This window comes from Anaeromyxobacter sp. Fw109-5 (assembly GCF_000017505.1).
Lineage (GTDB): Bacteria > Myxococcota > Myxococcia > Myxococcales > Anaeromyxobacteraceae > Anaeromyxobacter.
On record NC_009675.1, the window covers coordinates 4,980,445 to 5,036,997 of the forward strand.

Annotated in this window: 48 protein-coding genes (2 of these 48 cut by a window edge); 24 read left to right on the plus strand and 24 right to left on the minus strand. The window is 74.8% G+C overall.

Translation table 11 applies throughout. The annotated features are described in order from the left end of the window. On the plus strand, positions 1–2,408 hold the 3' portion of the coding sequence (locus tag ANAE109_RS21815) for an ATP-binding protein (protein ID WP_143828042.1). Its footprint begins 520 nt before the window's first position; the window shows 2,408 of its 2,928 coding nt (coding positions 521–2,928); the start codon falls outside the window, past its left edge; its stop codon occupies positions 2,406–2,408. Between the two features lie 23 nt (positions 2,409–2,431). On the opposite strand, the gene ANAE109_RS21820 is transcribed toward ANAE109_RS21815, so the two are convergent. Both ANAE109_RS21820 and ANAE109_RS21825 read right to left on the minus strand, forming a co-directional pair. Then, the gene (locus tag ANAE109_RS21820; RefSeq protein WP_012099073.1) at positions 2,432–4,456 is read right to left on the minus strand and encodes an ATP-binding protein; all 2,025 of its coding nucleotides are present in this window, start codon (positions 4,454–4,456) and stop codon (positions 2,432–2,434) included. 73 nt (positions 4,457–4,529) lie between these two features. Next, complete coding sequence (locus tag ANAE109_RS21825) at positions 4,530–4,976, minus strand: response regulator transcription factor (RefSeq protein WP_158305926.1); 447 nt, start codon at positions 4,974–4,976, stop codon at positions 4,530–4,532. A 220-nt stretch (positions 4,977–5,196) separates the two neighbouring features. On the opposite strand from ANAE109_RS21825, the gene ANAE109_RS21830 reads away from it, so the two are divergent. Further along, positions 5,197–7,161 (plus strand): hypothetical protein, encoded by a 1,965-nt coding sequence (locus tag ANAE109_RS21830; RefSeq protein ID WP_041448617.1) that lies wholly within the window; start codon positions 5,197–5,199, stop codon positions 7,159–7,161. 121 nt (positions 7,162–7,282) lie between these two features. Here ANAE109_RS21830 and ANAE109_RS21835 read toward each other — a convergent pair whose 3' ends face one another. Next, positions 7,283–7,765, minus strand: a complete 483-nt coding sequence (locus tag ANAE109_RS21835; protein WP_012099076.1) for a DUF456 domain-containing protein — start codon at positions 7,763–7,765, stop codon at positions 7,283–7,285. A gap of 157 nt (positions 7,766–7,922) precedes the next feature. Here ANAE109_RS21835 and ANAE109_RS21840 point away from each other — a divergent pair, with 157 nt between their 5' ends. Continuing rightward, entirely contained in the window at positions 7,923–10,085 is a 2,163-nt protein-coding gene (locus ANAE109_RS21840) for a TonB-dependent receptor (RefSeq protein WP_012099077.1), read from the plus strand. A 13-nt stretch (positions 10,086–10,098) separates the two neighbouring features. On the opposite strand, the gene ANAE109_RS21845 is transcribed toward ANAE109_RS21840, so the two are convergent. The 3 genes from ANAE109_RS21845 to ANAE109_RS21855 all read right to left on the minus strand — a co-directional run bounded on the left by ANAE109_RS21845 (position 10,099) and on the right by ANAE109_RS21855 (position 13,837). After that, complete coding sequence (locus tag ANAE109_RS21845; protein WP_012099078.1) at positions 10,099–10,854, minus strand: EAL domain-containing protein; 756 nt, start codon at positions 10,852–10,854, stop codon at positions 10,099–10,101. Between the two features lie 145 nt (positions 10,855–10,999). After that, a complete protein-coding gene (locus tag ANAE109_RS21850) occupies positions 11,000–12,391 on the minus strand; it encodes a sigma-54 dependent transcriptional regulator (protein ID WP_012099079.1) in 1,392 nt (463 codons plus the stop codon). Further along, positions 12,392–13,837 (minus strand): HAMP domain-containing sensor histidine kinase, encoded by a 1,446-nt coding sequence (locus ANAE109_RS21855; RefSeq protein WP_041448618.1) that lies wholly within the window; start codon positions 13,835–13,837, stop codon positions 12,392–12,394. Positions 13,838–14,049: 212 nt separating this feature from the next. On the opposite strand from ANAE109_RS21855, the gene ANAE109_RS23835 reads away from it, so the two are divergent. Beyond that, positions 14,050–14,775, plus strand: a complete 726-nt coding sequence (locus tag ANAE109_RS23835) for an energy transducer TonB (RefSeq protein WP_012099081.1) — start codon at positions 14,050–14,052, stop codon at positions 14,773–14,775. A 35-nt stretch (positions 14,776–14,810) separates the two neighbouring features. Here the strand turns inward: ANAE109_RS23835 and ANAE109_RS21865 are convergent, their stop codons facing one another. After that, positions 14,811–15,176 carry a hypothetical protein gene (locus tag ANAE109_RS21865; protein WP_012099082.1) on the minus strand — a complete coding sequence of 122 codons (366 nt, stop codon included), beginning with the start codon at positions 15,174–15,176 and terminating at the stop codon, positions 14,811–14,813. A gap of 405 nt (positions 15,177–15,581) precedes the next feature. Between ANAE109_RS21865 and ANAE109_RS21870 the strand changes: the two genes are divergently transcribed. The 5 genes from ANAE109_RS21870 to ANAE109_RS21890 all read left to right on the plus strand — a co-directional run bounded on the left by ANAE109_RS21870 (position 15,582) and on the right by ANAE109_RS21890 (position 22,953). Next, entirely contained in the window at positions 15,582–16,016 is a 435-nt protein-coding gene (locus tag ANAE109_RS21870; RefSeq protein ID WP_012099083.1) for a cupredoxin domain-containing protein, read from the plus strand. 159 nt (positions 16,017–16,175) lie between these two features. Next, positions 16,176–17,609, plus strand: a complete 1,434-nt coding sequence (locus tag ANAE109_RS21875; protein WP_012099084.1) for a TolC family protein — start codon at positions 16,176–16,178, stop codon at positions 17,607–17,609. A 13-nt stretch (positions 17,610–17,622) separates the two neighbouring features. Further along, positions 17,623–19,137: an efflux RND transporter periplasmic adaptor subunit gene (locus ANAE109_RS21880; protein ID WP_012099085.1), complete on the plus strand. Its 1,515-nt coding sequence runs from the start codon at positions 17,623–17,625 to the stop codon at positions 19,135–19,137. Between the two features lie 3 nt (positions 19,138–19,140). After that, positions 19,141–22,419, plus strand: coding sequence for an efflux RND transporter permease subunit (locus ANAE109_RS21885; protein WP_012099086.1), 3,279 nt, complete (start codon positions 19,141–19,143; stop codon positions 22,417–22,419). A gap of 48 nt (positions 22,420–22,467) precedes the next feature. Further along, positions 22,468–22,953 carry a hypothetical protein gene (locus ANAE109_RS21890; RefSeq protein ID WP_012099087.1) on the plus strand — a complete coding sequence of 162 codons (486 nt, stop codon included), beginning with the start codon at positions 22,468–22,470 and terminating at the stop codon, positions 22,951–22,953. A gap of 44 nt (positions 22,954–22,997) precedes the next feature. Here ANAE109_RS21890 and ANAE109_RS21895 read toward each other — a convergent pair whose 3' ends face one another. Both ANAE109_RS21895 and ANAE109_RS21900 read right to left on the minus strand, forming a co-directional pair. Further along, positions 22,998–23,747, minus strand: coding sequence for a copper resistance protein B (locus tag ANAE109_RS21895; RefSeq protein WP_012099088.1), 750 nt, complete (start codon positions 23,745–23,747; stop codon positions 22,998–23,000). Next, positions 23,734–25,626: a copper resistance system multicopper oxidase gene (locus ANAE109_RS21900; protein WP_012099089.1), complete on the minus strand. Its 1,893-nt coding sequence runs from the start codon at positions 25,624–25,626 to the stop codon at positions 23,734–23,736. The genes ANAE109_RS21895 and ANAE109_RS21900 overlap by 14 nt, the downstream gene beginning before the upstream one ends. 214 nt (positions 25,627–25,840) lie before the next feature. Between ANAE109_RS21900 and ANAE109_RS21905 the strand changes: the two genes are divergently transcribed. Both ANAE109_RS21905 and ANAE109_RS21910 read left to right on the plus strand, forming a co-directional pair. Then, positions 25,841–27,085, plus strand: coding sequence for an RsmB/NOP family class I SAM-dependent RNA methyltransferase (locus ANAE109_RS21905; protein WP_012099090.1), 1,245 nt, complete (start codon positions 25,841–25,843; stop codon positions 27,083–27,085). Continuing rightward, on the plus strand, positions 27,082–27,381 hold the full coding sequence (locus ANAE109_RS21910) for a hypothetical protein (protein WP_041448619.1): 300 nt from the start codon (positions 27,082–27,084) through the stop codon (positions 27,379–27,381). The genes ANAE109_RS21905 and ANAE109_RS21910 overlap by 4 nt, the downstream gene beginning before the upstream one ends. Here ANAE109_RS21910 and ilvD read toward each other — a convergent pair. Continuing rightward, entirely contained in the window at positions 27,324–29,003 is a 1,680-nt protein-coding gene (gene ilvD, locus ANAE109_RS21915) for a dihydroxy-acid dehydratase (protein ID WP_041448620.1), read from the minus strand. The two genes, ANAE109_RS21910 and ilvD, sit on opposite strands and share 58 nt — an antisense overlap. A gap of 98 nt (positions 29,004–29,101) precedes the next feature. On the opposite strand from ilvD, the gene ANAE109_RS21920 reads away from it, so the two are divergent. The 4 genes from ANAE109_RS21920 (at position 29,102) to ANAE109_RS21935 (ending at position 32,884) form a co-directional block, all read left to right on the plus strand. Continuing rightward, a complete protein-coding gene (locus ANAE109_RS21920; protein ID WP_041448621.1) occupies positions 29,102–29,776 on the plus strand; it encodes a CoA pyrophosphatase in 675 nt (224 codons plus the stop codon). A 70-nt stretch (positions 29,777–29,846) separates the two neighbouring features. Then, positions 29,847–31,385, plus strand: coding sequence for a hypothetical protein (locus ANAE109_RS21925; protein WP_049768672.1), 1,539 nt, complete (start codon positions 29,847–29,849; stop codon positions 31,383–31,385). Positions 31,386–31,394: 9 nt separating this feature from the next. After that, the gene (locus tag ANAE109_RS21930; RefSeq protein WP_012099094.1) at positions 31,395–31,982 is read left to right on the plus strand and encodes a HEAT repeat domain-containing protein; all 588 of its coding nucleotides are present in this window, start codon (positions 31,395–31,397) and stop codon (positions 31,980–31,982) included. A 47-nt stretch (positions 31,983–32,029) separates the two neighbouring features. Beyond that, a complete protein-coding gene (locus tag ANAE109_RS21935; protein ID WP_012099095.1) occupies positions 32,030–32,884 on the plus strand; it encodes a sel1 repeat family protein in 855 nt (284 codons plus the stop codon). A gap of 181 nt (positions 32,885–33,065) precedes the next feature. Here the strand turns inward: ANAE109_RS21935 and ANAE109_RS21940 are convergent, their stop codons facing one another. Together ANAE109_RS21940 and ANAE109_RS21945 are read right to left on the minus strand one after the other, a co-directional pair. After that, positions 33,066–33,479 (minus strand): response regulator, encoded by a 414-nt coding sequence (locus tag ANAE109_RS21940; RefSeq protein ID WP_049768673.1) that lies wholly within the window; start codon positions 33,477–33,479, stop codon positions 33,066–33,068. A gap of 134 nt (positions 33,480–33,613) precedes the next feature. Beyond that, on the minus strand, positions 33,614–33,811 hold the full coding sequence (locus tag ANAE109_RS21945) for a hypothetical protein (RefSeq protein WP_041448622.1): 198 nt from the start codon (positions 33,809–33,811) through the stop codon (positions 33,614–33,616). 180 nt (positions 33,812–33,991) lie between these two features. Here ANAE109_RS21945 and ANAE109_RS21950 point away from each other — a divergent pair, with 180 nt between their 5' ends. Continuing rightward, entirely contained in the window at positions 33,992–35,374 is a 1,383-nt protein-coding gene (locus ANAE109_RS21950; RefSeq protein WP_012099097.1) for an IgA Peptidase M64, read from the plus strand. Here ANAE109_RS21950 and ANAE109_RS21955 read toward each other — a convergent pair. Continuing rightward, positions 35,289–36,551, minus strand: coding sequence for an NnrS family protein (locus ANAE109_RS21955; protein ID WP_158305927.1), 1,263 nt, complete (start codon positions 36,549–36,551; stop codon positions 35,289–35,291). The genes ANAE109_RS21950 and ANAE109_RS21955 overlap by 86 nt on opposite strands. 101 nt (positions 36,552–36,652) lie before the next feature. Between ANAE109_RS21955 and ANAE109_RS21960 the strand changes: the two genes are divergently transcribed. Next, positions 36,653–38,392, plus strand: coding sequence for an acyl-CoA dehydrogenase family protein (locus ANAE109_RS21960; RefSeq protein WP_012099099.1), 1,740 nt, complete (start codon positions 36,653–36,655; stop codon positions 38,390–38,392). A gap of 64 nt (positions 38,393–38,456) precedes the next feature. Here ANAE109_RS21960 and ANAE109_RS21965 read toward each other — a convergent pair whose 3' ends face one another. Then, the gene (locus ANAE109_RS21965; RefSeq protein ID WP_012099100.1) at positions 38,457–39,152 is read right to left on the minus strand and encodes a glycine cleavage system protein H; all 696 of its coding nucleotides are present in this window, start codon (positions 39,150–39,152) and stop codon (positions 38,457–38,459) included. A 386-nt stretch (positions 39,153–39,538) separates the two neighbouring features. Here ANAE109_RS21965 and ANAE109_RS21970 point away from each other — a divergent pair, with 386 nt between their 5' ends. Beyond that, positions 39,539–40,117 (plus strand): hypothetical protein, encoded by a 579-nt coding sequence (locus ANAE109_RS21970; protein WP_012099101.1) that lies wholly within the window; start codon positions 39,539–39,541, stop codon positions 40,115–40,117. Positions 40,118–40,268: 151 nt separating this feature from the next. Here ANAE109_RS21970 and ANAE109_RS21975 read toward each other — a convergent pair whose 3' ends face one another. The 4 genes from ANAE109_RS21975 to ANAE109_RS21995 form a co-directional block, all read right to left on the minus strand. Further along, a complete protein-coding gene (locus ANAE109_RS21975; RefSeq protein WP_012099102.1) occupies positions 40,269–41,099 on the minus strand; it encodes a hypothetical protein in 831 nt (276 codons plus the stop codon). A 64-nt stretch (positions 41,100–41,163) separates the two neighbouring features. Next, on the minus strand, positions 41,164–42,069 hold the full coding sequence (locus ANAE109_RS23840; protein ID WP_012099103.1) for a hypothetical protein: 906 nt from the start codon (positions 42,067–42,069) through the stop codon (positions 41,164–41,166). 2 nt (positions 42,070–42,071) lie between these two features. Further along, positions 42,072–42,884 (minus strand): family 1 encapsulin nanocompartment shell protein, encoded by an 813-nt coding sequence (locus tag ANAE109_RS21990; RefSeq protein ID WP_012099104.1) that lies wholly within the window; start codon positions 42,882–42,884, stop codon positions 42,072–42,074. Then, complete coding sequence (locus ANAE109_RS21995; protein WP_041448623.1) at positions 42,881–43,237, minus strand: ferritin-like domain-containing protein; 357 nt, start codon at positions 43,235–43,237, stop codon at positions 42,881–42,883. The genes ANAE109_RS21990 and ANAE109_RS21995 overlap by 4 nt, the downstream gene beginning before the upstream one ends. A gap of 170 nt (positions 43,238–43,407) precedes the next feature. Between ANAE109_RS21995 and ANAE109_RS22000 the strand changes: the two genes are divergently transcribed. Beyond that, positions 43,408–44,031, plus strand: a complete 624-nt coding sequence (locus tag ANAE109_RS22000; RefSeq protein WP_012099106.1) for a DedA family protein — start codon at positions 43,408–43,410, stop codon at positions 44,029–44,031. A 122-nt stretch (positions 44,032–44,153) separates the two neighbouring features. Continuing rightward, on the plus strand, positions 44,154–44,534 hold the full coding sequence (locus ANAE109_RS22005; RefSeq protein WP_234945208.1) for a response regulator: 381 nt from the start codon (positions 44,154–44,156) through the stop codon (positions 44,532–44,534). A gap of 6 nt (positions 44,535–44,540) precedes the next feature. Here the strand turns inward: ANAE109_RS22005 and ANAE109_RS22010 are convergent, their stop codons facing one another. The 6 genes from ANAE109_RS22010 to ANAE109_RS22035 form a co-directional block, all read right to left on the minus strand. Continuing rightward, positions 44,541–47,078, minus strand: coding sequence for an MMPL family transporter (locus ANAE109_RS22010; protein WP_012099108.1), 2,538 nt, complete (start codon positions 47,076–47,078; stop codon positions 44,541–44,543). Between the two features lie 122 nt (positions 47,079–47,200). Beyond that, entirely contained in the window at positions 47,201–47,875 is a 675-nt protein-coding gene (locus ANAE109_RS22015; protein WP_012099109.1) for a metallophosphoesterase, read from the minus strand. Further along, positions 47,872–48,627, minus strand: coding sequence for a lysophospholipid acyltransferase family protein (locus ANAE109_RS22020; RefSeq protein ID WP_012099110.1), 756 nt, complete (start codon positions 48,625–48,627; stop codon positions 47,872–47,874). The genes ANAE109_RS22015 and ANAE109_RS22020 overlap by 4 nt, the downstream gene beginning before the upstream one ends. Continuing rightward, the gene (locus ANAE109_RS22025; protein ID WP_012099111.1) at positions 48,624–49,340 is read right to left on the minus strand and encodes a 1-acyl-sn-glycerol-3-phosphate acyltransferase; all 717 of its coding nucleotides are present in this window, start codon (positions 49,338–49,340) and stop codon (positions 48,624–48,626) included. Before ANAE109_RS22025 ends, ANAE109_RS22020 begins: the two co-directional genes overlap by 4 nt. Further along, positions 49,337–50,464, minus strand: coding sequence for a glycosyltransferase family 4 protein (locus tag ANAE109_RS22030; protein ID WP_012099112.1), 1,128 nt, complete (start codon positions 50,462–50,464; stop codon positions 49,337–49,339). The genes ANAE109_RS22025 and ANAE109_RS22030 overlap by 4 nt, the downstream gene beginning before the upstream one ends. Positions 50,465–50,626: 162 nt before the next feature. Beyond that, positions 50,627–51,931 (minus strand): inositol-3-phosphate synthase, encoded by a 1,305-nt coding sequence (locus ANAE109_RS22035; RefSeq protein ID WP_012099113.1) that lies wholly within the window; start codon positions 51,929–51,931, stop codon positions 50,627–50,629. A gap of 208 nt (positions 51,932–52,139) precedes the next feature. On the opposite strand from ANAE109_RS22035, the gene ANAE109_RS22040 reads away from it, so the two are divergent. From ANAE109_RS22040 to ANAE109_RS22055, 4 genes are all read left to right on the plus strand, one after another. Further along, positions 52,140–52,658: a hypothetical protein gene (locus ANAE109_RS22040; protein WP_234945209.1), complete on the plus strand. Its 519-nt coding sequence runs from the start codon at positions 52,140–52,142 to the stop codon at positions 52,656–52,658. Positions 52,659–53,112: 454 nt separating this feature from the next. Beyond that, positions 53,113–53,841, plus strand: coding sequence for a YIP1 family protein (locus tag ANAE109_RS22045; RefSeq protein ID WP_012099115.1), 729 nt, complete (start codon positions 53,113–53,115; stop codon positions 53,839–53,841). A 2-nt stretch (positions 53,842–53,843) separates the two neighbouring features. Further along, positions 53,844–55,190 (plus strand): TolC family protein, encoded by a 1,347-nt coding sequence (locus ANAE109_RS22050; RefSeq protein ID WP_012099116.1) that lies wholly within the window; start codon positions 53,844–53,846, stop codon positions 55,188–55,190. Further along, positions 55,191–56,553: the 5' portion of an efflux RND transporter periplasmic adaptor subunit gene (locus ANAE109_RS22055; protein WP_012099117.1), read on the plus strand. The gene runs 38 nt beyond the window's last position; the window shows 1,363 of its 1,401 coding nt (coding positions 1–1,363); the start codon lies at positions 55,191–55,193; the stop codon falls past the right edge of the window.

Here is a 56,553-nt window from a genome sequence, read left to right on the forward strand (position 1 = left end):
AGCTCACGGGAGTCGTGCTCGCCACGGTGGACGCGTCGCGCCTCGGCGAGCTCGCCCTCACCTTCGAGCGGCTCGGACGCGCCGGCATCGCCCTCGCCGATCGCACCGGCGCGATCGTCTACCGCCGCACCGGCGCGGGGGGCCCCGCCGGCGGAGCGCCGGACGTCGGCGCGGTGGCGCGGGCGCTTCGCGGCGAGGAGGTCGCCCGCGCGGGGCGGGGCACCGACGCGATCACCGCGGCCGTCCCGGTCGAGCTCGTCGGGTGGGCGGCCATCGCGAGCCGCTCGTACTCCGACGCCGCGGGCTCCTTCCGGCAGGCGATGGCGCGCGCCGCCGCGGCGAGCGCCGCCGCGGCCGCGCTCGCCGTGCTCGTCTCGTTCGTCGTGACCCGCCGCATCGCCCGCGCGCTCCAGCGGCTCCAGAGCCGCGTGCAGGCGCTCGGGCGCGGCGAGACGGCCGGCGCGCCGTTGCAGGGCCCCGCCGAGATCGTCCGGCTGGGGAGCGCCTTCGACGAGATGGCCGGCAAGCTCGTCGCGGCGAACGCCTCCCTCGAGCTGCACGAGCGGCTGTTCGAGACCTCCCCGGATCCGATGGTCGTCCTCGACCGCGCGCTGCGCCTGCGCGCCGTGAACCCCGCCTACGCCGCGATGCGCGGTCTCTCCACGGGCGATCTGCTCGGGCGCCCGCTCGTCGAGGTGGTCGGGGTGGACGCCTTCGAGGCCATGGCGCCGCGCGCCGAGCGCGCCTTCGCCGGCGAGTCCGTCCAGTACGAGCTCTGGACCGACCTGCCCGCCGGTCGGCGCTGCCTCGAGGCGATCTATCACCCGGTGCGGGAGCGCGAGAGGCTCGAGCACGTCGGCGTGCGCTTCCGCGACGTCACCGGCCGCCGGCACGCGGAGGCCGCGGCCTCGCAGTCGCTGTCGTTCGCCGAGGCGGAGCGCCGCCGGTTCGAGGCGGTGTTCCGGGAGGCGCCGGCCGGCATCGTCATCTTCGACGGGCGCGACCTGCGCGCCAAGTGGTCCAACCGGACCTTCCTGTCGTTCCTGGACGCGCCCTTCGCCCAGCTCGGCATCGCGGGCCTGCGCATCGACGAGTTCGTGCCGCACGCCCGCGAGGCGGGCCTCGTGGACGTGGTCCGCCGCGTGGGCGCCACGGGCATCCCGGCCGACACGCCCGAGTACCGGCACGAGGGCTTCGCCCGAGGCGCCGCGTGGTGGCGCTGGTCGGTGCGCGCGATCCCGGGCGAGGTCGGCAGCGACGTCCTCCTCCTCGTGACGGAGGTCACCGAGCAGGTCGAGGCGCGCAAGGTCGCCGAGGACGAGCGGCTCCGGCTGGAGACGATCCTCCGGACGTTCCCCGTGGGCGTCATCCTCACCGGCCCCGAGGGCCGCGCCGGCATCGTGAACGATCACGCCCGCCAGATCTGGGGCGGCGACGGCGCCCTCGACGCGTACCGGGGCGCGTGGGCGGCCACCGGCATCCCGCTCGCCCCGGAAGACTGGGCGCTCCAGCGCGCGCTGCGCCGCGGCGAGGTCTCGACGGGCGAGCTCATCGACATCGAGCGCTTCGACGGCGGGCGCGCCACGATCCTGAACAACGCGGCGCCGATCCGCGACGCCTTCGGCCGGATCACCGGGGCGGTCGCCGCCTTCCAGGACGTCACCGACACGCGGCGCGCCCAGCGCGAGGCGGAGGACGCGGTCCACCATCGCGACGAGGTGCTCGCCATCGTCTCGCACGACCTGCGCACCCCGCTCAGCGCGATCATCATGGGCGCGCGCGTGCTCGGGGGCGGCGCCGCGGAGGACCCGGAGCGCGTGCGCGCCACGGCGACGCGCATCGCGAGCTCCGGCGAGCGGATGAACCGGCTCATCGGCGACCTGCTCGACCTCGCCAGCCTCGAGCGTGGCCGGCTCTCCATGCGACGGTCGGCGCACGCCCCCTCGACGCTCGCGCGCGAGGCGGCGGACGTGATCCGCCCGGCGGCGGAGGCCAAGGGGCTGGACGTGCGCTGGCGCGCCGCCGACGACCTGCCGCTCGTCCCGTGCGACCACGACAGGATCCTGCAGGTCCTCGGCAACCTCACCTCGAACGCGGTGAAGGCCACGGCCTCTGGGCACGTGGCGATCGGCGCGAGCGCGCGCGGCGACCAGGTGCTCTTCGAGGTCCAGGACACCGGGCCGGGCATCCCGTCGGAGGAGCTGCCGCACGTGTTCGACCGGTTCCGCCGCGGCCGCTCGGCGGCCTACGCCGGGACGGGCCTGGGCCTCGCCATCGCCCGCGCCCTCGTGGAGGCGCACGGGGGACGGATCTGGGCCGAGAGCACGCCCGGGCTGGGAACCGTCGTGCGCTTCTCCCTGCCGGTCGTCGAATCCCCGGCGTCGGAGCGCGCCGCCGGCGCCGCGTGACGGCGCCCGTCGACTCCGGCGCACTACCGCGTCCCTGCGACCTCGCGCGCCGACCGCGACTGCCACGGCGCGGCGGCGGGCAGCGTGAACGTGAAGCGGCTCCCTTGACCCGAGCGGCTCTCCGCCCAGATGCGGCCGCCGTGCGCCTCCACGATTCCCCGCGCGACCGCGAGCCCCAGGCTGGCGCCGCGCGCGCTCGCTCCGCGGCCGCGCCGGTACCGATCGAAGAAGTGGGCGAGCTCCTCCTCGGGGATGGCGCGCCCGCTGTCCTCGATCTCGAACGCCACGGCGCGTCCGCTCTCCACGGCGCGGGCACGCACGGTCACGTGGCCGCCCTCCGTCGCCTGGAGCGCGTCCGCGAGCAGGTTGCCGAGCACCTGGAGGACGCGGTCGCGATCGGCGTCGACGTCCGGCAGGGTCTCCGCCGCCTCGACGACCAGCGTCACGCCTCCCCGAGCCGCCGCCTCCCGCTGCGCCTCCACCGCGGCGCGCACGAGCGCGGCCGTGTGCTCGGGCCGGCGGACGACCACGAGCCGCCCCGCCTCCAACCCGGCGAGGTCCAGCAGGTCCGCGACGAGCCGCGACATCGCCTCGGCGGCGCGCTCCACGGCGACGGCGCTGCGCCGGATCCGCTCGCCGGTGGGCCCCTCCGGAGTGTCCGCGCGGATGGCCCGCGCGGCGGCGAACGCCGCGCCCAGCGGGGCTCGGAGGTCGTGCGAGAGGATCGCGAGGACCTCGTCCCGCTCGCGTCCGGCCCGCTGCGCCTCGAGATAGAGGCTCGCGTCGTGGAGCGCCTGCGCCGCGCGCCTCGCCAGGTCGCGCGCGATGCCGAGCTCGCGCGAGCCGAAGTCGCGATCCGGCGTCGAGACGGCGAGCGTCAGCGCCCCGAGGGTGCGCCGCCCAGCCGTGAGGGGCACGACCACCCAGGCGCGGAGCCCCTCCGCTCGCAGGGCCTCGCGGTGCTCCGGCTCCGGCGCGAGCGCCGCGAGCGCGGCGGCGTCGCCCTCGGAGGCCACCTCCGGCTGGCCGGTGCGGAGGGCTCGCCAGACCGGCGAGGTGTCCGGATCGGGCGGGAAGCGGAGGCGCAGCTCCCGGAGCGCGTGCTCGCGGCGGGGATCCGGGTGGGCGAGCGCGACGAGCCGGAGCTGGCGGTCGCCCTCGAGGGTCTCGATGACGCACCAGTCCGCGACGCGCGGGACGGCGAGCCGAGCGAGCCGCTCGAGCATCTCCTCCGGGTGAATCGACTCGGCGAGCACCGCCCCGGCCTCGAGCGAGAACCGCTCTGCCTCCTCCGCCCGGCGCCGCTCGGTGATGTCCCGCATCACGTGCGCGAAGCCGGTGAGCCGTCCGTCCGCGTCGCGCAGGGCGGTCAGGACCACGGTCGCGTAGAAGCGGGTGCCGTCCTTGCGGACGCGCCAGCCCTCCTCCTCGGCACGCGCGTCGCGCGTGGCGCGCCACAGGAGCTGCTCCGGCCGCCCGGCGTCGCGCTCCTCGGGGGGGTGGAAGCGCCCGAAGCTCTGCCCGAAGATCTCGGCCTCGGGCCAGCCGGTGAGCCGCTCGGCGGTGGCGTTCCAGCCGGTGACCGCGCCGCTCGGATCGAGGAGCAGGATCGCGTGCGCGTGGAGCCCCTCCGTCATGAGGCGCAGCCGCTCCTCGGCGGCGCGCGCGTCCGAGAGCCCGCCCTGCGCCCGCCGTTGGGCCGCCCGGAAGGCTCCGACGACGACGGCGACGACGCAGGCGCTGGCGAGGTAGCCGGCCAGCCCGAGCGCGTCCGCGCGGTCGGCGATCCATAGGCTCTGCCTCGGCGCGAGGAACAGCCACGCGTGGCCGGCCGCGCTCGCGACGCCGGCGAGCAGGCCGGCGCCGGTGCCCCCCACCCCCGCGGCGAGGGCGACCGCGGCGAGCGCGAAGCTGTAGCGCGGCCCTCCGAGCATTTCCGCGAGCAGGTGCGTCGCCGCCAGCGCGGCCGCCGCGAGCGCGATGGCCGCGGCGAACGCCCACGGGCGCCGCCCGTCGATGCGACCCGGATCGGTTGGGGAATGGGTCATGGCGTGCGGAAGCGGACCTTCGCCCGGCAGAAGCTGCGATCTCACGCGCGGTGTGGGGAACCCCCGCCGCCCTTCAGCCCGCTTGCGGCGGAGGGGGGTGCCCGGTCGAGCGGTCCATGAGCCGCCGCAACGTCTCGGTGAGGACCGCGCCGTCCACCGGATGGACGAGATAGGCATCCGCCCCGACGGCGAGGCCGTAGCGCTGATCCTCCGGGAGCGGGTGGCTCGCGGAGAGATGGATGATCGGCACGCTGGCGGAGCGCGGATCTCCGCGCAGGTGCCGGCACAGCTGGAAGCCGGTGATGTCCGGGAGCTTCACGTCGAGGACGATCGCGTCCGGACGGTCCTCGAGCCGTGCCAGCGCCTCGCGCCCGGTCGCGGCCCCCACCACGTCGAAGCCCCCGCGGGTGAGGAGCCGCGCGACGAGATACCGCGTCGCCTCGTCGTCCTCCACGTGGAGGACGAGCGGGCGCGCCCTGGCGGGGTCGCGCGCCTCCGGAGTGGTCGATGGGGGCTGCACCGCCTGCACTTAAGGCTCCGGAACGCTCGGGGACAAGCAGCGAGTGCGGAAGTGTCGAAGGGCCTCTCGGCTTCTTCGGGGCTAGACGCCCGCGGCTTGCTCTCGATCAAGCCATGGTTCCCCCGAGATGGGGAAGATGCCGATGTATGCTAGCCTGCTCCATGAGCGCTCGTTTCTGCACGTTGAGCGCGGACCTCCCCTGATCGAAAGGGGGACACGTATGACGAACACGCACGCCCGCTCTGCCGCCTTCCTTGCCGCCGTCCTCGCCGTGGCCTCGGTCGCCTGCGAGAGAGCTCGGGAAGGCGCTCCGGCGCCGGCTCCCGCGCCGGTGGCGCCGGTCGCCGAGGTTCACGTCGAGGCAACACCGACCGGCGACGGCGCGCTGGACGTGGAGGCGATGCGCCGGGCGGCGGAGGGCGCGGGGCTCACCGCGACGGCTCCGGCCCTGCCCGGAGCCTCCGGGGGACCCGAAGCCATCGCCTCGCCGGCGAGCGCCTCCGCCGCCGCCCTCGCGCCGGCGGCAAACGCTCCTCCCGTGCCGCGCGCCTTCTCGGCCAGCGCCCTGTCGCCCACGCGCGTCTCGCTGGAGTGGTTGCCCGCCGAGCGCGGCGCGGGCGTGACCGCGTACCGCATCCTGCGCGACGGCAGCGCCGCCGGCCTGGTCGCGGAGACCGCCTTCACCGATGACGGCCTCCGGCCGGGCTCGCGCCACTGCTATGCGATCTTCGCGCTCGACGGGGCGGGGAACCGCTCGGCCTCCACCAGGACCGTGTGCGTGGACATGCCGGACCGGAGCCCGCCGACCGCGCCCCCCGCGCTGCGCGCCGAGGCCCGGGACGAGCGCCACGTGCTCGTGAGCTGGCAGGCGTCGCGCGACGACGTCGGCGTGCGCGGCTACGAGGTGCTGCGGGGCGACGCGGTCGTGGGGCGGGTCTCCGACAACGCGTTCACGGAGCTCGGCCTCGCCCCCGCGCAGACCTACTGCTACAGCGTCCGCGCGGTCGACGGAGCCGGGAACGTGTCCGCCGCCGCCGGCCCGGCCTGCGCGACGACCCCCGATCTCACGCCGCCGTCGGCCCCGACCGCCCTCGCGGCCGACGCCCGCGGCGAGCGCGCCGTGCGCGTGCGCTGGGGTCCCTCCGTGGACGACGCCGGCGTCGCCGGTTACGAGCTCCTGCGCGAGGGCAAGGTGGTCGCGTCGACGGAGGAGCTCGCCGCGATCGAGGAGGGCCTCCGCCCCACGGGCCGGTACTGCTACACGGTCCGCGCGCGCGACGCCGCGGGGAACCGCTCCGAGGAGGGCGGCCCCGCCTGCGCGACGACGCCGGACCTCACCGCTCCCACGGTCCCCTCGGAGGTGGCGGTCACCGCGACGTCGGACACGCGCGTGGAGCTGCGCTGGACGGCCTCGACGGACGAGATCGGGGTCCAGCGCTACGAGGTGCTGCGCGAGCGGAACTCGCTCGGCTTCGTGGAGGCGACCACCCACGCCGAGGCGGGGCTCAGACCGGGGCGCGAGTACTGCTACGTCGTCCGCGCGCATGATGCGGCCGGGAACGTGTCCGCGGCGTCGAAGCGCGCGTGCGCGACCACCCCGGACCTGACGCCGCCGTCGGCGCCGCCCCGTCTCGCCGTCGCCCCGAACTCGCCGTCCAACATCGTGCTCGCCTGGGACGCCGCGACGGACGACGTGGCGGTGACGCGCTACGAGATCCAGCGCGGCGGCGAGGTGGTCGCGCGGGTCGACGCCCCCTCCACCGACTGGCTCGACCGCGGGCTCCCGCCCGCGTCCGACGCCTGCTACGCCGTCGTGGCGCTCGACGCCGCCGGCCACCGCTCGCCGCCCCAGGGGATCGCCTGCGCGAGGACCGCGGACGCGGGCGTGCCGGCCGCCCCGAGGCTGCTGCGGGCGGCTCCGGAGACGGTCACCTCGGTCGCGCTCACGTGGGAGCCCTCCTCCGAGCCCGGCGTCGTCTACTCCGTCTACTGGGACAAGGGCGGCCGCATCGGCTCGACGGGGAAGACGTCCTTCAGCGCCCTGGTGAAGGGTGGCGAGCGGCGCTGCTTCCGCGTGGCCGCGGTGGATGTCGAGGGGCGCGAGTCCCCCCGGACGTTCGACGCCTGCGCCACCCCGCGCAAGGAGATGCCTCGCGAGACCCTCTCGCGCGCCGACGGGCCGTGAGAGGGCTGTCCAGAACGCTGGCCCCGTCGCCGCGCGAACGATCCGCGGCGCATCGCTGAGTGCTCGCGTCTCGCTCGCCTGGCTGGGGCTCGGTCCCCGGCATCCTGAACAACCCTGTGAGCTACACGACGAGCGCGAGCACCACGATGCCGACGAGCACGAAGGCGAGCGCGATCTTCAGGACGTTGCCGAGGACGAACCCGACGAACGCGCCCGCGCCCGCGCGCCCGGCGGCGCGCAGGTCGGGGGTGCGCGTGAGCTCGAACAGCACCGCCCCCACGATCGGACCGAGCACCACCCCCACCGGCCCGAGGAAGAGGCCGACGAGGAGCCCCACGCTCGCGCCCAGGATGGAGCGCGGCGACGCGCCGAACGCCTTCGCGCCGAGCGCGGCCGCGGCGAGGTCCACGAGCCACATGGCGAGCCCGAGCACCGCCGCGATCGCGACGGTGCCCCAGCCCACGCGCGTGAAGCCCTCCGCCCAGGCGACCAGCACGACGCCCGCGACCAGCAGCAACGATCCGGGCAGCACGGGCAGCACGAGCCCTGCGATGCCGGCCACGATCGCCGCCGCGCCGAGCGCGTAGAGCAGGACGGTCGTCACGCGCGGCGTTCATGGCGCCTCTTCACCTCCGGCGTCGAGGCCCCATGCGGACCGGTCCGCGCAGCCGAGTTGCCCGGCCGAGGTCGCCGGCGCAGGCTTCGGCCAACGTGTCGCGCGCTCCGGCCACCCTGCCCGCCTCCCGCGAGGCGCTCGCGCCGTGAGGGCCGGGTTCGCGCTCCGGCGCGCGCTCGTCGCGCTCGCCCTGTCGACCGGGGTCGGGGTGGCGCAGCCAGGCGCGGCCGGCCGCGGCGACGAGGCCGGCGATCGCGACCGGACGGCCGCTCATCCCGAGCGTGGCGCCGTCGCGAACGCCGCGGACTCGAGGGACGACGAGCCACCCCCCGACGTGGGCGAGACCGTCGTGAGCGCGACCCGGCTCCCGCGCCCGGTGGCGGACCTCCCCACCACCGTGCTCGTGGTGCGCTCCGACGAGCTGGATCGCAGCGCCGCCACCACCGTCGACGCGACGCTCCGCACGCTGCCCTCCTTCGCGACGCTGCGCCGCTCCACCAGCCTCGTCGCCGACCCGTCGTCGCAGGGGTTGAACCTGCGCGGCGTCGCTCCTTCCGCGGTCGCGCGCGCCCTCCTCCTCGACGACGGCGTGCCGGTGAACGATCCCTTCGGCGGCTGGATCTCGTGGCGCGCGGTACCCCGGCTCGGCCTGGAGCGCGTCGAGGTCGCGCCGGGCGGAGCGTCCGCCCTCTACGGCAGCTTCGCGCTCGGCGGCGTGGTGGCGCTCGTGCCGCGCGCCATCGAGGGCGCGGCCGCGCGCGCCGAGGCCTACGGCGGCAGCCTCGGCACGCGGGGCGCCGCGGTGTGGGCGGCCGATCGGGCCGCCGCGCTCGGCGGATCGCTCGAGGCCGAGCACGCGGCCACCGACGGTTACGTCGTGGTCGCCCCGTGGGATCGAGGCGCGGTGGACGGACGCGCCTCCGCGCGACACACGACGGTGTCCGCGCGCGTGCTCGCCGAGCGCGCGACGGGCGCGCGGCTGACGCTCGGCGGGACGTTCTTCGACGAGGAGCAGGACGGCGGGACGCGCTACACGCAGGCGGCGCAGCGGACCGCGACCGCGCGCCTCGGCCTCGCCGCGCGGGTCGGCGAGGTCCGCCTCGACGCGGCGCTCTACGGCGGAGCGAGGAGGTTCACGCAGGACCGCGCCCGCTTCTCCGCGGACCGCGGCAGCGAGGCGCTCGCGGCGTCGCAGGAGGTGCCGTCGAACGACGTGGGCGGCTGGGCCGTCGCCGCGCTGCCGCCGCTCGGCGCGCACGTCGTCTCGGCCGGCCTCGACCTGCGCCGCGTCTCCGGCACGAGCCGCGAGCGGCTCTACCCTCCGGACCCCGCGCCCTCGAGCCCGGTCGCGCGAGAGGCGTCCGGGCGGCAGTGGACGGGCGGGCTGTTCGCGCAGGACGCGTGGTCGCCGTCGGCGGCCCTGGAGCTCGCCGGAGCGGCCCGGGTCGACCTGTGGCGCGATGAAGAAGGGCGCAGCGGGGTGACGCGCGCCGACGGAGCGCTCGAGGAGGTCCACCACGCGGCGCGCACCCGCGCCGTCTTCTCGCCCCGCCTCGCCGCCCGCTGGTCCCCGTCCAGCGCCATCACCGTGCGCGCCTCCGCCTACCGCGCGTTCCGCGCGCCCACGCTGAACGAGCTGTACCGCCCGTTCCAGGTCGGGACGGTGCTCACCGCGTCGAACCCGGCGCTCGGCCCCGAGACGCTCGCCGGGGGCGAGGCGGGTCCGGAGGTGCGCCTCGCCGGCGGCCTCTCGCTTCGCGCCACCGGGTACTGGAACGCGCTCCTCGATCCCCTGACCATCGTGACCCTGGACGCCCCGCTGCCGGACGGCTCGACGCGGCGACGCGTGAACCTGGGGCGCGCGCGGGTCCGGGGGCTCGAGACCGAGGTCGCCTGGCACCCCTCGGGCCCGCTCGCGCTCTCCGCCGCGTGGACCCTCGCGGATTCCCGCGTCACCTCGGCGCCCGGCTACCCCGAGCTGGTGGGCAAGGCGCTCGTGCACGCTCCGGCACACCGGGTCTCCGGGCGCGCGGTCCTCGCGGGCGGGCGGATCGGGAGCGCCGCGCTGGAGGTGCGCTGGCTCGGGCGCGCGTTCGAGGACGACCGGAACACCCTCGAGCTCCCGGGGTTCGCGACGCTGGACGCCTTCGCGTCCCGGCCGCTCGTCGGGGGGCTGGAGCTGTTCGCCGCGATCGAGAACGCGCTCGACCGGCGCTACCTGGTGGGGCGAGCGGGGGTGGACACGATCGGCGCGCCGCGCGCGATCCGGGCGGGGCTGAGGTTCGCCGCCGGCGCCTCGGGACGCTGAGGGTCGTCGCGCGTCAGTGGTGGACCGGCATGACGCGCCGGAACCCCTCGCGGAAGAGGTCCCCTTGGGCGAGGTCGATCCCGAGCTCGCGGACCACCTGGAAGTCCGCCGCGGTCTCGACGCCCTCTGCCACGACCGGCTTGCCCGTCCGGGAGGCGAAGGACAGCACCCCGTCGAGCAGCGCCCGGCGCGCGGGATCGCCGACGCTGCGCAGCACGCTCCGGTCGAGCTTGAGGACGCGGGCGAGGTGCAGCTCCTCGGCGCTGACGAGGACGTTCGCGCCGCCGAGGTCATCGAGGGCTGCGGTGATCCCGGCGCGGGCGAGCTCCCGCAGCATGCTCGCGCCGCGGCCGATCGTGCTCGCGTGGACGTTCTCGACGGCCTCGACCACCACCTCGACCCGCGACGCGGCGAACACCTCGCGGAAGCTGGCGCTCGCGCGCCCCCAGGTGTCCGGGGAGACGTTCAGGAACACGCGCGGGCCGGGCGCCTGCTCCACCTGGAGGCGCTTCAGGGAGAGCTCGGTCCGCAACAGCAGCTCCGGAAAGGCCCGCAGCCGCTCGAACACGACCGCCGGCGGCACCGTCACTCCGTCCCGGCGGTGAAAGCGCGCGAGGGCCTCGTAGCCGTGGAGCCGGCCGGTGGTGACCTCGACGATGGGCTCGTACTGGACGCCGAAGCGGCCGGCCCTGACCACGTCCAGGCCGTCGGGGCGGGGCTGCCAGGAAGGTGGGGCGCGGAGCGCCGCGGCCGTGTTCAGGTCTCGCACTCATCCATACAACGCACGCCGCCGGCCCGAATTCTCCTCCCCCGGATTTTCCGGGCGCCACCGGCCCGCGCGATCGCCCGCTCCTTCGCTGGGCGCCCGACCTTCCGAGCGCATACGACGGCGAGCCGTCGCGAGCGTCCGCGCGCTACGCGGGCTTGAAGTCCTCCGAGCGGAGGCCATGCTTGCGCAGCAGGCGGTGAAGGCTCTCCCGCTCGAGCCCCGCCCGCTCGGCGGCGCGGGTGACGTTCCCCTCGAACTCGGTGAGCAGCGCCACCAGGTACTCGCGCGTCACGCGGTCCCGGGCGCCGGCCACGGCGTCGCGGTACGGCAGCGCCGCGAGCGCCTCGGCGGGCGCGGCGCCCGCGGGGGGCGCGGCGACCTCCGGCGGGAGGTCCGCCAGGCCGATCCGCTCGCCCCCCGCCACGGCGACCGCTCGCTCGATCGTGTTCTCCAGCTCGCGCACGTTCCCCGGCCAGGCGTAGCCGGCGAGGCGCACGAGCACCTCCGGCTCGAAGCCGCGGAGCTCGCGGCGCAGCGCTCGGGCGTGCTTGTCGAGGAAGTGGGCGGCGAGGAGCGGCACGTCCTCGGCGCGGTCGCGCAGCGGCGGGAGCGTCACGGCGATGACGTTCAGCCGGTAGAAGAGGTCCTCGCGGAAGCGACCGGCCCGGACCTCCTCGCGCAGGTCGCGGTGGGTGGCCGCCACGATGCGGACGTCGATCTTCACCGGGGTGCTCTCGCCCACCCTGCGGATCTCCTTCTCCTGCAGGGCGCGGTTCAGCTTCACCTGCGCCGACAGCGGCAGCTCGCCCACCTCGTCGAGGAACACGGTCCCGCCGCGCGCCTCCTCGAAGAGCCCGGGCTTCGCGACGGCGGCCCCGGTGAACGCCCCGCGCGCGTGCCCGAACAGCTCGCTCTCGATGAGCTCGCCCGGCAGCGCGCCGCAGTTCACCGGCATGAACCGCCGCTCGCGGCGGCCGGAGTGGTAGTGGATGGCGCGCGCCGCGAGCTCCTTGCCGGTCCCGGTCTCCCCCAGCACGAGCACGGTCGCGTCCACGTGGGCCGCCTTGTCGAGCAGCGCGTACACCTCGCGCATGCGGGGGCTGCGGCCCACGAGGTTGTGGAACGCGTCCGGGTCACCGGGCGCCGCGGCGAGGCGAGCGGCGTCGACGAGCCGCTTGTGCTCGGCTGCCCGGGCGACCACCGCCAGGGCCGCGTCGGGGTCGAACGGCTTCTCGAGGTAGTCGAACGCGCCCTGCTTCATGGCACGCACCGCGTCGGCGACGGTCGCGTACCCCGTCACCATCACCACCTCGGTGGTGGGCGCGCGCGCCTTCACGGCGGCCAGCAGCTCGAAGCCGTCGGCGCCCGGCATGCGGATGTCGGTGACCACCACGTCGTAGGCGCGGCTCGCCACGAGCGCGAGCGCGCTCGCCCCGTCCTGGGCCGTCTCCACGTCGTAGCCGTCCGCGAGGATCTTCGCGAACAGCTTGCGCATGTTCTCCTTGTCGTCGGCGACCAGGACCCGCACCGGCTCCATCTACGCCTCCCCCCGCGCGGGCAGCCTGAGCGCGAAGCGCGCGCCGCCGTGCTCCGCGGGATCCGCGGCGAGGTCGCCCCCGTGCGCCCGCGCGATGGCGCGCGAGACCGCCAGGCCGAGCCCGGTGCCGCGCGGCTTGGTGGTGAAGAACGGCTCGAACAGTCGCCCCCGCGTCGCCGCGTCGATCCCGGGCCCGGAGTCCTCCACCGCGACCTCGGCCGTCCCATCCAGCGCCCCGACCCGCACCGCCACGCGCCCGCCCGGCCCGGCCGCCTCGGCGGCGTTCCGTACCAGGTTCACGAGCACCTGGCGCAGCTTGTCCGGGTGGCCGGGCGCCGTGGCGCCGCCGTCGACGTGGACCGCCACGCCATCGAGGAGGCGCGCCTCGCGCAGCCGCGCCACCACGTCGTCCGCGAGGGCGCGCAGGTCCACCGCCTGCGCCGCGGCCGGCAGCGGCCGCGAGAGGTCGAGCAGGCCCTCCACGATCTCCTTGGCGCGCAGGGTCTCCTCCTCGATGACGGCGAGGTCCTCGGCCGCAGCGGGCTCGGCCTTCTTCCGGAGCAGCTTGGCGTATCCGAGGATGACGCCGAGCGGGTTGTTGATCTCGTGCGCCACTCCCGCGGCGAGGCGGCCGATCCCGGCGAGCTTCTCCGTCTCGACGAGCCGCTCCTGGTGGTCGCGCAGCGCGGCCGTCGTCGCGTTCCACTGGCGGGCGAGCGCCTCCAGCTCCGGCGCGCCGTGCACCTCGATCCGGGCGTCGAGCTCCCCCGCCGCGATGCGCGCCGCGCCGGCCTGGAGCTGGGCCACGGGCGCCGCGATGGAACGGCCGATCACGATCGAGACGATCACCGCCACCACGGGCGCCGCCACGAGCAGCCCGACGAGGAAGGCCAGCGTGCGGCGCTGGACCCCTTCCGCGTCGCGGCGGAACGCCCGGATCTTCGACTCGAACCGCTCGACCAGCGCCTGGGTGAGGTCCTGGATCCGGGTCACGACCAGCTGCGCCCGATCGTGCTCGAGCTTGACGCTCCCCTGCTCGCCTGCGAGGACCGCCGGGACGATCCGCTCCCGGAAGATGGCGTCCAGCGTCCTGCTCTCCGCCTCGATCCGATCCACGAGGGCGCGCTCCTCCGGCTCCTCCGCCGCCTGGCGGAGGGCCCGCGTGAGCCGCAGCACCGTCTCGCGCGCCCCGTCATAGAACCCGAGGTGCGAGGCGTCGCCGATGATGATGGTGTGCGCCTGGTGGGCGTACTGGTCGCGGACGGCGCTCGCGAGCTCGAGCGAGAGGCGCACGCCTTCCTCGCGGGGCTTCATCTCGGCGAGCCCGCGGTGGATGCGGACGGAGCCCGCGATGGCGACCGCCGACGCCGCCGCGAACAGGAGCACGAGCGCCCCGAAGCCGAGCGCGAGCCGGCGCGCCGTTCCCGATCCGTATCCGTGTCGCATCTTACCTGCGGGGCCGCCCGGTGCCCGCCGGCGGGTCGCGCACGCTCGCACGCCCGGCGGTGGGTCGACGGACACCGCTGCCCCACACAGTGTAGCGGGCAAAGGCTCGGCGCGCCCGCGGTGACGCCATCCGTCCGCGCGCCCCGAGCTCCGGGTTCGCTGAGGGTGACGAGGCGGCGACGACCTCGCCACCTCGCCCGGTGGGAGGGGCGGTGATCGCGCGGGAGCCGATCGGAGCGCGGAGGCTCGGCTTCACCGGCGGGGCGGTGGCGGTGCACGCGCTCGTGGTGTGGGTGACCCTGCGCCCGGCCTCCCCGAGACCGCCGGTCCCGGTGGACGTGCTGCTCGTCCGCCCGGCCGCCACGCGCGAGCTGCTCCAGCCACCTGCGGCGGTCTCCTCGAGAGCGCAGCGACCCGCCGGCCCGGTCCCCTCGGCGCTCAGGAGCCCTGCGGATCCCCGCCGCCTCATCCCGCCCAGCGCGCCCGTCTCGGCGACCGCCCCGCCCCTGGAGGCAGCCGACCCCGCGGACCTCCCCCCCCTCACCGCAGGGGACGTCGCCTTCTCGGGCGCGGGCGGCGATCCGTACAGCCGCTTCCCGCGTGGCGGCGGGGGTCGGGAGGGAGGCATCGCCCCGGCCGGCGTCCAGGCGTCCGAGTGGCTCGTCCTCCACCAGCGGGAGATCGTGCGGCGCATCCAGGAGCGCGCCTCGCGGCGTCCCTACCCCGCGCTCGCCGCCGCGATGGGCTGGACCGGCGTCGTGCGCGTGGCCTTCACCCTCCGGACGGACGGCACGGTGGCGGATCTCCGGGTGGTGAAGACGAGCGGCCGGAAGGCGCTCGACGAGTGCGCCCTCGACGACGTCCGGGCGTCGGTGCCGTTCCCGCGCCCCTCGGAGGAACAAGCCGTCGAGGTGCCGATCGTGTACGTCCTCACCTGATGGCCCCGCCGCGGCCGCGCGCGACGGCCCGGGGCTCACCCGTGATGAGCGCACCCGTGAGCGCACCCGCACGCGACCCGCTCCTGCGCGTCGCTCGCCTGCGGCGCTCGCGCGGGCGTCCGCTGCACGTCTGCCGTCGGGTACGTCGTGTCGTCCGCGCTCGCGAGAGCGACGGCGCGCGAGGCGGAGAGGAGCTCCTTGTGGATGGTGGTGTGAGCTGCGGGGTAGCTCGTGTCGTCGTAAGTCAGCTGCGGCGACGCCTCGACCGTGACGGTTCCGCTCCACGTGGAAGCAGGCTCCGGGTAAGCCGTGTCGTCGTGGTCGATGCCCGCGGCGTACGCGCGCCCCGAGGCGAGGGCGAGCGTGGCGACGAGGGCGAGGGCGAGGCGAGAGGAGGTCATGCGATACGTCCTTGTGCCGGTCGAGGATGGGAGCCTCGCCTCCGACCGGAGCGAAGCGAAGCTGCAAGTCGCCACTGCAGCCCTCGCGCCACCCACGCCGCCACGGGTTTGCAGGCTTTCCACGCGACGGGGCCGCTCGCGACGATCGCCACGCCGTGACCCGTCCCATCACAGCGTGACCATCCCAGCCTCGCGGGCGCTCCCGGACCGCGCTCGACGAGGGGCGGCGCGAGGCGGGGCGAGCGTGACCGGCGGCGTCACAGTGTGTCCCCCCTGGGCCTCGCGCGGCGGTCCGATCACGCGACGGACGCTCGATTCGACGCCCGGCGAGCCCGGCACGGGTCCTGCTATGGATCTCCAGCGAAACGCGCCCGCGTCCGGGCGCATACGACTGGAGAGACCGAGATGAACACCAAGCCCTTCCTCCTGCCGATCGCCGCGACGCTCGCCGTCCTGGCGGCGCCGGCGCTCGCGCAGCACGGAGGACACGATCACGGCACGATGCACGGCTCCGGCCACGGCGCCGCGCACGCGAACCCGGCTGCCGGCATCGCCGAGGGGACCGTGAAGAACGGCGTCCGCACGGTGGAGATGGCGGTGACCGACGACGGCTTCGAGCCGTCCAAGGTGAAGGTGAAGAAGGGCGAGAAGGTCCGCTTCGTCGTGACGCGGAAGACGGACAGCACCTGCGCGAAGGAGATCGTGATCAAGGATCACGGCATCAACGCGCCGCTGCCGCTCGGCAAGCCGGTCACCGTGGAGTTCACGCCCACGAAGTCGGGCGAGATCCGCTACGCCTGCGGCATGGACCACATCAGCGGCGTGGTCTTCATCCCGTAGTCGTCGTCCAGCACGCCCGCCGCCCGGCGCCGGATCACCACCGGCACCGGGCGGCGCCGCTTCTCCCCTCGCCGGCGTGGACGCCGCGCCGCTCGACGTCCGGCAGGCGTTCGCGACCGCACCGGAGTGGCACGCAGGGTGCTTTAGGGGCTCTCGACCATGCGCCGATACGTTGGAAACTCGCTCGCCCGCGCGCTCGTTCTGCTGCTCCTCGCGCCGCCCGTGGCTGCGAGCGCTCAGGAGACAGGCGGCTCGCTGCCCGCGCTCCCCACGGATCCCGTGCTCGCGCGGCTCATCGAGGAGAGCTTCGACGCGCGCCCCGAGCTCCGCCGGGCGGACGCCGCGCTGCGCGCCGAGCGCGAGCGCGTCCCGCAGGCGGGCGCCCTGCCGGATCCGGTCCTGTCGCTGGGAATCCAGAACGACGGGTTCGGCGAGATCATGATCGGGAAGATGGAGACCAGCTTCTACCAGGTCATGCTGAGCCAGGGGCTCCCCTGGCCCGGGAAGCGGGGCCTTCGCACGGACGTGGCGCGCCTCGCCGCGGACGAGGCGGGCGCGACGCTCACCCGGGCACGCCTGGGCACGGAGGCGGACGTCCGGCGCGCGTACCTGGATCTGCTGCTCGCGCGCGACCGGCTCGAGCTGCTGCAGCGGCTGGAGGGGATCTGGCGGACGTCGGCGGGCGTCGCGCGCGCGCGCTACGAGGCTGGCGAGGGCGCCCAGTCCGACGTGCTCCGCGCCCAGCTCGAGCTGAACCGCCTCCGGCAGCGCCGCTGGGGGCTCGAAGCGCAGGAGAGGACGGCGGTCCAGACCATCAACCGTCTCCGCGGGCGCCCGGTGGACGAGGCGATCGCCACCACGATGAGCGTGCGGGATCTCCCGATGCCCGCGCTCTCCTCCCCTGACGCCGCGCTGGCGGACGCGCTCGCGCGCAGCCCGGAGCTCGCCCAGGCGCGGCTCGGGACGGAGCGGGGGACGAAGTCCGTCTCCCTCGCCCGCCGCGAGCGCTTCCCCGACCTCAACGTGAACGCGGGCGTCATGCCGCGCGGCGGGCTCGACCCCATGTGGCAGGCGGGCATCTCGATCAGCCTCCCCGTGTGGTCCTATCGCAAGCAGAACCGGGCGGTCGCCGAGAGCCGGGCGCGCGCCGAGTCGAGCGAGGCGTCGGCCGAGGCGGTGGAGCAGGTGCTCCGGCTGCGCGTCGCCGAGCGTCGCTCGGCCTACGAGGCGGTCGCCGAGACCGCCCGGCTCTTCCGCGAGGGGCTCCTCGTGCAGTCGCGCGCGACCGCCGACAGCACCCTCGCGCAGTACCGCGTCGGCAGGGTGACCTTCGCGTCCGTGCTCGAGGCCAACGCGGGGTACATCGCCGACGAGGATGGGTTCCTCGCGGCCGTGGTGGACGCGCAGCGGCTCGCCATCTCCGCCGCCGAGGTGAGCCTCGATCCCGTCGGCCTCCCGGGGGCTGGCGGAGCGATGACGTCGGGGGGCATGCCCGGAGCAGGCGCCTCGGGCGGCGGCCTCTCGAGCGGCGCCCCCGGCGCCGCGGCCGCGGCCGAGGCAGGGCCCTCCGCGTCGATGACGTCCGGGATGTGAGACAGGGGAAACGATGAACACCGAGAACGGCAACACGAGCGCTCCTTCCCGCCCCCGTCGCAGCTTCGGCACGCGCGCGCTGGTCCTCGCGATGGTCGCGTCGGCGGCGCTGGCCGGCGGCGGGAGCTGGCTGCTCGCCTCGCGCGGAGGCGATCCTCACGCGCACGAGGGCGGCGCGGCCGCGAAGGAGCAGTGGCAGTGCCCGATGCACCCGAGCGTCGTGCAGGATCACCCGGGCGACTGCCCGATCTGCGGCATGAAGCTCGTGGAGGTGGCCGCGGCGACCGGGCCGGCGCCCCAGGGCGCCTCGCCGGCGGAGGGGAAGGCGCAGTGGCAGTGCCCGATGCACCCGAGCATCGTGCAGGACCACCCGGGCGACTGCCCGATCTGCGGCATGAAGCTCGTGGAGGTGAAGGGCGCGGACGAGGCCTCCGGCGGTGGAACGCCGCCGCCCGGGGGACTCTCGGCCGTGACGATCGACCCCGCGCGACAGCAGCTCATCGGCCTCAAGGTGGCGCACGCCGAGAAGGGCACGGTCGGGGGCTCCTGGCGCACGAGCGGCCGGGTCGCCATCGACGAGACGCGCGTGCACCACGTGAACGTGAAGTTCTCCGGGTTCATGGAGCACGTCCACGGGGACTTCATCGGGCGGCTCGTGAAGAAGGGGGAGCCGCTCTTCTCGATCTACAGCCCCGAGCTGCTCGCCGCGCAGGAGGAGTACCTCCTCGCCCTGCGGACGCAGAAGACGCTGGCCGAGGCGGGAGGCATGGACGCGGACGGGGACGCGCTCGTGGCGGCGGCGCGCCGCAAGCTCGAGCTGTGGGACGTCCCGCGGTCCGAGATCGCGCGGCTCGAGCGCACGGGCCGCCCCACGCGCACCATCACGTTCTACTCGCCGGCGACGGGCGTCCTCACGAAGAAGGACGTCGTCCCGGGGATGCGCGTCAACGCCGGAGACATGCCGTTCGAGATCGTGGACCTCTCGCGCGTGTGGGTGCTCGCGGACGCGTACGAGAGCGACCTCCGCCACGTGAAGATCGGGGGGCCCGCCACGCTGGCGCTCAAGGCGTTCCCGAACCGCTCCTTCGAAGGCCGGGTGGCGTTCATCGACCCGCTCCTCGACCCGAAGACCCGCACCGCGAAGGTGCGCGTGGAGGTCCCGAACCCGAAGGGCGAGCTGAAGCCCGAGATGTTCGGCGAGGTGGTGTTCAAGGGGACGAGCCGCGAGGGCGTGCGGATCCCGGCCGACGCGGTGATCAACTCCGGGACGCAGAGCGTCGTGTTCGTCGCGCTGGGGGGCGGCAAGTTCGAGCCGCGCGAGGTGCAGCTCGGCGACGGCGACTCCGAGTTCGTCGAGGTGGTGTCGGGGGTCGCGGCCGGCGAGGGGGTCGTGACGCGCGCGAACTTCCTCATCGACTCGGAGTCGCGGCTGCGGGCCTCGCTCGCCGCGCTCGCCTCGGGCTCGCCGGCGCCGGCGAAGGCGCCCGCGGAAGCCGGCGCGGACCCGCACGCAGGGCACGGGCGGTAGCGGATGATCAAGGCCATCATCAGGTTCTCCGCGGAGAACAAGTACCTCGTCGTCGCGGCCACGCTCGTGGCCCTGCTCGGCTCCGCCTGGGCGATGCGGCACATCCCGCTCGACGCGGTCCCCGACCTCTCCGACACCCAGGTGATCGTCTACTCGAAGTGGGACCGGAGCCCCGACATCGTCGAGGACCAGGTCACCTACCCGATCACCACCGCGCTCCTCGGGGCGCCGAAGGTGAAGGCGATCCGGGGCTTCTCCGACTTCGGCTTCAGCTACGTGTACGTGATCTTCGAGGACGGCACGGACATGTACTGGGCGCGCACGCGCGTGCTCGAGTACCTCTCGAAGATCACCCCGCAGCTGCCGCAGGGCGTGACGACCGAGCTCGGCCCGGACGCGACGAGCGTGGGCTGGGTCTACCAGTACGCGCTCGTCGATCGGACCGGACGCCACTCGTCGGACGAGCTCCGGTCCTTCCAGGACTGGTTCCTGCGCTACGCGGTGCAGAGCGTCCCGGGCGTGTCCGAGGTCGCGACCGTCGGCGGGCAGGTGCGCCAGTACCAGATCACCGTCAACCCCAACGCCCTCGCGACCTACAAGCTGCCGCTCGACGCGGTCGTGAACGCCGTCCGCACCGGGAACAACGACGTCGGCGGGCGGCTCGTCGAGTTCAGCGGCCGCGAGTACATGGTCCGCGGGCGCGGCTACGTGAAGAGCATCGCGGACCTCGAGAACCTCGTCCTGCGCTCGGAGGGCGGCACGCCCGTCCTCGTGAAGGACGTCGCCACCGTCGCCCTCGGCCCCGAGATGCGCCGCGGCGTGGCCGACCTGGACGGCGAGGGCGACGTCGTGGGCGGCATCGTCGTGATGCGCCACGGCGAGAACGCGCTGAACGTCATCGAGCGGATCGAGGCCAAGCTCGAGGAGGTGAAGCCGTCGCTGCCGGAGGGCGTCGAGCTCGTCACGACCTACGACCGGTCGGAGCTCATCGAGGAGGCGATCTCCACGGTGAAGCACAAGCTGGTCGAGGAGATCATCGTCGTCTCGATCATCATCCTCGTCTTCCTGTGGCACATCCCCTCCGCGATCATCCCGATCATCACCATCCCGGTGTCGGTCGCGCTCTCGTTCATCCCCATGTACTTCATGGGGATCAACGCGAACCTCATGTCGCTCGCCGGCATCGCCATCTCCATCGGCGTGCTCGTGGACGGCGCCATCGTCGAGGTGGAGAACGCCTACAACAAGATCCATCACTGGCTGAAGGACGGGAGGAAGGGCGACTTCCACCACGTCCGGCTGGAGGCGCTGCTCGAGGTCGGGCCGGGGGTGTTCTTCTCGCTGCTCGTGATCGCCGTGGCGTTCATGCCGGTGTTCACGCTCGTCGACCAGGAGGGGCGCCTGTTCCGCCCCCTCGCCTTCTCGAAGAACCTCGCGATGGCGATCGCGGCCTTCCTGGCGATCACGCTCGACCCCGCGATGCGCATGATGTTCGCGCGGATCGACGACTTCACCTTCAAGCCGCGCTGGCTCGCCTGGCTCGCGAACAAGGCGCTCGTCGGCACCTACTACTCCGAGGAGGCCCACCCGATCTCGAGGGCGCTCCACAGGGTGTACGAGCCGCCCTGCCGGTTCGTCCTGCGCCACCCCAGGGCCACCATCCTCGCGAGCGTGCTCCTCGTCGTGACCACCATCCCCGTGTACCTGTCGCTCGGCTCCGAGTTCATGCCGCAGCTGCGCGAGGGGACGATCCTCTACATGCCCTCGGCGGTCGAGCCCGGCATGTCCGTGGCGGAGGCCCAGCAGGCGCTCCAGGTGCAGGACAAGCTGCTGAAGACGTTCCCGGAGGTGGAGCGCGTGTTCGGGAAGGCCGGCCGCGCCAACACCTCCACCGACCCGGCGCCCTTCACGATGATGGAGACCACGCTCATCCTGAAGCCGCAGTCGGAGTGGCGCGAGAAGCCGCGCTGGTACTCGTCCTGGGCGCCGGACTGGCTGAAGGCCGTGCTGCGGCCGATCTGGAACGACCGGATCAGCCACGAGGAGCTCGAGAACGAGATGGACGCGGCGCTGCAGCTGCCCGGGATCTCGAACGCCTGGACGATGCCCATCAAGGGCCGGCTCGACATGCTCTCCACGGGGATCCGCACACCCATCGGGATCAAGATCAGCGGCGCCGACCTGAAGACCATCGAGCAGATCGCGAAGGAGACCGAGGCCGTCGTGAAGAAGGTGCCCGGCACGCGGAGCGTCTACGCGGAGCGCGTCGCGGGCGGCTACTTCCTCGACTTCGTCCTCAAGCGCGAGCAGCTCGCCCGCTACGGGCTCACGGTGGACGACGCGAACATGATGGTCATGACCGCGGTGGGCGGGGACAACCAGTCCACCACCGTCGAGGGGCGCGAGCGCTATGGCATCAACGTCCGCTACGCGCGCGACTACCGCGAGGACCTGTCGGCCCTGCGCCGCGTGCTCCTGCCGCTGCCGAGCGGCCAGGGCCAGATCCCGATGGAGGAGATCGCGGACGTCGTGCTCGCGCAGGGCCCGGCCATGATCCGGAACGAGAACGGGCTGCTCTCCGGGTACGTCTACGTGGACTTCGACACCTCGAAGATCGACGTCGGGGGCTACGTCGACGAGGCGAAGAAGGCGGTCGCGGCCGGCGTGGACCTGCCCACCGGGTACAACATGAGCTGGAGCGGTCAGTACGAGAACATGCTGCGGGTGAAGGAGCGGCTGAAGCTCATCATCCCCATCACGCTCGTGCTCATCTTCGGCCTGCTCTACATGAACACGAAGTCGTCGTTCAAGGCGGCGCTGGTGATGGCGGCCGTCCCGTTCTCGGCGGTCGGTGCGGTCTGGCTCCTCTGGGCGCTCGACTACAACGTCTCGATCGCGGTGTGGGTCGGGATCATCGCGCTCATGGGGCTCGACGCGGAGACCGGCGTCTTCATGCTCCTGTTCCTCGACCTCTCGCACGACGAGTACAAGGCGAAGGGGCTCCTCCGCACCCGCGGCGATCTCGTCGAGGCCATCGTCCACGGCGCCGTGAAGCGCGTCCGCCCGAAGGCGATGACGGTCTTCGCCGCCATGCTGGGCCTGTTGCCCATCATGTGGTCCATCGGAACGGGCGCGGACGTCATGAAGCGCATCGCCGCCCCGATGATCGGCGGGCTCGTGACCTCGTTCGTGATGGAGCTGCTCGTGTATCCTCCCGTTTACTACCTGTGGAAGAAGAAGGAAGTGAGCGACGAGGACACGATGACGGCCATCGCCGCCTGACCTGCGAGATGCGCGAGGGCCGCACCCGGTCCGCGCGGGGCGGGCCGGGTGCGGATCAGCGCGCTGACTGGAGGGACGAGCCTGGACTCGCTCACGTCGCCGACCGGTAGCCTCGCCGTCGCGATCTCCGCCCTGCTCCTCGTCCTGGGGTTCCGGCTCGCGCGGCCGTCGCGCGCGCGCGAGTGGCTCGCCGTCGCCGCCTACGCGGGGGCGCTCGCGAGCCAGACCGCCGCCGCGCTCGGCCTCCTCGGCCCGCCGAGCGAACCCGGCCCCGGGCTCCGCGTGGCGGGCGGGGTCCTGCTCGTCGCCGGCGTCCTGCTCGCGGGGGCGCCCGCAAGGGCTCGCAGGCGGGCCGCGGTCGGGGCCGCGCCGGGATCGCGCCCTCGCAGGATCGATCCGGCGTATGCGGGGCTCGCCCTCGTCCTCGTAGGGCAGCTGCTGCGCAGCCCGACCCGGCCTGCGGCCGCCGTGTCCGTCGCCATCGCGGTGCTGCTCGCCGGCTGGGTGGCATTGACGACGCCGCGTGCCACCTAGGGCCGGATCCCGGCGCCGGCCCGGACCGTCGCGCGCGCCGGACGTCAGTACCAGACGCGCACGCCGCCGACGAAGGAGACGTTCGAGACGTCCTCTCCGGCGTCGCGCGCGAGATCCGCGGTGTCGCCGAAGGCCTGGTGCCAGGCGACGCCGACGTACGGCGCGAGCTCGCGCCGGAGCTCGTAGCGGACCCGGGCGCCCAGCTCGAGGTCGCTGAGGCCGGAGCCGACGCCGAACTGCGGCACGTCCTGCACCGCGAGGTGCACCTCGAGGCGAGGCTGCAGGATGGTTCGCTGCGTGAGCAGCAGCTCGTACTCCGCCTCGAGCTCGGCGGAGACGTCGCCGTCGTGGCTGACGTAGAGCGTCGGCGCGAGCTCGAACCAGTACGGCGCGAGCCCCTCGACCCCGAGCGCGAGCTGCGCGCGCGTGGCGGACCCGCCGCCCCAGCGGTGATCCACCCGGACGCCCGCGAGCGCGTCCCAGTACGGCGAGATGAGCCGCCCGTAGAGCGCCTCCGCCTGGAGCTCTCCCGACGCGCGCTCCGTCTCCGGGTCGGCCTCCGCGCGGATCCAGACCCGGTTCAGGTCGCCCCCCGCCCAGCCGGTCGCGTCCACGACGACCGGCGTCCCTTCGCGGTTCGGCGCGAGCTCCAGCTGATCGACGAGCGCGAGCCAGTGGAGCTGCGAGTCCATCACCTGCGCGCCGGCCGGGGATGCGAGCGCCGCGAGGAACGGCAGGACGATCCAGCGGGCGCGCCGGGCGAGGGAGCGGCGGGGCCGATCATCCATGATCATGGCCGGGCTCCTCCGCGCCGCGCTCCTCCCGCCGCGCGGGCTCCGTCGCTCCGCGCTCGGAGACCTGGACCACGCGGAACATGCCCGCCTCCATGTGGTAGAGGACGTGGCAGTGGAACGCCCACGGGCCGGGGGCGTCGGCCGTGAACAACAGCGACATGCGCTCCGCTGGCTTGACGTTCACGGTGTGTACGCGCGGGATCCGCTCGCCGTGCCCATTCTCGAGCTCCATCCACATCCCGTGCAGGTGCATGGGGTGGTTCATCATCGTGTCGTTCACGAGCGTGAGCCGGATGCGCTCGCCGGGGCGCACCCGGATCGGCTCGGCGTCCGAGTACTTCACGCCGTCGATCGACCACATGAACCGCTCCATGTTGCCGGTGAGGTGGAGCTCGATCTCCCGGTCGGGCGCCCTGAAGTCGGGTCGTGGCTCGCGCGCGCGGAGCGCCGCGTAGGTGAGGACGGCGCGGCCGTCGTCGCCGAGCCCGATGCCCGGCTCCTCGAGCCGGCTGCGAGTCATCATCGGGATCGCGGCGTTGCCGGGGCCGTGGGAATCGGGCCCGTGCGGCCTCGGCTCCGGGAGCGCGCCCGGCGGCCTCGGCCCCGCGGACGCCGCGGCGGCGTGCCCCGCGTGCGCGGCGCCACCTGCTCGCTCTCCCCCGTGTCCGCGGCCGCCCTCCTGCATCCCCTCCATGCCGCCCATCGCGCCGTGGGCCATGCCCATGTCGGCCATGGTCAGCAGCGCGCGCCTCCGGCGCTCCGGCGTGGGGGGGCGCAACCCGGCGCGCGGCGCCAGCGTCGCCTGGGCGAACCCGCTCCGGTCGAGCGCCTCGGCGAAGATCGCGTAGGCGCGGTCCTCGCTCGGCTCCACCAGCACCGCGTACGTCTCGGCGATGGCGATCCGGATCTCCTCGGTGTCGACCGGCTCGACCCACTGGCCGCTCACCTCGACGACCTTCATCGCGAGGCCGGGGACCCGGACGTCGAAGAACGTGCTCGCCGAGGCGTTGATGAACCGGAGCAGGACGCGCTCGCCGGGCCGGAACGAGGCGGTCCAGCCGCCGTCCGGAGCGATCCCGTTCACGAGGTACGTGTACGTCGCCCCGGTGACGTCCGCGAGGTCCGTCGGGTTCATGTTCATGCGGCCCCACTCGGCCCGATCGCGGAGGGTCGCCCCGAGGCCCTTCCTGCCGAGGTCGCGGAAGAAGTCGCCGACCGTGCGCTTCTGGAAGTTGTAGTAGTCGGGCTGCTTCTTGAGCTTCGCGAAGATCCGGTGCGGGTCCTCGAACGTCCAGTCCGAGAGCAGCACCACGTGCTCGCGATCCCAGGTGAACGGCGATCCCCTCCGCGGCTCGATGACGAGCGGCCCGTAGTGGCCGAGCTGCTCCTGGAACGCGGAGTGAGCGTGATACCAGTACGTGCCGTACTGCCGAACGGGAAAGCGGTACACGAACGTCTCGCCCGGCCGGATCCCGGGGAAGTTCACCTGGGGAACGCCGTCCATCGCGTTCGGGACGAGGACGCCGTGCCAGTGGATCGAGGTGTCCTCGTCGAGCGTGTTGAGGACGCGGATCACCGCCTCGCGCCCCTCCTGGAAGCGCAGGAGCGGCGCGGGGAGCACGCCGTTCAGGGTGACCGCCTCGCCACGCCGTCCGCCGATCTCGACGCGCGTGCGCTCGACGCGGAGGTCGATGGGACCGGCGCTCGCGTCGAGCACCGGGGGCGCTCCCGTGGCTCCCGCGGGCCGGGCCCGCGCCTCGCGGCCCGGCGCGAGGCCGAGGCTCACCGCGGCCCCGGCCTGGGCGACGCACTGGACGAAGCGCCGCCGCGTGATCCCGCCGCGCGGGTTCGACTCGTGCGCTCCGGGAGCCTCGCTCATACGTCCTCTCCGCATCGCCGCTTCGGAATGATGGTGATCTCGCACGGCGCGTGCCGTCCGAACGGGCCCGATCAGAAGCCGCACGCGTACGGGGGGACCCGCGAGCGGGATTCAGAGGAGGTGGGTGGCCGGGGCGTAACTCGAGCCCTCACGGCGGAGCGGGGAGCGGTCGCGACGGTTGCGCGGCCGCCCCGCCGCGGGAAAGGATGCGCCGATGCGACCCGCGAGCGAGGAGCGGCTCCACGAGATCCCCTGGGGCGCGCTCGCCGGACGAGCCGCGGCGCTCGACGGGGCGCTCGCGGAGATCCTCGCGGGGGCGCCGGCCGAGCGGATCGTGGATCGCGTCCTCCGCGCCGACCGCGGCCTCTCCCGCGAGGCCCGCCGCGCGCTCGCGGAGGCGCTCTTCGGCGTGGGGCTCTGGCGCCGCCGGCTCTATGCGCAGCTCGGCGACGGCGCCGCGCCGGCTCGCCTGCTCCTCGCGGCGCTGCTGCGCGATCTCGCCGGTCGCGACGACGCGGAGACCCTCGCGGAGCTCCCTCCCGGCGCGCTCCCGCCCCCGCGACCGCCGCCCGGCGCGCTCGCCGATCGCGCCTCGCTCCCGGACTGGCTCGCCGGCGAGCTCGTCGCCGCGGCCGGCGAGGAGGCGGGGGCGCTCGCGGACGCCCTGAACCTCCCCGGCCCGCTCTGCCTGCGGGTGAACCTCCTCCGCGCGACGCCCGCGGTGGCCGCCGCGCGGCTCGCCGGCGAGGGAGTCGCGACGCGCCCCGGCCTCCTCGCGCCGGGCTGCCTCGTCGTCGCCTCGTCCCGGCCCAACGTCTACGGGCTCGGCGCGCACCGCGAGGGGCTCGTGGAGGTGCAGGACGAGGGGAGCCAGCTCCTCGGCGCGCTCGTGGGCGCGCGACCAGGGGAGTCGGTCCTCGACGCCTGCGCCGGCGCCGGAGGGAAGACGCTCCTGCTCGCGGCCGAGGTGGGCCCCGCGGGCCGCGTCCACGCCGTCGACCCGGACCTCGCCCGGCTCGAGCGGCTCAGGGTGCGGGCAGCGCGCGCGGGCGCCGCCGGGATCGTGGCCTTGGACGGGGCGGCGCCGGCGGGCGGGCTCCGCGTGGACCGCGCCCTCGTCGACGCGCCGTGCTCGGAGCTCGGGGCGCTTCGCCGCGGGCCGGACCTGCGCTGGCGGCTCGACCCGGCCGCGTTCGCCGCCCTCCCGCCGCTCCAGCTCGAGATCCTCGAGCGGGCCGCGGCCTGCGTGAAGCCCGGAGGACGGCTGGTCTACGCGACCTGCACGTTCCGGCGAGCGGAGGACGAGGAGGTGGCGATCGCGTTCGAGCGGGCACACCCGGAGTGGACCCGGATCGTACCGAGCGTCGGTGCGTCGACGGTGACGGGCGACGGGTTCGTGCGCACGTGGCCGCACCGGCACGGAACGGACGGATTCTTCGGGGCGGTGTGGAAGCGATGAGGGCCGACCCCGACCGCGACCGCGACTGCGACCCGGACCGCGACCCGGACCGCGACCCCGACCGCGACCGCGACCGCGACCGCGACCCCGACCCCGACCCCGCCCCCGACCCCGACCCCGACCCCGCCCCCGACCCCGACCCCGACCCCGACCGCGACCGCGACCGCGACTGCGACCCGGACCGCGACCCCGACCGGGACCACCGCGACCCCGACCCCGACCCCGACCCCGACCCCGCCTACAGCTCGGTCTTCATCACCGCGCCCGCCGACGCGTTCGACACGAGCAGCGCGTAGCGCTTGAGCCAGGAGGAGCGGATCTCCTTGCGCTTCGGGCGGAAGCCCTCGCGCCGCCGGGCGAGCTCGGCGTCGGGCACGTCCACGGTGAGGGCGCGCGCCTCGACGTCGATCGTCACCGCGTCGCCGTCCTGCACCAGCGCGAGCGGGCCGCCCTCGGCGGCCTCCGGGGAGACGTGGCCGACGCACGCGCCGCGCGTCGCTCCGGAGAAGCGGCCATCGGTGGCGAGCGCGACCTGCTCGCCGAGCCCCATGCCCATGATGAGCGAGGTCGGCGCGAGCATCTCCTGCATGCCCGGCCCGCCCCTCGGCCCCTCGTAGCGGATGACGACGAAGTGCCCGGGCTTCACCTTTCCGCCCATGATCCCGGCGATCGCCTCCTCCTGCGAGTCGAAGCAGATCGCCCGGCCGGTGAACTTCCGCATCGAGGGCTGGATGCCGGCGGTCTTCACCACCGCGCCCTCCGGCGCCAGGTTGCCGAACAGCACGGCGAGCCCCCCGACCGCGGAGTAGGCCTCCTCCAGCGGGTGGATGACGCTGCGATCCTTGATCTCGGCGCCGCGGATCCGCTCGCCGACCGTCTCGCCGGTCACGGTGAGCGCGTCCTCGCGGACCACGCCCCCGCGCCGCGCCACCTCGTGCAGCACGGCGGGGACCCCGCCCGCGCGGTGGACGTCCTCGATGTGCACGGTCGAGAGCGACGGCGCGATCTTGGCGATGTGGCCGACCTTGGCCGCCACCGCCTCGATCTGGCGGAGGCCGAACTCGACCCCCGCCTCGCGCGCGATGGCGAGCATGTGCAGCACCGTGTTGGACGAGCCGCCCATGGCCATGTCGACGACCATCGCGTTGTGGATCGCGTCGGCGTTCACGATCCGCCGGAGGCGGAAGCGCTCGTCGCCGGCGATCTCGACGGCGCGGCGCGCGGCGCGACGGAGCAGCGCCTCGCGCTCGGGGGTGAGCGCGAGCGCCGTGCCGTTGCCGGGCAGCGCGACCCCCATCGCCTCGCAGAGCACGTTCATCGAGTTGGCGGTGAACATCCCCGAGCACGAGCCGCCCGAGGGGCACGCCTTGCACTCGATCTCGTACAGCTCGGCGTCGCTCATCTGGCCGAGCGCGCGCTTGCCGACCGCCTCGAACGCGGTGGTGAGGTCGATCGCGGTGCCGTCGGCCATGCGCCCCGCCTTCATCGGCCCGCCCGAGCAGAACACGGTGGGGACGTCCACGCGCAGCGCGCCCATCAGCATGCCCGGCACGATCTTGTCGCAGTTCGGGATGCAGAGGAGCGCGTCGAGGCTGTGCGCGTTCATCATCGTCTCGATCGAGTCGGCGATGAGCTCGCGCGACGGCAGGCTGTAGAGCATGCCGGCGTGGCCCATGGCGATCCCGTCGTCGACGCCGATGGTGTTGAACTCGAAGGGGACGCCGCCCGCCTTGCGGATCTCGTCCTTCGCGATCCGGCCGTACTCCTGGAGGAAGAAGTGGCCGGGGATGATGTCGACGTGGCTGTTCGCGATCCCGATGAACGGCTTGTCGAAGTCGGCGTCGGTGAGGCCGGTCGCGCGGAGCAGGCTGCGATGGGGCGCCCGCTCGAACCCCTTCTTGATGGTGTCGCTTCTCACACCCACCTTGTCTCCACTCGGGGGCATGCTTGTCAACCGCGCCGTACCGGCGAATCGCGTCGCGGCGGAGGCCCGCTCGGCCGGCTAGAGGATCGGACGTGGCCCCCCGCGCACCGACCTTCGAGGAGGCGATCGCCCGCGTGCGCGCCGCGCTCGGCGCGCGGCCGGCGCGTGGGCTCGAGGTCCCTGGCTTCCGCCGCGCCGGCGTCCTCGTCCCGATCCTGGCGCGCGCCTCCGGGCCGACCCTGCTCTTCACCCGCCGCACCGACACCCTCCCGCACCACAAGGGAGAGATCTCCTTCCCTGGAGGCGGCTGCGCTCCGCTCGAGTCGGCGCCGGCCGCGGCGCTCCGCGAGGCGAACGAGGAGGTGGGCCTCGCGCCCCGCGCCGTCGAGGTCATCGGCGCGCTCGACGACGTGCCGAGCATCGCGCGCTACGTCGTGACGCCGGTGGTCGCCGCCGTCGCCGCTCCGCCGCCGAGCTTCGTGCCCGCGGCGGGAGAGGTGTCGGAGCCGTTCGAGCTGCCGCTCGCGCGCCTGCTCGATCCGGCGAACCGGCGCGCGTCGCTCTGGGACCCGGCCCGCCTGCCGCCGGAGGCGGCCGCGGCCCTCCTCGAGGTGCAGCTCCCGTTCGAGGAGGTGGACGCCGCGACCGGGCGTTGGCGCGTGTGGTCCTTCCACGTCGATCCTGCGCGGATCGTGTGGGGGCTCACCGCGCGAGTGCTCGCCGAGCTCCTGGATCGCGCGTTCGGGGCAGAGCCCCTGCGGCGGTGAGGCCCGCCGTCGCCGCGTCGAGGTCCGGCGATTAGGTTCCGATGCAGTGCGCCGACGAATCGCCCCGTCAGTGGCCCTCGCTCTCGCCGGCGCGCTCGCCTGCCGCGGAGGGTCCGGCGGCGGCGGCGGCGACGGCGGGCCGGCGGCCGTGACGGCGTGCGGCGCCGCCACCGACTGCGGCGGGGCGCTCGTCTGCGTCGATGGGAGCTGCGTCGACCGCGCGCCGCCCGCGCCGAGCTGCACGCCGCCCTCGCGGCCGTCGATCTCGCTCGGGCCGCCGATGACCGCCTCCGAGCCGGTGACGTGCACGACCCCGGTCCGCTCCTCCGTCCACCCCGGGACCCAGCTGCTCGGCGAGCTCCGGGTCGGCCAGGAGGCGGAGTTCCAGGTGCCGGAGGGGAGCTGGAGCGTCACCATCGTGTCGCAGGAGGTCGCGGCCTCGGCCCCCGACGAGATCCAGCTGGACGGGTTCCCCATCCCGAACTCGGTGGTGCCGGCGGAGGTCCGCGCGCCCGACGGACGCGTCTACTACGACGAGCTCGCCTCGGTGCCCGAGGACGGAGACGGCTACCCCGACTTCACGCGCCTGCTCGGCTACTACGGCGGCTTCACTCCGACCTCAGGGGCGCTGACGATCCCCAACACCACCCCGGGCCTCGACCTGGCGCGGAGCGCGGGCGGGCTGCCGGCGGGTACCTGGCGGCTCACGGTGAACGACTACGCCTACGAGTGCCAGTCGATGTCCGGGTGCACGGGCGGTGGAGGCTCGGGGCGCTACGACGTCCGCGTCATCACCCGGCCCGGTCCGATCGCGTCCACCGGCACGCTCGATCTCGACGTCTACGTGGCCTCGCTCGAGCTGACCGCGGCGCAGGCGGCGCGCGACCCGAACATGGACCGCCTCTTCCAGCGCGTGGCGTCGGCGCTCGGGAACGCGGGCCTCTGCCTCGGCCGCGTGGTGCTCCACGATCTGCCCGAGTGGGCGCGCCAGAGGTACGCCTCGGTGAACATCGACTCGACCGGCCCCTGCGATCCGCTCTCGCAGCTCTTCACGCTGGCCGAGGCGCAGACCCCGTCCATCCACCTCTTCCTGGTGGACGAGCTCACCGTGACCGAGGGTGACACCCAGTTCCAGATCGTCGGCATCGACGGGTCGATCCCGGGGCCGTCGGGCGTACCGGGCACCGTGAACGGCGGGGCCGTGGTGACGCTCGGAGACCTCGGCCAGGGCCGCTGCGGCAGCGCGCCCGACGTGGCCGGCTGCGGCACGGATCGCCTCGCGTACATCGTGGCGCACGAGGCGTCCCACTGGCTCGGCCTGTACCACACGACCGAACGCTCGGGGACCCTCTTCGATCCGCTCGCCGACACCGCCACCTGCGCGTGCGCCGCGTGCGCGCCGCCGTCGGAGCGGGCGCGCTGCGCGGACCGGAACACGGATCCCTCGCAGGAGCCCACGCCGATGATCGGCTCCTACTGCGCCGACGACGCCCGCACGTGCGCTGGCGCCTCCAACCTCATGTTCTGGCTGCTCGACGACGCCCGCTCGAACGGCTCCCTCACGCCGGAGCAGGCCGAGGTCATGCGGCTCAACCCCGCCGTCCGCTGAGGACGCCCGATGATCGCTCCCCTCGCCCTCGCGCTCGCCCTCCTCGCGCCGCCCGACGCGACCCCGCCCGGCGCCGCGAGCCCGGACGCGCCGATCTGCGCGCCGCAGGAGAGCGGCGCCTGCGACCCGGCGGTGCGCGCGAAGACGCTCGCCCTGCTCGGCGCGATGGATCGGCCGGTCCGCCCGGAGACCTGGCGCGCGCTCGGCCCCGGGGCGGAGCCGGTGCTCGCGGAGGTCGCCGCGTCGGACGGGCTGCCGTCGCGGCGCGCCCTCGCGCTCGAGGGGCTCGCCGCGCTCGGCGGCGCGCGGGCGGAGGCGCTGCACCGCTCGGTCGCGCGGGACGAGCACGAGCCGCGCGCGGTCCGCCGCGCCGCGGTCCGGGGACTCGGACGGCTCGTCCCCGCCGAGCGGCTCGACGCCACGCTTCGCCCGCTCCTCGAGCGCGACCCCGATCGCGCGGTGCGCGCCGGCGCCGCCGAGGTCCTGTCGCGCCGGTCGCCGGCGGCCTCCTGCGCCGCGATCCGCGCCCAGGCGCGCCGCGAGGGGAGTTCCGGCCGCTCCCTGTTCTCCCGCGCCCTCGCCGCCTGCGAGCGGTAGACGCTCCGCGGCGGGCGCGGCCGGCGCCTGCTATCCTCTGCCGCCCCGTGCTCGCCCTCCTCGCCGCGCTCGCGCTGTCGCAGGTCCCGGCCCCTGCGCCCTCCGCCTGCGCGCTGTACCACGGCATGTGGGCGAACGCGCCGGCTCCGCCCGGCGGCGAGCGCGGCTGCGCCGGGGCGTTGCAGGAGGCGTGCGACTCGGGCCGGCGACTCGCCTGTCACGGCCTGGCGCTCGTGCTCGAGGCCGGCGCCACCGGCGAGCCCGAGCCGGAGCGCGCGCTCGCGCTGCACGCGCGCGCCTGCGCGGCCGGGGTGGCCGCCGCCTGCGAGAGCGCGGCGGACCTCCGCGCCCGGCGCGGCGATCGCGCGGGGGTGCGGGCGGCGCTCGAGGAGGGCTGCGCGATCGGCTCCGGCCGGGCCTGCGCGCGCCTCGCGACGGAGGCGGAGGCGACCGACCGCGCGCGGCTCGCGGAGCGGGCGTGCGATCTCGGCGCGGCGGATGGCTGCCTCGCGCTCGCCCGCGAGGCGCCCGCCCAAAGTCGCGGCGAGCTCCTCTCGCGGGCGTGCCGCCTCGGCGAAGACGAGGCCTGCGTGGCGAGCGCGCTGCCGCGCCTCGAGGAGCGCTGCCTGGCCCGCGAGGCGGAGGCGTGCCTCGAGGCCGGGCGCGTGGCGCAGGAGGGCCGCGCCCTCCCGGCGGACGGGGCGCGCGCCGCCGAGCGCTACGGGCGAGCCTGCGAGCTCGGGCTCGCCGCGGGGTGCGTCCGGCTCGGCGTCCTGTACCGCTTCGCCGCGGGCGTTCCCCACGACGAGGCTCTCGCGGGAGGGCTGTTCGAGCGCGCGTGCGCCGCCGGCGACGAAGAGGGCTGCCGGCTGCGCGAGGATCCCGTGCGGCTCGACGACTGAGCGGACGCGCGGGCGCGCGGACCTCAACGGCCTTGCCCGCTCGCGTCGATTGGGCTCGCTCCCGGTTCGTACACAGGCTCACCGCGAGCGGCACTTCTTCATCCGCTCGCCCTGACCTCTCGACAGGCTCGGGGGAAGGGCGAGCGGGATGGCTCGACCCGAGTGATCGCGGCCCTCGTCCTCAGGCAGAGATCCAGCCCGGGGGCGCTCCGCCGCCGGGCCGCGGCGCGTGGTGGGCGGCGCGGATGGCGGCGAGCAGCGCGTCCTCCTCCACCGGCTTCGGCACGAAGGCGTCCGCTCCGGCCGCGAACAGCTCGCGACGCGCGGCCGAACGCCCGGACATGGCCACCACGGCCACCGAGGCGAGGCGGAGGTCCGGCGAGCCGCGCAGGGCGACGACGAGCTCCGCGCCGCGCATCCCCGGCATGGCATCGTCCACCACGACCACGTCGGGCGGATCCGCGTGCGCGAGCGCGAGCGCCATCTCACCCGACTCCGCCTCGACGGGATCGTAGCCCGCGTCCTCGACGATGAGCCGGAGGAGCTTCCGCACGAGGTCGTTGTCGTCGACGAGGAGGATGCGGAAGGGTGTCATGCGCCCGCCGAGGCAAGCTAGTGAAGCTAGTGACGGCGGCGCCACGGGAGAAGCGGGCGCGCGCGGGACGCGTGGTTCGCTCCGTGGAGGTACCGGGAAACGCGAAGCGGGATCGCGGGACTTCGCGCGGGACGCTACGGGTGCTGACCGGCGTCGTCCTGCGGCTGGAACGCGGCCCACATGTCACGAGCGTCGCGGACCTGCTCCATGATGGCGATGCCGATGGCGCAGGCGAGGAACACGGCCAGCGCGAGCATCCACGGATGGAACTCGAGCAGGTCCCTCGGGCTGAGCGGCGCCCGTCCCTGCTCGTTGTCCTTCCGATCCTTCATGGTTCGTAAGTAGACCGCGCCTGCTGCGGGTTGCAACCCCTTCGGCGTGGTGCGTCCAGGCGTTCAGGCGCTCGCAAATGGGGCGCGTCGATATCGTCGGGCGGCGCGGCGAGGTCCCTGGGGCGTCCGGGTTCGCACACACCCGCGCCGTCGGCGGGCCTCGTACTACACTGCCGCGCCATGGTCGCCACCCTGCTCGTCGCCGCGCTCCTCGCCGGGGCGCCTCCCCGCACGCTCCGCGTCGACTACTTCCACACCGGGACCTCCTCCGAGGAGCGGTTCAGCCTCGATCGCGTCGTGCTGGAGCCGCTGCCGTTCCCCGGACGTCCCGACCGCCTCCTCGACGACACCAACCTCGGTAAATACTTCTTCGAGGTCCGCGATCTCGCGACGCAGCGGGTCGTCTACTCGCGCGGGTTCGCGTCGATCTTCGGGGAGTGGGAGCTCACCGAGGAGGCGCGCAAGACGAACCGGACGTTCTCGGAGTCCGTACGCTTCCCCGCCCCGTCCGCCCCCGTCCAGCTCGTGGTGAAGAAGCGCGACGCCGAGCGCGCGTTCCGGGAGGTGTGGTCGCTGGTGCTCGATCCGGGCGACCGCTTCGTCGACGACGCCCGTCCGCCCTCCCCCGGTCCGGTGATCGCGCTGCAGGACTCGGGCGACCCGACGGCCAAGCTCGACCTCCTCCTCGTCGGCGACGGCTACACCGCGAAGGACCGCCCGAAGTTCGAGCAGGACGCGCGCCGGCTCCTCGGGACCCTCTTCGAGCACGAGCCGTTCCGGTCCCGCCGCCGCGACTTCAACGTGTGGGGCCTCTGCCCTCCCACGGAGGAGGGCGGCGTCTCGCGCCCGCTCACCGGGATCCACCGCCGCTCGCGCGTGGGCGCCACCTACGACGCGTTCGGCTCCGAGCGCTACGTCCTCTCCTTCGAGAACCGCTCGCTGCGCGACGTGGCCTCGTTCGCCCCGTACGACGCGGTGGCGATCCTCGTGAACGCGGAGACCTACGGCGGCGGCGGCATCTTCAACCTCTACGCCACCGTGGCCGCCGACAACCGCTGGGCGGGCTACGTCTTCGTCCACGAGCTCGGCCACTCCCTCGCGGCGCTCGCGGACGAGTACTTCACCTCGGAGACCGCGTACCTCTCGAGCGAGGCCCGGCCCGAGCCGTGGGAGCCGAACGTGACGGCGAACCCCCGGGCGGCGAAGTGGAAGGACCTCCTCACGGCCGGGGTGCCGCTCCCGACCCCGTGGCCGAAGGACGAGTTCACCCGCCGCGCGAAGGAGTTCCAGGAGCGGCGCAAGGCCATCCGCGCCCGCAACGGGCCCGAGTGGGAGATGGACGCGCTGTTCCTCGCGCAGCAGAAGGAGGAGACGGCGCTCCTCTCGGCGGCGCCTCACGCCGCGCACGTGGGCGCGTTCGAGGGCGCGAACTACGAGGCGAGCGGCTACTACCGGCCCCAGCTCGACTGCGTCATGTTCACCCGCGATCCGGTGCCGTTCTGCGCGGTGTGCCGGCGGGCGCTGTCGAGGGTGATCGACCTGTACGCGGCGCCGGCGCGCTAGGAGCACGAGGGAAGAGGGCGGGGAGGACCAGCGCGGCCCACGAGGCCAGCGCGCCGAGGAACAGCACCGCCGCGACGGCGAGCCAGAGCTGCAGGCGCGCGCGGTCGATCCCGGCGAGCAGCCGCGCCGCCGTGGCGGCCAGGACGAGGAGGCCGACGGCGCGCACCGGCGCGGGCGAGCCGGCGAGCCGCTCGGGGCGGCCGCCGTGCGTCACCGCCACGTGGATCGACACTGCGAGCGTCATGAGGGCGAACCCGCCGACGAAGGTGAGGTGGAGCGCCGCGCCGCGGAGCTTCGGGAAGATCGCGGCGAGCAGGTAACCTGCGAGCAGCAGCCACGCCGAGAGCCAGACGAGGCCGCGGTGCAGCCCCGGCGCGCTGGGGGCGCGGTGGATGCGCGCCACGCCGAGGAGCACCGCGCCCGCCACGGCGGCGCGCAGCGCGAGGCCCTCCAGCGCGGAGCGGAAGATCTCGAGCGGGAAGCTCGCCAGGAACGCGAGGGCGAGCGCGCCGTGCCGGAGCGCGGCCCGGCGGTTGGCGCCCGGCTCGAGCGCGTCCGGCGGAGCCTCCCCGCGCGTCAGCTGCGGCAGCAGGATCCCGCCCACGCCGAGCACGAGGCCGGTCACGAGCCCCTGCACGAGCATCCCGCGCCCGAGCGCCCATACCTGGGGTCCCGGCCAGGGACCGAGCCGCGGGGCGATCGCGCTCGCGATCGCCCCGCCGGCGCCGAGGAGCAGCGCCGCCGGGACCCATGCGAAGACCGCCGGGACGCGGCGCAGGGCGCGCTCGCTCGCGAGCCGGCGCGCGGCGAAGCCGGCGAGGACCGCGATCCCGGCGAGCCAGGCCGCGTGACCCGCGGCGCTCCGCCCCACGAGGTGCAGCAGCACCGCGGCCACGGGGGCGCCAGCCGCGAGCGCCATCTGCCAGGCCGCCGGCGCGCGCGTGCCCGTCCGGCGCGGGACGAAGGTGAACAGGAACCCCGTCGCGAAGGCCGTCATGAACCCCTGGATCAGCGCGAGCGAGTGGGCGAGCCCGCTCTCCCCGACCGCCCCGGACATGGCCTGCCGGAGGACGTCTCCGACGCCGATCGCCCCGAGCGCGGCTCCCAGCGGGAAGAAGAGGCGATACGGCTCCCGCCGCCAGGGCGGGGCCTCGAGGTGGCGAGCCGTGACGCTCACCCCGCAAACGGTGTGAGCGGCGACGCCGAGCGGCACCCGTGTCTCGCGTTGGATTACGCGGCGCGTTATGATTCGTGAGTCAACCGCCGGAGGCCCCCGCCATGGACAAGAAGACCGCGAGCTTCATGCGCTCGCTCTGCATGGGCGACATCGAAGAGGAGCTGTTGCTTCCGTTCCCGGAGCCCAAGGCCGGCGAGAAGCAGACCCTCGCGGCGGTGCTCCAGACCCTGAAGTCCATGCTCGGCTCGCGCGAGCGCGACTTCCGCGCCTGGGATCGCGCCGGCGAGATGCCGAGGGCGTTCGTGGACGAGCTCAAGGAGGCGGGCCTCTTCAGCCTCGTCATCCCGGAGACGCACGGAGGGCTCGGGCTCGGCGCGACCGCCTACTCGCGCGTGATCCAGGAGCTCGCCCGCTACGACGCGTCGGTGGCGGTGACGGTCGGCGCGCACAGCTCGATCGGCATGCGCGGGCTCCTCCTCTTCGGCACCGAGGAGCAGAAGGCCCGCTTCCTGCCGAAGCTCGCGACCGGGGAGCTGATCGCCGCCTTCTGCCTCACCGAGCCCGGCGCGGGCTCCGACGCGGCGAGCATCAAGACCACCGCGGTGCGGGACGGCGACGACTGGGTGCTGAACGGCGAGAAGCTCTGGATCACGAACGGCGGCATCGCCGACTTCTTCACGGTCTTCGCGCGCACCTCCCTGGACGGGCGCGGCAACATCACCGCCTTCATCGTGACGCGCGACCTGAAGGGCGTCTCGACGGGACCGCACGAGGACAAGATGGGGATCCGCGCCTCGTCCACCACCACCGTGGTGCTCGAGGACGTCCGCGTGCCCGCCGCCAACGTGCTCGGGGAGGTCGGCAAGGGCTTCAAGCTCGCCATGAAGATCCTGAACGCCGGCCGCACGGGGCTGGGCGGCGGATCGGTGGGCGGCATGAAGCGGCTCATCGAGCTCTCCGTGCGCCAGGCGCGCGAGCGCGTCCAGTTCGGCCAGCCCATCGCGAGCTTCGAGTCCATCCAGCAGAAGATCGGCCAGATGGTGGTGGACTGCTACGCCTCCGAGAGCGTCGTGAACCTCGTCGCCGGCCTCGTGGACCGCGGCTTCGAGGACTACGCGGTCGAGGCGGCGATCTCCAAGGTGCTCTCGAGCGAGGCGCTGTGGCGGACCGCGGACGAGGCGCTCCAGATCGCGGCGGGCCAGGGGTACATGCGCGAGATGCCGTACGAGCTGGCGCTGCGCGACAGCCGGATCAACCGGATCTTCGAGGGCACGAACGAGATCCTGCGGCTGTTCATCGCGCTCACCGCGATGAACGACGTGGCGGAGGAGCTGAAGGACCTCTCGGTCTCGATGCGCGGCGTGTTCGCCGATCCCATCAAGGGGTTCGGGGTGCTCTCCGACTACGCCAAGCGGCGCGCCCAGCTCGCCACCGGCCTGCGGCGCGAGAAGGGCCGCTGGTCGCTGCTCCACCCCAGCCTCGCCGAGGAGGCGCAGCTCTTCGAGCACTCCGCGACGGCGCTCGCCGTGGCCGCCGATCGCATCCTGCGCAAGCACGGGAAGCGGATCATCGGCGAGCAGCTCGCGACCCGCCGGCTCGCCGACATCATGGTGGACCTGTTCGCGCTCGCGGCGATGCTCGCCCGCGTCTCCACCGGCATCGAGGACCGCGGAGAGGCGTCGGTGGAGATGGAGCGCCAGATCGTCCGCACCTTCGCGTGGCAGGCGAAGCGGCGCGTGGACCAGAACCTCGCCGGCATCGACGACAACGAGGACCCCACCGTCAAGCAGCTCGCGAAGCACGTCCTCGAGACTGGCAAGTACGTCTGGGACAACCTCTAGCCGCGGCGCGGCGGCCTGCCCCCCTGCGGGCAGGCCGCGTCCCCCTTAGCCGGGCCGGGCGGCGTCACGCCGCGTGCAGGAAGGTCGCGACGACCCTCTCCCAGCCCTCCTCCCCGAGCGTGGAGGGGGTGGGCGGGGGGAGCTCCCCGCCGTCCGCGGCCACCAGCCCCAGCTCATGCTCGACGTAGCGGTCGAGCCGAGCGCGCTCGCGGCGCAGCCAGCCGCCTCCCTCCCGGTCCTGGGGGAAGGTCATGTACCCGCCGTCGGCGGGCGCGATGGTGAACAGCCAGCCGCGCCCGTATGGCTCGAGCTTCACGAGCGAGGGGTCCCGGCGCACCGCCCCGTTCCTCGCCACCACCACACCATCCACCGGCGCGCCGATGCGGATCGAGCGGCCGCCGGCGTGGACCACCGCCACCGGCTCCCCGCGGCGCACCTGCGTGCCCGGGCGCGGCAGGTCGACGGCGCTCGTCGACGGGATGAGCCGCTGGGCGAAGTCGTCCAGCCCCACCCGCAGCCCGCCGGCCGCCGACGCGAGCCAGGTGTGGTTGGGGGCGTAGTAGGCGCCGCGACGGAACGCGAGCCCGCCCACCTCGCCCACGGCGGCCTCGCGGCGGCGCTGGAGCGCGCGCCACGCCAGCGCGAGGACCAGCGCCGGGACGGCGAGCGCGGCGAGCCCGGCCACGAACACCGCCGAGCGACCCGCGACACCGAGGAGGAATGAGCCGAGCGTCTCGAGGAATGACACCAGCGTCGTCATGATGCGCTCCCTTCGTGGTCGGAACCCGATCCGATCCCCCGGAGTCGCAAGGCGCGGGCCAGCGAGCGCGCGGGCGTGGAGGCGCGGATTTACTCGCGCGGCGCGGGGGCGCGGCGGAGCGCCGCGTAACGGATCTCAGCGGCGGCTCCCCCGCGGGCGGGGGGAAGCGCCGCGAATACGGGCGCGTGGGCGCTTGCGTTGAATCGGTCAACGGGTGGTGAATTCCTCGCTGACCCTCCGCGCGGGCGAGCGCCCCCGCGGTGCAACGCAGGACCCTCGCGGTGGGCCCCCACGAAGCGTGCCCGCCTCCCCCACAGGCGCGCACCCGGAGGCTTGCGGACGCGGCACTCCGCGCGAACGTTGTCGTGCCGGAGGGCTCTCCCGCCATGTCGCGCTCGCTCCTCGTCGCCGCCGCGCTCGCCGCGCTCCCCGTCATCTCTCCAGCCGAACCGCCCCGAGCGGAGGGAGCCATCGACGCCGGAGAAGCGCGCGTGGAGGTGCTCGGCCGCCGCTACGCGGCCGGTGACACGATCGAGCTCCCGGAGGGTTATCTGAGGGTGGAGGAGGACGGACCGGAGGACGAGGAGATCGGCTCCTTCTCGGTGGTGCCCGCCGCTGCCCTGGCCCGAGCACCGGACGCGCTCCCCGGACGGGCGGAGGAGGCCCTGACGGGAGCCGAGGGGGAGGCGCCGGTGACGCGAGAGGAAGAGCGCGAGGCGCCGCGGGCCGCCGCCGCCGACTGCAGCGCCGAGCGCGCCGCGTACCTCGCCGAGATCTGGAAGCAGTCGGGGATCGAGCTGTCCGATCCGCAGGGATTCCTCGAGGGAATGGGGCGGACCGAGCAGGGATCCGATCTCACCCTCGCGTGGTTCGCGCTCAACACGGATGCGTTCAGGACCCTCGCGTGGTCGTCCGATGCGAGGGCGAAGGCAGCGGAGCTGGCGAGGTGTGCGAGGGGGAGGTGAGGACGGCCTCCGGCTACACCCGGGCCGGCCCTCCCTGAGCGCGCGGCGCGGCGTCAGCCGCGGCGAAGTCGAAGCGCGTCCTCGCGGTCGCGGTCGCGGTCGGATTGGCGATCGCGGTCACGCGACCGCAGCGTCTCCACCCGGCCGCCCCTCACGCCGCCGCGGTCGTCCCCAACCCCCGCTCGATTCCCTCTCGCGGCTCCGCGGGACGCAACGCCCCCAGCCTCGCCGCGTCCACCGAGTGGCTCGCACAGACGAGCTCGAGCGGCGCCCGGACGAACGCGTCCGGGACGATCCCGACGCCGGAGATCCCCAGGATCCGGTGCCGCCGCGGCTGGACGCCCAGGAACGGCGCGAGGCAGCGGGTGGCGCGGTGGACGAGCTCGGTGCACGAGAGCCGCCGCAGGTCGCGGAAGTCGAGGTCGAAGTCGTATTCGACCCCCACCTGCGCGAGCGCCTCGCGCCGCACCACCGGCCACGCCTCCTCGAACGCGACGTCGCCGCCGGCGACGAGCCGGTCGCGGAGCGCGCGCTCTTGCTCGCCGAGCGCGCGGGGATCGTCCGGCGGTGCGCCCGGCCGGGCCCGGAGCTGGGCCGGGAAGCGCAGCACCGCCAGCCGATCGCAGCGGCAGAAGTCGAGCACGTCCTCGGTGACGACGCCCTCGGCGATCGCGTGGATCACCGTCTGCTCGCCCACGGCGAAGCCCTCGCGGTGCTCGGGCGGCGCGGCGGCCCGATCGACCTCGCCGGTGCGCCCGAGGAACAGGCCCACGTGGCTGAACAGCCCGGGGATGAGCTTCCCATCGAGGTAGGCGTCGAAGCCGCGCACGAGCACGTCGCCCGGGCGCACCCGCTCGATCACCGCGCGCATGTCTCGCCCCTTCACGCGGTACGAGCCGGGGTCGTAGACGATCCACATCGGCCAGCGGAACACCTTCACGTCGCCGAGCACGGCGAGGAGCGCATCGCGCACGCGTCCCATCGAGACCTCCGCAGGGGGTGCGAGATGAAACCACACCGACCGTGAGTACGGAAGTCCGCGCGCTTCACTCACCGCGCTCGAGGGCCGCGACCTCGTCGCGCCGGGCCGCCTCGGTGGCCTCGGCCGCCTCCGCGCGGGCGCGCGCGACGTCCGCGCGCCGCGCCGCCGCCTCGGCCGCGCTCCTCGCCGCGCGCGCCGCCCGCTGCGCCTGCGCGAGCCGCCGCCGCGCCGCGGTGAGCTCCTGCGCCCGCTGGCGCTGTGCGCGCGCCTCGCGTGCGCGGGCCGCCGCCGCCTCGCGCTCCGCGCGGCGGTCCTCGGCCGCGGGCCTCCGCCGCGCGCCGCCACCTCCCTCCCCGCCCCGCCGCTCTCCCTCGCCCGCCTTTCCTCCCGCACCCGCGCCCCGCGCGCGGCGCGCCGGCTCGAGCCGCTCCGCGACGACGCCGAGACCGCTGAGATCCCCGCCCGCCACCTCCGGCTCGCGTGAGAACGCCCCCTCGCGGAGAGACGCCCGCGCGTCGCCCGGCGCGGCCGCCGCCACCCTCAGCAGCAGCTCGACGCGCGCCAGCGCGCCCGGGCTCGCCGGGCGTCCCTCCTCCGAGAGCACCTCGCCCGCCCTCCCCCGCAGCGCGCGCGCCGCCTTCCGGAGCGCCAGCTCCGCCTCGCGCAGCTCCTCCGCGCCCTGGCCGGCGAGCGCGCGCCGCTGCCCTGTGCGGAGCCGGTCTCCGGCGGCGAGGAGCGCCTCGACCTCCTCCCGGCGCTCGCGGGCGAGGCGGTTCAGGACCCACGCCAGGCCGACCGGGCGCCGGAGCTTCCGGATCGCGGCCGCGCCCGCTGCGTCGCCCCGCTCCGCCAGGGCGCGCGCGAGAGCGTCGCGCTCGCTCGTGAACCGCGCCGGGGGCGTGGCGAGGAGCCGCCCGGCCTCGTCGCCCCCCGCCGGAGCCTCCCCCTCGCCGGCGCGGCGGCGCGCCACGGCTAGCGCCCGCGCAGGACCGCGACGGAGCCGGGGACGCCGGGCATGAGGGTCACCGACTCCACGAGCGAGATCTGGTGGAAGATCCCCTCCCGGCCGTCGTAGGCCGCGGCGAGCTCCTGGCCGACGAGGATGCGCGGGCCGGAGGGGGTCCGCATCACGATGACCGCGCCGTCCTGGATCGCGGGCGCCTTGACGATGCCTCCGGCGAAGGCCGGCTGCAGCTGCTGATGCGGCGTGAGGGCGGTGCCCGGGTACGGGCGCAGCAGCTGGTAGAACCGGCCGGGCGAGACGGCCAACGCGTACGGCCCGTGCCGCCCCGCCTCGTCGAGCTTCGCGAGCGCTCCGAGGAGATCGTCCGCCACGCGCGCCGGATCGCTCCAGTCGCCGGCGGGCAGCTCCACCGCGCCCTCGTGGCCGAGGAGCCCGCTCACGCCCGCGCGCGGGAGCCCCTCGAACACGATCCGGTCCTCCGCGCGCGCGATCTGCCGGGCGGCCTCCGACGCCTCGGAGAGGACGAGCGGCTCGCCGCAGGCGGCGTCCGCCTCGAGCGCCCGCGCGCCGAGCGCGAAGGTGCGGTGGATCACCGGGAGCGGGCGCACCCTGGGGACGTGCACGTGCGCTCCCTCCGGCTCCTCGCCCAGCGGCAGATCCTCCGCCACGCCGGCGCGGGCGCCGAACCCGAGCGGCCCCACCACCTCGAGGAGCCGGCGCCCGGCGCGCACCTCGTCGGCGGCGCTCCGCGCCACGGCGTCGATGCGATCCCAGACCTCCTGCGCGAACGGCGCCCCCTCCCGATCGAGCCAGGTCGTCATCGCTTCCCCTTCTCGCCGCGGCGCTCGACGTCCGCCTCGCCCGCCGCCTCCTCCTCTTCCTCCCCGGAGACGATCGGACCCGAATGCCCGGTGTGCATCCGCAGCATCCGGGCGAAGGCGACGTCCCTTCGCCGGATCCACTCGAGGATCATCGACGCGTGCTCCTTCTCCTCGTCCCGGTTGTGCTCGAGGATGTGCCGCAGCTCGGGATCCTCGGTCGCGTCGATCCGCTGCTGGTACCAGTCGATCGCCTCGAGCTCCTCCTGGAGCGAGACGAGCGCCCGGTGAAGGTCCTTCGTCCGCGCGGACAAGAGCTCCTCGCGCTCGTGCCACCCCTGCGATGCGCCGGCCATGCTGGACGAGTGCGCAGCCGGGGCGTCCGCGCCAAGCCCCGGGCCGTCCGCCGCCGCGTCCGAGGGCGCACTGTGCGTGACTTTCGCGCCCTCGCGCCCCACGTTTCCCGGCCACCCCCCCTCGCGGGAAGCGAGTTCCTTGGCGAGCGGTTCCATGGCATGAGACCTCCGTGGAGAGCCCCGCCGACTTCCTCGCCCGCTGGCAGTACGCCGGCCTGTTCGCGGTGATCCTCGTGGAGGAGGCCGGCGTCCCGCTGCCGCTGCCGGGCGACCTGTTCATCGCCGCGATGGGGTTCCTCGCCCACGCCGGCCGCGCCTCCTTCGCGCCGACCGCCGCGGTCGTCACCCTCGCCACCGTGCTGGGCGCGGGGCTGCTGTACCTCCTCTCGCGCCACGCAGGGCGCCCCCTCGTCGTGCGCGTCGCGCGCCGGCTCGGGTACACGCCCGATCGCGAGGCCCGCCTCGAGGGGTGGCTCGCCCGGCGAGGCGCCCGCGCCGTGGTGGTCGGCCGGCTCGTCCCCGGGCTCCGCATCGTGATGACCGTCGTCGCCGGCGCGCTGCGGCTCCGCCAGGCGACCTTCGCGCTCGGCACCCTCGTGGCGGGGCTCATCTGGGCGACCCTCTACTTCTGGATCGGCTGGGCCGCCGCGGCCGGTTACGAGCGGGTCGCCGGCTCGGGCGCGCTGGCCGCCACCTGGCCCACCGCCCTGGCGCTCGCGGCGGGGGGCGCCGCGCTCTTCGCGTGGCGGAGGCGCGGCCCGCGTTCGCCTCGGGCGACGTCCCCCGAGGCTTGAGCCGCGGCCGGCTCGCCCCCCTCGAGCGGCGCGACGTCGAGCGTCGCCCCCCGGCTTGCGCGATCGCGCCCCCCGTCGGTCGTGCCCTCGCCGCAGGTGATGGTGCTCCCTACGTTCCAGTGGTGGACGAAGGCACCGTCATCCGCAGGATCCTGCTCGTCGAGGACGACGCGGGTATGCGTGAAGCCATCCGGGCGCTGCTCGAGCGAGCGGGCTTCTCGGTGGCGATCGCGCGGGACGGCGCCGAGGCGTGGGAGCTGCTCTCGCGCGGGCCGCGCCCCGTGGCGATCCTCGCCGATCTCTACACGCCGCGCATGACGGGGCACGACCTCGTCGCGCGCATCCGCCGCACGCCCCGGCTCGCGCGCGTACCCATCATCGCCATGACGAGCGAGCGGGCGTCGAAGACGCGGCCCGCGGCGGAGGCTTTTTTGGAGAAGCCGTTCTCGCGCGAGCAGCTCGAGTGGGCGTTGCAGCGCGTCGGAGCGGCGGGGCTCGCCTGAGCCCTCTCAGCGCACCGCCCTCAGCTCCACGTCGCCCTCCTCGCGCTCCGCGGGACCGCCGTTCGCGCCCGGGCCCTCCCGCCGGCGCTGCTCCCTCCAGCGGAGCACGCTGGGGAGCGCGAGGAGCGCCGTCGCGAGGCAGGCGAGCTCGCCGATGACGGCGAGCAGGCCGAACGAGAAGAGCGCCTGGTTGCGAGCCACGAGCAGGGACGCGTAGCCGATGACCGTCGTCACGGAGCAGAGCGCCACGGCGCCGCCGGTCGTCCGCAGGGTGTCCGAGATGGAGCGCGCGTGGTCGAGGCGGCGCCGCTGGAACACGTTCGTGGCGTAGTCCACGCCGATGCCGAAGGTGATCGGCAGGGCGATGAAGTTCAACATGTTGAGCCGCAGCTCGAACGCGCCCGCGAGGCCCGCGAACCAGAGCACGCCGAGACCGAGCGCGGCGAGCACCCAGCCCGCGTCGGCGAGGGACCGCACCGACCGCTTGCCCGCGCCGAAGGCGACGAGCACCAGCACGACGACCCCCGCGAGCGAGAGGAGCGTGGCCCGCGGCCCGTCCGCCTGGATCGCGTAGAGCACGTCCGAGAAGACCATGAGCGAGCTCGCGATCGGAGCGTCGGCCGGCAGGTCGAGCCCGCGGAGCTCCTCGGTGAAGCGCAGCACGTCCCGGCCGTTCCACACGTCGATCCTCCCCGACGGGTAGACGAGCACCGGCGTCCCCACCCGCCCGTCCGTCTCGGTGAGCTGTCGGCGGAGCTCCTCGGGCAGGTCCGCCGCCGCGAACGGCCGCAGGTCCTCGGGCGGGAGCACGGCCTCGACTGCCATCCGCCGGTCGGGCGGCAGGAACGACAGGTTCTCCCGCGTGGCGAGCGCGCGGATCTCGCGGACGATCGGGAGCTTCTCCTCCTGCCCGGCGGGCACGAACGCCTCGACCGAGACCACCGAGCCGATGGTGCTCCCCGGGGTGGCGCGGCGGTGCGCCTCGATGCGGCGCGCCAGCTCGCGCGCCTGCGCCTCGTCCCGGGCGAGCAGCGCGGTCGGGGTGAGGTGCTCGCCGAAGAGATCGTCCACGCGCGCGTCCCACCAGCCCGGGCCCCCCGGAGCGAGGGCGGAGACGTCGCGCAGGTTCCGGAAGTCGTACTCGAGCGCGTCGTCCGCGAAGTGCGCGACGGCCCCGACCGACGCGACCGACACGGCGAGCGCGACCACCGTCGTGAGGCGTGGAAACCGCTCGACGACGTGCGAGAGCGCGAGGGTGAAGAGCGGTCGCGAGGGACGCTGCCCCTCGCGGGGAATGGGCGAGCGCCGCTCCCAGGCGAGCACGAGCGGCGGCGTCATGACGTACGAGAACAGCCACGAGAGCGCCATGCCCAGCCCGCCGATCAGGCCGAACTGGTTGAAGCCGCGGAAGTCGGTGGAGAGGAGGGAGGCGTAGGCGACGCCCGCGGCGAGCGCGGCGGTGAGCGTCGCGAGCCAGGTCGCGCCGACGGCCGTCTGCATGGCCGGGATGGGCCCCGCCCCGCGCCGCCGCTCCTCGAGGTAGCGCGCGAAGAGGATGAGCCCGACGTTGATCCCGTTGCCGACGACGATCGAGCCGAGGAAGGCGGTGTTGGAGTTGAGGTGCCCCACCACCAGCTCGGCGATCCCGAACGTCGCGAACGTGCCGGCGAGCAGCGGGATGCCGACGAGCGGCACCGACTTCCACGTACGGTTGTAGATCGCGACGGAGGCGGCGACGGAGAGGATGACGAGGATCGTCGCCCAGACGAGGTCCTCCGCGAGCGCGTCGTGCTCCATCACCGTGGAGGTGACGTAGCCGCCGTAGGCCACCTCCAGCGTGGGCGCGTACTTCTTCGGGTCGAGCGCCTTCACCGTCTCGCGGACGACCCGGTCGAGCGCGGCCACCTTGCCGTAGTCGCCGGGGGTCGAGCCCAGCCGGACGATCATGGCGAGGATCGTCATCTTCTCGCCGGGCTTGCCGGGGACCGGAACGTCACCCATCGTGTAACCATCGCGGAAGCGCCCGATCAGCTCCTTGCGCTCTCCCCCCAGGCGCGCGATGAGCCCCTCGACGTCCGGCGCGGCGCCGTTCGCGGCGCCCGCCTCGTTCGCGCGCTCCCAGGCGATCCGCGCGGCGAGCGCGTCTCGCAGCTCCTCCAGCTCGGCCTTCTCCGGGAAGAGCAGCAGCCGCGGCCGGTAGAAGTCGACGATCTCGCCGACCCGGTACTCCACCCAGCGGACGAGCTCCTCGGGCGCCTCGTCCAGCTTCTCGGCGAGATCGTCCGCGAAGAGCTGCATCGTCAGGGGATCGGCGCCGGACAGGATCACGGTCTGCTCGGCGAACCCGCCCACCCGAGCGGTCACGTGCTCGAGGTCCACCGCGCTCTTGCTCGACTCGGGCAGGAGCTCGGCGAGGTCCGGGCGCAGGTCGGTGTAGAGCCGCACCGTCCCGACCGACCCCGCGACCGCGACGGCGGCGCAGGCGGCGAGGATGGCGGTGCGGTGGCGGTCCGCGAAGCGGACCCAGCGCTCGGACGGTCGCATGGTCGGTTGGGTTCCCTCTCCCCCGGCGTCGAGGAATCGGCGCGCCAGGGGGCAGCGTCTTTTACCGCATTTCACCCCCCTTTGATTCCGGAAGGCCCCTCGGGATTCACGCGGCCGGCCGCTCACCCGTGCGAATCGCCGCCTTCCTCCGCCCGGAGGGTCGCGAGCCTCGCCTCCCCACGCTCCAGCACGAGGTAGGAGAGCGCCGCCGGGGAGAGCCCACCGGCGTTGGCGTAGGGATCGCCTGCGGCGAGGTGCGCCACGTGCACGTGGCCGAACACCCCCAGGTCGCAGCCCTCGCGCGCGACGAGCGCGAGGCAGCGCCGCCGGAAGGCCGCCAGCATGCGCTCGCCGGCGAGACCCCACGCCGCCGCCTCCACCGCGCGCGCAGCGCCGCGGACGGCGGCGAGGCGGCCGAAGCGGCGGGAGATGGCGTCACCGAGCTGCCCTGCAGGCGAGCGGCCGATCGGATCGACGAGGTGCCCGTGCGTCACCAGCACCCGCCCCGCGCCCGGGACGGTGAGGACGAGCTGGGGCGGACCCGCCGCGGGATCGTGGTTGCCCGCCGTGCGGGCGAGCCGTCCCGCCCGGACGAGCGCGGCCATCGCCTCCCCGACCTCGGGGTGCGCCGCCTCCGCCCGCGCCTCGCCGGCGAACAGCGCGTCGTGCACGTCTCCGTTCAGGATGACCTGCACGCCGGCCTCGAGCGCCCGCGCCAGGAACGCGCGCGCGAGCCGGCCGTGGACGGCAGGGCTCTCGGGCGAGAGGTGCCAGTCGCTCGCGATCCAGATCGTCACGGCGCCTGCGCCCTCCCCAGGCGCGAGCGGAGCTCGTCGTAGAGCGCCTGCGTGCGCTCGCGCGCGAGGGCATGGATGGAGCCCACGAGCGCCATGTCGCGGCCGCGACCCGGCGCGCGCTCCACCGCGATGCGGTCGCCGAGCGCAGCGTGGAGCCGGACCGGGAGCGGGAGCGGCGACCAGAAGGAGAGCCCCTTCACCCGGAAGCCCGGATACGCCTCGGCGCCGCCCACCACCGCGAGCGGCACGATCGGCGCCCCGGTCTCGAGGGCCAGGCGGACGAAGCCGTAGCGTCCCTCCCAGCGCAGCCGGTAGAAGTCGCGCCCTGGCCGCGCCTCGCGCATGCCGCCGGGGGTGACGAGGAGCTGCTCGCCCCGGCGCAGCACCGCGAGGCAGCTCTCCTCGCTGGGATCGATGAGCCCGAAGTGGCGCTTCAGGAGGGGCAGGCCCGGCAGCGCCTTCTCGATGCGGGACTCGGCGGCGACCACCCGCAGCGGCGTGTGCCCCGAGCCCCGCTCGTGCCAGCCCTTCCACGCGAGGTGGTAGCCGGCGAGGACCAGGTCGAGCACGAGGTAGCCCGCGCCGTGGAGCGCCACGTAGATGCACGGCCCCTCGGGCGGAGGGGGCCCCTCGAGCCGCATGCGGTGGTAGGCGGAGAGCGCCCGCGCCCACGGGAGATACGCCCGCCGGTAGTACCAGCGCCCGGCGTCGATCCGGGGTGGCTCGGGGCGCGGCTCGGGGGAGCTCGTCACTCGAGGCTCCACGGCGCGCGGCGGGCGGCCACTGCGCGCGCGAGCAGGGCCTGGGCGGCCGCGGCGACCGAGTCGGCGAAGGCGCCCACCGCGGCGCGCTCGCAGGACGCCGGCGCCTCCATGGGCGCGCCGAACCAGTAGTCGAGCGGGACGGGGAGCGGGGCCGGCGGTAGCCACGCGCTGCGCCCCGGCCCGAGCGGCAGGCGGAGCGGGTGCTGCTGGTCGGCGCCCGCGATGGCGACCGGCACGACGGGCACGCGCGCCCGCGCCGCGAGGCGCGCATAGCCACGCCGGCCCGTCCAGTCGATCGCGTCCGCCGCCCCGTGGAGCTCGCGCGCACCGCCCGGGAAGAGGAGCACCGACTCGCCGCCGGCGAGCGCCGCCAGCGCGGCCTCCTCGGTCGCCTCGATGGCGCCGACGTGCCTGCGCACCCAGCCGAGCGCCGGCAGGCGGTGCAGCGAGGTGCCGCGCTTCTCCATCGGCCGGAAGGGCACGCGCCCCGGGTCCCAGAACGACACGAGCCCGAGCAGGATCGTCTCGAGGTAGAGCCAGGTGCGCGGGTGCTTCGCGACGTAGACCACTGGCCGGTCCACCGGCACGGCGTCGAGGCCGTGCACCCGCGGTCGGTAGTACACCCGCAGCGCGCGCGCGAGCGGCGCGAGCACCGCTCGCTGCCGCCACGTCCGCGGAAAGCGCGCGCCGGGAGGGCTCACCGGGCGGCCTCGAGGAGGAGCGCGGCCCCGGGCTGCGCCTCGCGCGCCGCCGCCTGCGCGTAGACGAGGAGCACCCGCGCCGCGACGCGGCTCCAGCAGAGCGCGGCCGCGCGCGCCCTGCCTCGCTGGGCGAGCCGCTCCCGGAGCTCGGGGTCCGCCACCGCCCGCCAGATCGCCACCGCGAGGGCGCCCGGATCCCCCGCCGGCGTGAGCAGCGCGGCCCCGCGCGCGGCCTCGGCGTATCCCGGCAGATCGCTCGCCACCACCGGGCAGCCCGCCGCCATGGCCTCGACGAGCACCATGCCGAAGCTCTCGCCGCCGAGCGACGGGGCGCAGAACAGGTCGGCCGCGGCGTACGCCCGCGCGAGCGCCGCGTCGGAGAGCCGGCCGCGGAAGAAGACGCCCAGCCGTTCCGCGCGGCGGCGGAACCGCTCCGGCGCGCCGTCCCCCACCACGTCCACCTCGACGAGCCGCCCCTGCGCGCGCAGCAGCGCCACCGCGTCCAACAGCACCGAGAGCCCCTTCCGCGGCTCGCCGAAGCGGCCGACGAAGAGCACGCGCGGCGCGCCGGGTGCGCGCGCCCGCCCGCGCGTGGGGGCCGTGGAGAAGCGCGACAGGTCCACGCCGTTCGGGATCACCGCCGTGCGGCCCCGGTAGATGGCGCGCGAGAAGGCCTTCGCCGCGCGCGACACCGCGATGGCGGCGTCGATCCGGCCGAGCCCGGCGGCCGCGACGGCGCGGAGCGCGCGCTGCAGCGGCAGCTCTCGCTCGGCGCTGGCGTGGAAGGTCGCGACGACGGGGACGCGCGCGAGGCGCAGGGCGTGGCGCCCCGGCCCCGGGACGATGGGCTCGTGGACGTGCACCAGATCGAAGCGGCCGGCGGCGAGGTAGTCGCGCGTCGCGCGCGCGGACTGGAGGAGCCCGATGCGGGCCACCGAGCCGTTCGCCGGCACCGGCACGACGCCCGGGACGCCGTCGCAGCCTTCCGGCACCGCGCCGCTCGCCGGGCCGAGCACGCGCGCGTGGTGCCCGGCCCCGCGCAGCGCACGCGCGAGCTCCTGCGCGTGGCGGTTCACGCCACCTTCGTGCGAGAGGTCGTAGGGCGTGACGATGCAGAGACGCACGGCCGGACCGCGCGGAGCGGCTCGCGGGGGCGCCCCGCGCGCAGGCGGCCCCGCCGCCCGCGACGGCGGGCGCTGCCACTGTAAACCACGGCGCGATCCCCGATCACCTGGATCGGGGATCGCGCCCGGAACTTCTTCGTCTTCTGCGCGCGAACGGCCGGACTAGCCGACCGCGCTCTGCGTGGCGGCCGCGGCGGCCTCCGCGTAGCGGCGGAGCTGCGCGTGGAGGTTCGCCTGCTGCTGGAAGAGGTCGTGCACCTGCGAGTGGCCGGGGTTGACGACCGGGCTCTTGAAGAAGAACGACAGCCACTCCTGCGCGCCGCGCTCACCCGCGCGCTGGCCGAGGTCGGCGAGGAGCGCGAGATCGAGCACGAGCGGCGCCGCGAGGATCGAGTCGCGGCACTGGAAGTTCACCTTGATCTGCATGGGGTAGCCGAGCCACCCGACGAGATCGATGGCGTCCCAGCCTTCCTTGTTGTCGCCGCGCGGCGGGTAGTAGTGGATCGTGACCTTGTGATCCATGTCCCCGTAGAGCTCGGGGAGGCGCCGCGGATCGAGGATCTGATCGAGCACGCCCAGCTTCGAGACCTCCTTCGTCTTGAAGCTCGCGGCGTCGTCCAGCACCTCGCCGTCGCGGTTGCCGAGGATGTTCGTCGAGAACCACCCGTCGAGGCCGAGGAGCCGCGCCCGGAGCATGGGCGCGATCGTCGTCTTCATCAGCGTCTGCCCGGTCTTGAAGTCCTTGCCGCCGGTGACGACGCCCTCGCGCTCGGCCAGCTCCTGGAGGGCCGGGGTGTCCTGCGACAGGTTCGGCGCGCCGTTCAGGAACGGGACGCCGCACCTGATCGCCGCGTACGCGTAGATCATCGACGGCGCGATGGACGCATCGTCCTTGTCGAGCGCGGCCTCGAACGCCTTGAGCGACTGGTGCGCCGGCCCGACCTGCGCGTAGACCTCAGTGGAGCCGGTCCACACCATCACGCCGCGCGCGCAGCCGTGCTTCTGCAGGAAGCCGCGGATGTCCGCCTGGAGGGCGTCGGCCTTCTGGCGGAGGGTGCCCTTCTTCACGTTCGGCCCGTCGAGGCGGCGGACCCACTCGGTGTCGAACACCGCGGGCATGGGCTTGATGGCCTCGAGCTCGTCCTTGATCGGGTCGAGGTGCTCGCGGCCGAGCACCCGCGCGCGGAGGGCGGCGGCGTACGCGTCGTCGGGGATCGGGTCCCATCCGCCGAACACGAGGTCGTCGAGGCTCGCGAGCGGGAGTACGTCGGCGACGCGCGGACCGGCCTCGCCCCGGGCGTCGATGAGGTGGCCGAGCTGCGTGAGCGAGCCGACCGGGGACGCGAGCTTCCGCCGCACCGCGATCGCGCCGGCGACGGCGGTCGTCGCGACGGCACCCATCCCGGGCAGAAGGACGGCGAGCTTCTCGCCCTTGCGCACGGGCTTCACCCCCATACCGGTCTTCATGTGTCTTTCCTCGTGGGCTGGCCGTCCCGGCCTGCACCGGAAAGGGGGTGCGGTCGACGGCAAGCGCGGTTTCTACCGCATGGCGCCCCGCGGCGGAAGGGGCCGAGTGTTCGTGCACCCGCGCCGTCGGACGGAGAGTTCGCTTACGGACGACCTGCCGACTGATCATCCCTCGGAGCCCCGACCGAGCGCCGAGGATTCGCGACCGATGGTCGACGCGGCGCGGCGGGCGTCCTACCTGTTCAGGAGGACCATGGCAGAGCGCGTCTTCCACCTCCTCGCCGTCTCCGCGGTGGTCATGGGGATCGCCCAGACCGTCGCGAAGGAGAAGGTGTTCGCGCCGCTGCGCGACGCGCTCGGGGGCAAGGACACCTGGCTCGGCTACCTCGTCTCCTGCCCGTACTGCCTCTCGCACTGGCTCGCGTTCCTCCTCGTGCCCCTCACCGGCGCGACCTACGTCCGCGTCGCGCCTCGCTGGGGCGCCGCCTCGACGATCCTCGACTGGTTCCTGTCCTCGATCCTCGTGGTGGTGATCGCGGCGTTCCTGCGGGTGGGCTTCTGGTTCGTGGACGAGAGCCAGGGCCTCGTGCGGCGGCAGCAGAAGACCGAGGAGGCGACGGCGCGGCTCGTGCGGGAGCGCGCCGAGGCGCTGCGTGAAGGCGCCGACGAGCCGGCGAGCGGCGAGGGCGTGGAGCGAGTGGACGAGCGGGCCCCTCCCCGGCATTGACCGCCGATCGCTCGCCCGATCGCCCGGCCCCACGCCGCTCGGCAGCGCGCCCGCTGCCGCAACTGTAGGCGGTTGCCCGACGCCTCCCCGGTGTCGATTCTTCGCAGCGAGGGGAATGGGGGGGACCGGCGAGGGCGGCGGGCACGGAATCGTTCCCGCCGCCCTCGTCGCCCGGAGGGCGGTGAGGCCAGCAGGCCTCCCGCCCTTCACTTTTCTTCACCTCGAGGACGTGCCCTCGCAATCGCCGCGGGCGAAGGTCGCGGCGATGCCGCCTCGGACCGCCTTCACGCCGCGTGTCGCGCCCACGGGGCGAGACCGCGTTCGCCCGCCGGCACGCCGTGCGGCCGTCACGCCCGAGCCCGTACCGTCTCCCTGTTCTTTTGACAGCCGGGCGGCGAAGCGTGAAATACGGCCCGCACCGACTACGTAAGGGGCCGCACGCACCTCTCCTCCCATGACCACGACCGAGCTCCTGCAGGACGGAACCGTCATCGCTCGTGCGCTCGCCGCGCCGGCGCGGATCGTCGACGTGCCCGAGCGGCGCCGCGTCCTCACCGCGCTCGCCCTCGCCACCGTCGCCTCGCTCCTCTTCGCCGCGGTCGCGGTCCCGCGCGTCGACTACGAGGCCGCCGCGCAGGCGCGGATGCGCGGCCCCGAGGCCCAGGAGCTGACGCAGTTCCAGCGCGAGGAGGCGGTCGCCACCACGCGCAAGCTCGGGCACATCACCGGGTGGGCGGGCGCGGCGCTGGCTCCGAGCCTGCTCGCCCTCGGCGCCGCGGTGGCGCTGCTCGCGGGCTTCCGAGTCGCCGGGACCCGGCCCGGCTTCAAGGAGACGTTCGCGGTCGCGGCGCACGGCATGCTGCCGGTGTGGCTCGGTGGGCTCCTCGCCATCCCCGCCGCCGTGGCGCGCGCGCCCATCCCTCCCGAAGATGTGCCGCGGCTGCTGCCCTCGAGCCTCGCCGCGCTCGTGCCGCGCGCGGCGCCGCCGCTCGCCGCCGCGCTCTCCGCCGTCGATCTGTTCGCGCTCTGGGCGCTCGTGCTCGTCGCCACCGGCATGGCGCGCGCCGCGGGCGCCTCGCGCGCCCGGGCCTTCACCGTCACCCTCGTCCTGTTCGCCGCCTACGTCGCCCTGCTGAAGGTCGTCCCGGCCGCCGCCTTCGGCGGTCCGAGAGGAGGCCCCTAGCCTTGGCCCACCCCATCGCCGCCGCGCTCGCGCTCGCGCTCGCCGCCCCAGCGGGCGCCGACACCGCGCTCACGCTCGACGACGCGCTCGCCCTCGCGGCCCGCGCCAACCCGGACCTCGCCCTCGCCCGCGCCGACGCCGAGATGGCCCGCGCCGACCGGACCGCGAGCGTGGCCGGCGCGCTCCCGCGCCTCGACCTCACCTCCTCGTTCGGGCACAGCTTCATCGGCGAGACGTCCGAGGCGCGCGACATCTTCGATCCCCGCACCGGCGAGGTGATCACCACGACCGGCAGCGCCACCGACTCCGAGGCCTACTCGCTCGGGCTCCAGCTCAGGCAGCCGCTCTTCGACTGGGCGACCCTGAACGACGTGCGCCGCTCCGGCTTCAACCGGCGCGCCGCCGAGCGCCAGTACGACGAGGCCACGCTCTCCGTCGCCTTCGAGGTCACCCGCCGCTTCTACGAGGTGGTCCGCGCGGAGCGGAGCCTCGCCGTGCTGGAGAACACCGCCGCCCGCTCGAAGGATCTGGTGGACCGCTCCGACGCGCTCTTCGCCGCCGGCCGAGCGCCGAAGAGCGACACCTACAGCGCGCGGGTGAACCTCGGCAACGACCTCATCAACGTGGAGGGCCAGCGCGCCGTGGTCGCGCAGGCGCGCTCCGCGCTCGCGCAGGTGCTCGGGGAGGAGGCGCTCGAGGCGCGCATCGTGGCGCCCGCGACCCTCGACCCCGCCGCCGGCGCGCCGGGCGAGCCGCCCGCGGCGGACGCCCTCCTCGCCAGCGCGCGAGCGCGCCGCCCTGTCCTCGCCGCCGACCTGGCCCTGGTGGAGGCCGCGGACGCCGCCATCGGCGTCGCCCGCGCGGGCTACCTGCCGCGCCTGGACCTGGAGGCCGCCTACTCCCGCAGCGGGGTCGTGCTCTCCGGCACCGGGGGCGTGTGGGGCGACCCGGCGCGCGACTACACCGCGAGCGTGCAGGTGGTCGCCTCCTGGAACCTGTTCGAGGGCCGGCGCACCTCCGCGGACGTGCAGCGGGCGCGGTCCGGCGCCGAGCGCGCCCGCGCCTCGGCGGAGCGCAACGTGGACGCGGTCGCGAAGGAGATCGCGGACGGCCGCGCGCTCGCGGGGTCGCGCGCGCGCCAGGTCTCGCTCGCGACGGACAACCTGCGCCTGGCGCAGCAGGGGCTCGTGCTCGCGCGGGAGCGGCTCGAGGCCGGCCTCGCGACGCAGCTCGAGCTGCGCGACGCCTCCCTGAAGTTGACGCAGGCGGAGCTCGCGCTCGTCGAGGCGAGGATCGATCACGCGGTGGCCATCGCGGAGCTCGCGCGCGCCGCCGGAGGGCCCATCTAGATGGCGACGCACAACCCCGTCCCGAAGCATGCCCCCGATCCCGGCGAGCGCCCCGCGCCCGCCGAGGGCCCCGTCCTGGCGCGCCCGCCTCCGCCCATCCGCATGAGCTGGCCGAGGCGGATCGCCGCGGCCGTGTTCGTGGTCGCCGTCGCCGCCGTCACGGTGGCGTCGCTCCGGCCCCGGCCGCAGCCGCCCATCGGCATCCAGGCGACCACCGCGCGAAAGGGCAGCATCACGCGCATCGTCACCGCCGCCGGGAAGCTCCAGGCCGCCACCGAGGTGAAGCTGTCGTCGAACATCTCCGGCGACCTCCTCGAGCTCACCGTGAAGGAGGGCGCGCGGGTCACGAAGGGCCAGGTGCTCGGCCGCATCGACGCGCGCCGCTTCAGCGCGCAGGTCTCGCAGCAGGAGGCCTCGCGGTCCTCGGCCGCGGCGGATCTCCAGTCGCAGAAGGTCAACGTCGAGCAGCTCGAGCAGGAGCTCGCCCGCGTGGAGCGGCTGGCGGGGACCGGCAACGCGAGCGACGCGGAGGTCGAGCAGGCCCGGGCCAAGCTCGCCGCCGAGCGCGCCCGCGCCGACGCGGCGCGCGGCCGCATCCAGCAGGCCGACGCGTCGCTGCGCGAGGCGCGCCACCTCCTCTCGCTCACCACCCTCGTCTCGCCCATCGACGGCGTGGTCACGAAGCGCGAGAAGCAGGTCGGCGAGCGGGTGCGCGGCTCGGACTTCTCGGAGGACGTCATCCTCGTCATCTCCACCCTCTCGCAGATGGAGGTGAAGGTGGAGGTCGGCGAGCACGAGGTGGTGTTCGTGAAGGAGGGAGACACCGCCGACGTCGAGATCGACGCCCTGCCCGAGAAGAAGTTCCCCGCCCAGGTGGTGGAGGTGGCCCGCAACGCCACGGTGAAGAACCAGGGCACCGAGGGCGAGGTCACGACCTTCTTCGTGCGGCTCGCGCTGACCGAGCCGGTGCCGGGCGCGCTCCCCGGGATGAGCGGGCAGGCGTCCATCGCGACCGACACGCGCGACGGCGCCGTGGTCGTCCCGATCCAGGCGGTGACGGTGCGGACGGAGAAGGAGCTGCGCGGCGAGGGCGAGGCCCGGGCCGAGGGCGCCGAGCCGCCCCCGCAGCAGGCCGGCGGCGCGCCGGGCCAGCCCGGCAAGAAGCCGCGCCGCGAGCCCCTCCGCAAGGTGGTCTTCGTGGTGGACGGCGGCGTCGCCAAGGTGCGCGAGGTGGAGACCGGCCTCGCGAGCGACACCGAGCTCGAGATCGTGAAGGGGCTCGCCGAGGGCGAGAAGGTCGTCGAGGGTCCGTACCGCGTGCTCTCGCGCGAGCTCGCCGACGGCAAGCCCGTCACCGAGGAGG

What these genes read in the sequence shown, in the direction of transcription:
- ANAE109_RS21820 (WP_012099073.1), bottom strand. Translation starts at nt 4,456, where the DNA reads ATGACCCATTCCCCAACCGATCCGGGTCGCATCGACGGGCGGCGCCCG.
- ANAE109_RS21830 (WP_041448617.1), top strand. Translation starts at nt 5,197, where the DNA reads ATGACGAACACGCACGCCCGCTCTGCCGCCTTCCTTGCCGCCGTCCTC.
- ANAE109_RS21850 (WP_012099079.1), bottom strand. Translation starts at nt 12,391, where the DNA reads ATGGAGCCGGTGCGGGTCCTGGTCGCCGACGACAAGGAGAACATGCGC.
- ANAE109_RS21855 (WP_041448618.1), bottom strand. Translation starts at nt 13,837, where the DNA reads ATGCGACACGGATACGGATCGGGAACGGCGCGCCGGCTCGCGCTCGGC.
- ANAE109_RS21865 (WP_012099082.1), bottom strand. Translation starts at nt 15,176, where the DNA reads ATGACCTCCTCTCGCCTCGCCCTCGCCCTCGTCGCCACGCTCGCCCTC.
- ANAE109_RS21870 (WP_012099083.1), top strand. Translation starts at nt 15,582, where the DNA reads ATGAACACCAAGCCCTTCCTCCTGCCGATCGCCGCGACGCTCGCCGTC.
- ANAE109_RS21875 (WP_012099084.1), top strand. Translation starts at nt 16,176, where the DNA reads ATGCGCCGATACGTTGGAAACTCGCTCGCCCGCGCGCTCGTTCTGCTG.
- ANAE109_RS21880 (WP_012099085.1), top strand. Translation starts at nt 17,623, where the DNA reads ATGAACACCGAGAACGGCAACACGAGCGCTCCTTCCCGCCCCCGTCGC.
- ANAE109_RS21885 (WP_012099086.1), top strand. Translation starts at nt 19,141, where the DNA reads ATGATCAAGGCCATCATCAGGTTCTCCGCGGAGAACAAGTACCTCGTC.
- ANAE109_RS21895 (WP_012099088.1), bottom strand. Translation starts at nt 23,747, where the DNA reads ATGATCATGGATGATCGGCCCCGCCGCTCCCTCGCCCGGCGCGCCCGC.
- ANAE109_RS21900 (WP_012099089.1), bottom strand. Translation starts at nt 25,626, where the DNA reads ATGAGCGAGGCTCCCGGAGCGCACGAGTCGAACCCGCGCGGCGGGATC.
- ANAE109_RS21905 (WP_012099090.1), top strand. Translation starts at nt 25,841, where the DNA reads ATGCGACCCGCGAGCGAGGAGCGGCTCCACGAGATCCCCTGGGGCGCG.
- ANAE109_RS21910 (WP_041448619.1), top strand. Translation starts at nt 27,082, where the DNA reads ATGAGGGCCGACCCCGACCGCGACCGCGACTGCGACCCGGACCGCGAC.
- ANAE109_RS21930 (WP_012099094.1), top strand. Translation starts at nt 31,395, where the DNA reads ATGATCGCTCCCCTCGCCCTCGCGCTCGCCCTCCTCGCGCCGCCCGAC.
- ANAE109_RS21940 (WP_049768673.1), bottom strand. Translation starts at nt 33,479, where the DNA reads ATGACACCCTTCCGCATCCTCCTCGTCGACGACAACGACCTCGTGCGG.
- ANAE109_RS21945 (WP_041448622.1), bottom strand. Translation starts at nt 33,811, where the DNA reads ATGAAGGATCGGAAGGACAACGAGCAGGGACGGGCGCCGCTCAGCCCG.
- ANAE109_RS21950 (WP_012099097.1), top strand. Translation starts at nt 33,992, where the DNA reads ATGGTCGCCACCCTGCTCGTCGCCGCGCTCCTCGCCGGGGCGCCTCCC.
- ANAE109_RS21960 (WP_012099099.1), top strand. Translation starts at nt 36,653, where the DNA reads ATGGACAAGAAGACCGCGAGCTTCATGCGCTCGCTCTGCATGGGCGAC.
- ANAE109_RS21965 (WP_012099100.1), bottom strand. Translation starts at nt 39,152, where the DNA reads ATGACGACGCTGGTGTCATTCCTCGAGACGCTCGGCTCATTCCTCCTC.
- ANAE109_RS21970 (WP_012099101.1), top strand. Translation starts at nt 39,539, where the DNA reads ATGTCGCGCTCGCTCCTCGTCGCCGCCGCGCTCGCCGCGCTCCCCGTC.
- ANAE109_RS21975 (WP_012099102.1), bottom strand. Translation starts at nt 41,099, where the DNA reads ATGGGACGCGTGCGCGATGCGCTCCTCGCCGTGCTCGGCGACGTGAAG.
- ANAE109_RS21990 (WP_012099104.1), bottom strand. Translation starts at nt 42,884, where the DNA reads ATGACGACCTGGCTCGATCGGGAGGGGGCGCCGTTCGCGCAGGAGGTC.
- ANAE109_RS21995 (WP_041448623.1), bottom strand. Translation starts at nt 43,237, where the DNA reads ATGGCCGGCGCATCGCAGGGGTGGCACGAGCGCGAGGAGCTCTTGTCC.
- ANAE109_RS22010 (WP_012099108.1), bottom strand. Translation starts at nt 47,078, where the DNA reads ATGCGACCGTCCGAGCGCTGGGTCCGCTTCGCGGACCGCCACCGCACC.
- ANAE109_RS22035 (WP_012099113.1), bottom strand. Translation starts at nt 51,931, where the DNA reads ATGAAGACCGGTATGGGGGTGAAGCCCGTGCGCAAGGGCGAGAAGCTC.
- ANAE109_RS22040 (WP_234945209.1), top strand. Translation starts at nt 52,140, where the DNA reads ATGGTCGACGCGGCGCGGCGGGCGTCCTACCTGTTCAGGAGGACCATG.
- ANAE109_RS22045 (WP_012099115.1), top strand. Translation starts at nt 53,113, where the DNA reads ATGACCACGACCGAGCTCCTGCAGGACGGAACCGTCATCGCTCGTGCG.